Here is a 54,764-nt window from a genome sequence, read left to right as displayed (position 1 = left end):
CTGTTGATACCCTTTTGGTCTGGTGTGGGCGAAGCGCCACGACGTTAATCCAAACTGAGTTTGGAAATACTTAAAGAAAACCTGCGATTTATAACTAGTATGGGCGAAGCGCCACAACTATATCTAGTCAACTCAAACTGGCTCCTTCAATTGAGCATTTTCATACTCTACAGGTGACAGAACTCCATTACTTAAATGAAGCCGATTCAAGTTGTAATACTTCATGTAAGCAGCATTGTCCTGCTCATCACACCTAAAAGCATCATCACCAAGAGTCAGCATCAAAACGAGCCACTCTGGCTTCAGCCTCTGTACAGCCAGTGCTTTGTATCAACTCAGCCAAGGTGGTACTCGGGCGTTCGGTGAGCAGGCGCACTAGTTTCACGGCTAACGGTTCTAACTTGTCACTATGTTCAAGCAGTGCGATATTGATCTTTTTTATCAGGTGGGCAAACTCAGTATTAGCTTGCCCATGTAACTGCGCAGCAAAGGACTGAATATTGACGGCATCACCCACCAGCTGCCAGTTGCGTGAACGGCGCACTCGCTTAAGCTCGCAGCCATACTGCTTTGCCATATCTTTAGCTTGCTTGGCTGCGCTGCCACCGATGCGATGAAAAAGCGAAGGCAGTGCAATGGTGATACCTTCATTCATAAGAGGATTTGTGAACATTTACTCAGGCGGTTTAATCTATGGTAAATCATAACTCGATATAAGCCCTGTAATTAATAAAATCCTCATATTAAGGATTTTACTAAGTTAACGGTAATAACAGTCAACTGGCTATCAGCCACAAAACGCCACATTGCTGTGACGTTATGATACCTAGATAAAGAAACAACAGTTACTGAGCTCGCTACAAAAGATAAAAAATGAGGCAACATAAATCAAATGCTGCCTCTTACTGCAATATTTACCCTAAGAGCCTGTTAACTATGGCACAATTTTAAACGATGGGTTTGCTTGGGTTAGCGACTTAGCGAGTTTTTGAATTACTGTCTGATCGCCTTGTAAACTGGCTTGCTTGGTTTTCAGTAATCCCGCGATGCTCACCTGCTGTAAACTAAACTTATCAACATCTTCTTTGTTGATGGTAAAGGTTGCATCTGCAGCGCTCTTTTTAGTCACTTTGATGTTGTTGAGGTTACCGTTACTCATTTCAACATAGTAAGTTTCGTTAATATCAGGCAGTACGATATTCATGGTAAAGCTATTGTGTTGGGCAACACTGGCATCAACTTGCACTGCCAGATAATCTAAAATCATCCCCATGTCCATTTCACTGATCACATCAGCAGAATTGCCTTTTAACACTGTTTCTTGAATGCCATGGCGCAGTTCATAAGCACCACTTAAATACACGTTGCGCCAGCCCGCGCCTTCACTTTGATAGCCCAGTTGCTCGTAGGTATCAGCCAGTAAGTCGCGGCCTTGTTGTAGCTCAGGGCAAGCGGTTACGACTTTATTCATTGCCGTGGCAACAAAATTATATTCGCCTTTATCAAAGTCGCCCTGCGCTTTGGTTAACACCGCTTTACAGCCTCCCATGTACTCAACAAACTTAGCCGCTTCAGCTTGGGTTGGCAGTGGGTTAAGGTTTGCCGGATTCATATCAAAATAGCCAAGATATAAGTTATATACTGCTCTGGCATTATGGCTGTAGGTACCGTGGTACCCATTGGTATGCCATGCACTTTGAATGGTTTCTGGGATCAGGTTTTGGATCTCCCAGCCAATGTCTTGCATCACTACGCCGTTATTGGCTAAACGCAGCGACTGATTATGAACAAAGCCATAGTTGTCTCGTTGCAGTTTAAGAAAATCATTTAAATCTTCATTGCCCCAAATCGGCGCTGAGTGCGCAGCAAATAACACATCCGCTTCAGCACCAAACTCAGTGATCACCTCATTAATTTTCTTTGACCACAGTAGCGCATCTCTGGTTTTCGCACCGCGTAAGGTGTAAATGTTATGCATGCCTTTATAGGTCAGCTCTGCTGCCCAAATGGCGTTCATACTTGGAATATAGGCCACAGCTTCTGAGGTCGCCTCTGTACCAGACGCATTCATGAAAATAAATTCAAGTCCATCAATAGTCCAAGACTCAATATCAGCTTTATGATTAGTTTCAATTGGTTTGACGTAGCTTAGCTCGCCTTTAGTGACCGCATTTGATAGCGCTGCATCAACAATACCGGTTTCACCAATTGGCAATACGGTGCCATATTGATAAGACACGCGGCGTGACATGGCATTACCCGCTAGCACGTTTTCATCAACTATTTCTTTGGTGATGTTTTTAGAGCCATAAGCCACTACATCAGGGAACATTTTTTGAATACCACGCGCGCCGCCAAAATGATCGCCATGGGAGTGGGAATAGATCATCGCTACCACAGGTAAATCGCCGTCTTCTGGTAAGTTGTTTAACGCAAAACGAAGCGATGCTTCAGCAGCCTCTGGGGTCGTTAACGGATCTAAAATAATCCAGCCTGTTTCACCTCTAACAAGGCTCATATTGGCAAGGTCGGTGCCGCGTACCTGAAAGATTTTATCTGAGACTTGATACAAGCCTGCCGCTTCATGGTTCACTTGTCCTTGACGCCATAATGATGGATTCACCGTATCAGGGGTTTTACCTTCTAAAAATCGATAGTCATTCCAAATGATGGCTGCGGTCGTTTCATCAAATTCGGCGATTAAGCCTTTACGGGTTTCTTCAAAACCCTTGGTATTGTTAAAGTCTAAGGTTTTGGCAAAAGCTTTATTGGCTGCAATCGTCGCTTTGGTGGCTGGCTTTCCTTGGTATTCGAATGTGGTAGTAAGCGCATGCTCATCAGTGCCTGCGCTATGGTCATAATCGTGCGCCACGACAGCTGAAGAACATACAGACAAAATTACTGTAGTAATAATTGATTTTTTCATAAACACCTCGGTTTAAAGTAAAGCCAGATATCAGTTTAAGGGGACTAAATATCATCAATAGGTGTATTATATATAAGCTGTGACAACGATGAATAAGCTACAAGTGATGTTAAACATAAGCCTGACTTATATTAAAGAGGCCGTAATATGGATTTGAATCTGCTAAACACCTTCATGAAAGTGTATGAATTACAGTCATACACTAAAGCTGCCGAGCATTTTAATATCAGTCAGGCGGCGGTGAGTATGCGCATAAAACAACTTGAAGCCGATATCGCTAATACGTTATTTATCCGCAAAGGCCGCTCTATTGAGCCTACTGCCCATGCCAATTACATGATGACTAAACTCGCGCCAGCGTCAGATTTAGTTTATGAAGCCCTATTTAAAGTCGGCCATAAAATTTATGCCCCTGATTTATTGGTTTATGACTTAGCCAGCCTCGACATTGACGTGTATACCCCACCGCTGAATCAAGAGCAGATTTTTACTGATATCAGAAATCGAAAGGTCGACTTGGTATTAGACTTTGTCACCATTAACGACCCAAGCGTGGTGAGTGAAAAGGTATCTGAAGAAGAAGTGATGGTTGCCGTAAGACAAGATCATCCTCGGATTGTAGACTCAATCACTGAACAAGAGTTTTATAATGAGCGCCATGTATCCATCAATGTCAGGCGCGAAAAGTCGAACTTATTTATGCTATTAAGTGACGCGCCAAAACCCAGAGATATTGCTCATGAGGCCACTTCGCTAGTCTCGCAGCTTGCCTATGTTGCCCATACTGATGCCATATCCATCACCCCGAAACGATTTACTTCGATTGCAGCAAAACTTGGCGTAAAGCTACTTGCTTGCCCAATGAAAATGAATAAAGCGCCCATCTCGATGCTTTATCATCGATCATTTTTACATAATGATGAGCATAAAAAATTAAGGCAAAAAGTGAAAAATAAAATTAGCCTTCGCAATTAAGGTTAAGCAACTGATTTTTTTATTTGAATGTTGAGATAACAAGATAGTTACCCCCAAAAAATATGCTGCCCAATAATGTTAAGGACAACTAATGACCGTTTGTGTAAACACCACCAAATTAATCTGTTTTTTATTATTACTAACTAGTCAAAGCTATGGCTATGCCTCCTCGTTATTAGGTAATACAGCGCCTAAAAAAGTCAGCATTACAACTACATCAATAGCAAGGTTAATCAAGGACACCATAGATGATTCACCTCAGCCATTTAGTGGCAGCGTCATTTTACTAGAAAATGGTAAGCCACTGCTCAAGTTACAAAAAGGCAAAGAAATTACCCAAGGTTCTAGCTTTGTTATAGCATCTCTTTCTAAACAAATTACCGCCACTTTGATTCTGCAAGCTGTCGATGCTGGTCAGCTAGACTTAAAGGGTTCACTGAATAGTTATCTTTTTGATGAGGCTGCCCCTAATCAACCCAAACAGCACAACAGTATTGAGTCGAGCTCAATCGAAAAAACTCATTTTGATCCTAAACGATATAACGAAACAATTACCATACATCACCTCCTTAGTCACACCTCTGGAGTTGACAAGTTAGGCCAGCCCAATAAATTTGAACCTGGCAGTCAATTTCAATACTCTAACTTTGGTTATTCTCTTTTAGGGCAACTACTCGAACAGGTAAACCAACAATCATTTGCTCAACAGATTGTGCAGTTTTCACAAGATAATAAGCTAAACGAACTTTATGCAGAAGTGGGCAGTATTGATAGTATTCGACGACAAGTGACTTCACTGGCTGTCGGCCTAAATGAATCAGATGTTCTCACAGCTTCAAACCTAGTGATTGACGAAGCGCTTCTCCCTGCAGGAGGGTTAATTGCATCCACAACAGCTTTTGCCTCATTTCAACATAAATTACATTCTGGTCAGTTTATCAGCCCCAAAAGCTATGAACTTATGACACAGTCTCATACCAAGATAAAATTTTTATGGCCAGACATGAGTTATGGCTACGGGCTTAGGATCAATAAAGAAGATGGCATCTTAGAGTACAGCCATACTGGCTACTTATCTGGATACATGTCGATGTCACTCCACTACCCAGAATTTAATTTAGATTTGGTCATGTTAGAAAACATATCTTTAAATCTAAATGATTTCAGCCGCGTCTTCGAACTTCACACCCAGATACGACAAGCTATTCGTCACAATTTATCCCTCAACAAACCATAACGCCCCAGTCAATAAAGTGAAGCACTCAAATTAACTCATCGATATTAACCAGCCAAACTGCTTGGCTGGTTAATCTTCTTAGCAAGCAAACGCACTAAATTATGCGAACTAACCCTTACCAACTCACCCCAAAACCACTAGCTCAAGCTTTTAGCCAAGTCCTCCACTACATTCAGCGCATTCGCTAACTGTGCATTAGATAAATAAGGCGCGGGGCCAAAACGTAACTGATTGCCGCGACTGTCACATAAGATGCCTTGGTTCCCCAGCGCCACAACCCACTGATTGGCTTTGGCGGTGGTTAAAGACAAAAATCCAGCATTATCAATGATGTTATGTGACGGCAAAGCTAAAACGTCACGGCTTAAGCCCATAGTTTCAATCCCTTGCCATAAAACGCTAATTTGTTGCTGACTTATCGCCCTCAGCTTGATGTCAGTAAGCTTATGTTGCTCAAAAAAATCAAACACTTCAGCGGCGCGGTAATGGCTGGCGGGATCATAAGTCGAGCCTGCAAAAGCGCTTTGACCCGGGCCATAACCCACTTTCCCCGGTACGTGATCAAGTACCTCAAATTCCGCATACCAGCCAGTGATAATCGGGCTGCCCTGATACTCTGCAGGAATGCGCAGCATGCAATTGCCCTCACCTGCCTGACAATATTTGTAGCCACCAGCAACGATAAATGCCGAGGTGAGCTGCCATGCATCGAGATTAAATGGCAGCACATTAAGGGCATGATAGGCATCAACCAAACAAGGGATGTTTAAATCTTGTGCCGCTTTTGCCACCAAGCCAACGTCGTTAAATATCTCACTGGTGCCAAAAAATACTGCTGATAACATTACGGCATCGGTATCGCTATCAAGCTTGTTGATGATGCGCTCAGCTAAAGTGTCACTTGGCTGCACCTCAACCACTTCAATATCAACATTGATGTCTTTTAAACGGCTCAGCTGGCGCCTCAAGGAGTGAAATTCACCATCTGTAGTGACAATCTTAATCGGGCGTTTAAGGGGCTGTTTAAAGCAATGCAAGTCGGACAAAAAGCGTAAGATCAGTTCATGGGTTGAAGCGCCTAAGGCAATTTGCGCTTGGGGCTCACCCAATAAACCACGGTAAAAGTCACGCACCCGGTCAGCTTTTTCAAAGGCTAGTGACCATTTTTCATCTATGTGTTTTGCGGCATCATCAAAGCACTTTACTAAGCCCAGCTTTGCTACATCAGGCCAGGCTTGATGAGAGTGGCCCGACAATAAAATACGCTCGCTCACCTTAAAGCTTTGATAGTGAGTTTGTAGTGTTAGCGCAAAATCCTGATCCATGCTTGCTCTCCAAAACCGATTATTTTTATTGGTAATCTTGTGTTATTTGTAACTGATACTATTACTGATATCGCTACTGATATTGCTGCCCGCGCTCGTACTTGTGCTAGCAGGGTTGTAAATATAGTAGTAAACCCGTAATCAAATTTACAGATGGGTGCGTAACTCAAACAGCTCAGGGAAAAAGCTAATATCCAGGGCTTTTTTCAAGAAGCCCACCCCAGATGAGCCGCCCGTACCCATTTTATTGCCAATTATGCGCTGCACGGTATACATATGCTTAAAGCGCCACTGCTGAAAACTGTCTTCGATATCAATTAACTTTTCGGCGAGTTCATACAGTTGAAAGTGCTCGTCGGCATTTTGGTAGACGTTTAGCCATGCATTTAACACTGAATCATTACGCTCATAGGGCTGGCTAAAATCACGATTTAACTGCAATGCTTCAATATGTAAACCACGCTCATGCAATACTTTTAAAGTGACATCATACAAACTAGGCGCTTCGAGAATTTGCGTTAACTCTTGATGCACCACAGGATCGCTTTCATGCACTTTTAGTAAAGAGGCGTTCTTGTTACCCAATAAAAACTCCAACTTACGATAACCATAAGACTGAAATCCCGATGAGTGGCCTAAAGAATCTCGAAATTTAAGGTAATCCACAGGGGTAAGTGTTGAAAGAATATTCCACGACTGAGTTAACTGGTTAAAAATCTGTTTGACCCGAGAAATCACTTTAAAAGCATGACCAAAATCGCCCTGCTGGATATTGGTAATCGCCACACTGAGTTCATGCCCTGCTAGCTTTAGCCACAATTCACTGGATTGATGGATAACAATAAACAACATCTCATCATGTTGATCTGATAATGGCTGCTGCGCCGACAACACTTGATTTAACTGTAGATAATCGCCATAGGACATATCATCTTTAAAGTCGGTGTGAATATCCTCTTCCATCGCCCGATAGTTACTGTGGGGACAACTCATGTTTATCGCTCCGGTTATTATTTTTATGCCTCAAAAACGATTTATTTAATCACGAACACTGCCTCAAGTCAGTGAGGACTGAATATTAACGTCATGCCTTACTGTACGCCTGAGTTAACACTGACGTTACAAGTGCCGATAACAAAACTGACAGCTCAACCGATAACTAAACCAACAGCCATTGTCCAAAAGCCAGTTAATTGATCAAAAAAACAGAGATGATTAACTGAATCAATCTTGACAAAGCACACATAACACACATATCTTTACAGTATAAAGTTTACACCATAAGGATTGCTTTTTAACTTTGCCTTACTCGTTCGAGCCTTATCTGTTCAAAGGGACACAAGGGATTTATACCGCAAGTCGATATAACAAATTGATACTAACAATGGAGCTGAAACCACAATGACAGATTTTGATGCGATTGTAATTGGAGCAGGGAACGCTGGCTTAACCGCAGCAACCACCTTGCAAAGAGGCGGAGCAAGAACATTATTGCTCGAACGCCATAATATTCCTGGAGGTTGTGCCACCTCTTTTGTGCGCGGTAATTTTGAATTTGAAGTGGCTCTGCACCAACTTAGCGGCATGGGCACTGAGCAAAATCCGTTTATCATGCGTCAAATATTCACTGAACTGGGCATCATGGATCAACTTGATGTGGTTGAAGAGCGCGAGCTGTATCGCTTTGTGATGCCATCAGCTAACGGCGCTAAGCCTGAAATTGATATTACTTTGCCAGCACATTGGAAAGCGCTGGGTAAAACACTGGTGAGTCACTATCCAGAAGAAGCAGACAATATTGGCCAGTTTTTAGATTTATGTGCAGGCCTTGCCATGGAATGCTTTATGGTCATGCCTAAAGTAAGGCATTCAAATGATGAAGCAGTTTTAAAAGCAAGCTGCCCGTTATTTGTGAAGTACGGCTTAAGGCCAGCCAAAGAATTACTGGATCAATTTTTTACCAATAAAGATCTTAAAGCCGTTATCGCCGCCTACTGGTGCTATCTGGGTTTACCGCCAAAAGACTTCCCGTTTCGTGACTTGGCAGTGATGCTATATGCCTACGCATCATTCAAACCTTGTCATATTAAAGGCGGCTCACAAGCTATTTCTAGCGCCTTATTGGAATCATTCCTTAATGCGGGTGGTGAGGTTCGTTTTAACTGCGGCGCTGACAAAATTATTACTGATAAAAACCAAGTTGTTGGGGTTAAAACTGAGCACAATGAGATATTTACTTGTAAGCAAGTTATCTCCAATACCAGCCCATTACACACCTTCAATGAACTGCTGGATATCCCAACGCCGAAACAAGCCGCATTTGATATGAAGTCGCGCCGTATTGGCACCTCTGCTTTTGTGCTTTACCTAGGGTTAGATTGCTCCCCAAGTGATATCGGCGTGACTGCGGCATCCAACTTTATTATTGATGATCGAGATGAAGAAGTGGCTCATGAGATCATGCAATCGTTAACGCCGCCAAAACACACCATGATGACCTGCTATAACCATGATGATCCCAGTTTTGCCCCGCAAGGTAAGTCGGCATTATCTTTACTTTGTTTGCAGTATGGCGAACCTTGGCAAGCACTCAGCCCTGAAGATTATGCTCGTACCAAATACCAGTTTGCAGAAAAACTCCTTGATCACGCCGAGCGAGTATTTCCTCACATTCGTGAGCATATTGAAGAAGTAGAAGTGGCCACCCCATTAACCATGATGCGTTACTTAAATACCCCCCATGGGGCGATATATGGTTTCCAGCAAAACACCCAAGATGCCAATATATTTCGTCGCCGCGTCAGTGAAGTAGCCGGTCTCAACATAGCAGGTTGCTGGAATGGCATGGGCGGCTTCCAGCCAACCTATATGGTCGGTCAAAGCACCGCCAAAGAAGTACTAAAGCAATTATCAAAGCCTAAAGCGGCCTCGCAACCACAACAGGAGTTATCACATGCCTAATTCAGTCATCGAAAAAGAACAACGCCCCGTGGTGAATATTTTGCATGCGGTCGACGGTTACAATGAAGCGCTAGCACACCAAAAAAACTTGTATCAGGCAGGCACCGACTTTAACGAACAAAAAGGCAATGTGGCCCAAACTATCGCTCGGTTACATCCTAAAAGATTAAAGCTCACTGTCAGTGAGGTGATTGTCGATACCCCAAGCACAGTCACCTTGCGCTTAACCTCAAACACCCAAACCCTGCCGCCATTTCAGGCAGGCCAATATATTAATTTATTTGTCGATATTAACGGCACTAAAACCGCTAGACCTTACGCCATATCCTCAGCGCCCCAGCAGCGAGAATATTATGATTTAACCATCAAACGGGTTGAGGGTGGCTTTGTATCTAACTATTTACTAGATCAAGTGAAAACAGGCGATAGCTTTGAAAGCACAGGTCCCATGGGCACCTTTTACCATAACCCGCTATTTCACGGTGATGACTTAGTCTTCATTGCAGGCGGTTCAGGCATTGCCCCAGCCAGAAGTATGATCAAAGACATTGTTGCCAACACCTTAGTTGAGCGTAAGAAAAACCAAAAGCTGCATCTTATCTATACCAGCAGTTATCAAGCTGATGTGATTTTTGATGAAGAATTAAAGCAACTTGAAAAAGAGCATGATTTTTTGCGCATCAGTTGGATCATTACCCGTCCCAACGAGCAATACCAAGGGATGACAGGACGGATTAATGTTGAGCGGCTGACACAATTGTTAGGGGATGACGCTGAAAAATTATCACAGAAGATGTTCTATGTATGCGGGCCTACCAGCTTTCATGACCACTGCGCTGAGCAACTCAGGCTACTTAACGTCAAAGCCAGACGAGTACGAATAGAATGTAATGGCCCGCCTAAAAACCCACAAAACTTAGCGGGATGGCCGAGCAATGTTAACGCCTCAGATGTGATTAAGGTGACGATTAAAGGCCAAGGCAGTTTTGAAGCCAGAGTGGATGAGCCATTACTCAACAGCATGGAGCGTTATGGCTTTAGCGCCGAGAATGCCTGCCGCTCTGGTGAATGCAGCTTATGTCGAGTGAAGGTGTTAAACGGCGCGGTATTTAACCCCGCAGAAGCAAAGCTACGCTCAACCGATGAAGCTTATGGCTGGTGTCATTCTTGTGTGGCTTTTCCCTTAAGCGACATTGAAATTATGATTTAAGCTTGAAATAAACCGAGCTGGCGTCAGCTAAATATTGTTTTAAGTTAACCCCTTGCGGTAACTGAATATGGCCTTCGGTCATAAGTGCCGCCATGCCGTGTACCATAGCCCAAGCGCCAATTGCTTGGGCTTTTACTTTTTGGTTGTCTTCATTTTGTAAGGCAAAGGCGGAGCGAAGCAAATTAAATGGTCGTCTTAGTTGCTCATTTTCATTATGACTATTCTCACTATGGTTATTTTGTTCAGTCGACGAACTTGTCTTTAATGCTGGCGTTTTCATTGCTGAAGCCTCAACTTGACCAAGCATCAAACGGTATAGTTGTGGATTCGCGATGGCAAACTCTAAGTAGCTCACCCCATAAGCCAACACTAACTCTCCCGCTACCGCAGCATCATTTTTATCTAGATGTGCCGTGCAGTGTTCCATCGCATCAGCCATGAGTACAAAACCAGACTCAATAATATGACTCAGCAATTGTTTTTTGTTTTTGAAATGCGCATAAGGTGCCATATGAGAAACACCCACTTCAGCCGCTATCGCCCGCAGTGACAAGGCATTAGCGCCATCGCGTTGCAAGATAGTATTGGCTGCAGCAATCAAAGACGCCTTTAAGTCACCGTGATGATATTGTTTATCACTCATAAAACTCATACACCTTAAGTCTAATATGTTAATTATTATAATGAGGGCAACGTGAGAAATCATTAGAAATATATAATAAATCCAATATCTTGCTTTAAATTAGATGACGAGTTTTACAATAATGCTTGTACCCAATAGCCAAAAAGCCTATTTAACGATTAGCGCACTGTCACGCAGTAGTCTTTATTCCCCCTCAACAATCCGCTGACCCTTTTTTGAGATAGCAAATCCGCCAAACAACATAGGCTCTTTAAAATAACGACAATGTTATAAATTGATTTAAAATAGAACGTTAGCCTAAGACTTAAAGTGCATTAGGCTTGTCACGCCTCTTTTATTGCTTAATCGTTAAGGTTAATCATCATCCTGAAAGCGATCGGCAATTTTAATAAACTCTTCTTGAAGCGCATCAAAGGCATCTGCTATATGTGGGTCGAAATGACAGCCGCGGCCTTCTTTGATTATGCTTGTAGCCTGTTCGTGTGTAAAAGGCGGCTTGTAAACTCGACGACTAATAAGTGCATCATAACAATCGGCAATGGCCATAATCCGTGCCGACAAGGGAATATCTTCTTCAGCTAAACCTTCTGGATAGCCGCTGCCATCCCAACGCTCATGGTGACTATAAGCTATCTCTTTGGCGATGCTTAAATAGCTTGAATTTCCGTATTCATTTTCAGCGCTTTCCAGTGCTGATTTACCATATTCGGCATGCTTTTTCATTTCACTCCATTCGCCTTCATCAAGCTTGCCTGGCTTTAGTAAAACGGCATCCGGAACCCCCACTTTACCAATATCGTGTAACGGCGCTGATTTAAACAATAGGTCAATGTAAGCATCATCAATACTCGCAGAATAAGGTGAGTTTTCTCTTAAATATTCAGCTAAGGCTTTAACGTAATATTGAGTGCGACGAATATGTTTACCGGTTTCATTATCACGAGTTTCTGCTAGCGAGGCCATACAGTAAATAGCGACATCTTGGGTTCGAGATATTTCAGCCGTTCGCTCAAGCACTTTGGCTTCTAAGTCATGGTTTTGCTCTTCCAGAGCTCTATTTGCCGAAGTTAAGGCCAAATGGGTTTTAACTCGAGCTCGAATAATGGGAAGGCTAAAAGGTTTGGTGATGTAATCAACAGCACCCAATTCAAAGCCCAATATTTCTTCTTCTATTTCAGCCTTTACCGTCAAAAACATTATCGGTATGTTGCTAGTGTCAGGGTTACTTTTTAACTTTTTACATACCTCATAGCCGTCTAATCCAGGCATCAAAATATCCAGTAACACTAAATCAGGCATAAAGCCTTGGGCGATACGCTCCAGTGCTTGTTCGCCACTTTTCGCCACAGAAACATGGTATTTACTCCCCAAAACCTCGATCAATACACTAATGTAAAATGCTTCATCATCAACAATTAATATTTTATCTTTAAGATATGGTGACATGTTCAGTTTCCTGTTCAGTTTCCTGTTCTGCTTGGGCTATGACTTGGGCGATTAATTCTCTAGCATTATCAAACTCAAATTCATTGACCTGCTCGATAAGTTTCTCAATCAGATGACTATCGACCTCGCCATCGAGGGCTAATATGTTTTCTTTAGCTTGCGGATTTCCAGCTGCTAATAGCTCATCAAGCGGTGATAAAACCCTGCTTAAATTGGCTGATACTTTAAACGGCTGTCTTATGTCAGTGCTATTACTTACGGATTGATTAATCCATTGGCATTGCTCAAGCCCTGCGATTAATACCGTAAGACTATCGGTAAAAGCTTGCCACTCAGGGACATCAAAGGGGGATGGGTGACTATGCAGTTGGCTTTCTAGATTAGCCGACGCCTGCTCTAGTTGTTTAGCGCCAATATTGCCAGCAACACCTCTTAAAGTATGAACGGCTCGTATGGTTGATTTTAAATCGTCAGCATCTTGATAACTCTGCAACAAGTGCAACTGATCTTTGTGACGCTGATAAAACTCACCAATAAGTTGCGCATAAAGCTGTTGGTTGCCCCCTAATCGCTTAATACCCCAGTGCACATCAACTCCCTCTATGGGGGCAAGCGACATATTTTGCTGCCCCTGAACTTTCTGGCTTTGTTTATGGGTAAGGTAGGGGCTAAGGGCTAAATAAAGCTGATCGGGCTCAACAGGTTTAGCCAGGTGAGCGTTCATCCCAACTTGTAAGCACTTATCGCGATCCCCTTTCATCGCATGGGCGGTCATCGCAATAATCGGGAGTTGTTTTTTATCAAAACGGCTGCGGAGGATTTCGGTGGCTTCGAAACCATCCATAATCGGCATTTGTACATCCATCAAAACAACATCAAATGTCTGCTCATCAACCATTTCTATTGCTTGCTTACCATTGTCGGCTACTGCTGAGGTTAACCCCATACGCTGTAAAAATTCAGTAGCGACCTGTTGATTAATCGATTGATCTTCTACCAATAACACATGGCCCTCTAACTGCTCAATCGTATTCTTCTCTGTTGCTGGCCCCATGGGCTGCGAAGGCTCAAAGATTTTCATCAAGGTATCAAATAGCACTGACGCATTAAGCGGTTTAATTAAAAATGCATCCAGCAAATCATTTTCCACCTCATTCATCACATCTTCACGCCCGTAAGCGGTAATTAAGATTATTGACGGTTGCTTACGCAGCGGTAAGTATTTAATGCTTCGGCTAGCCTCAATGCCATTCATTTTTGGCATCTGCCAATCCATTAACACTAATTGATATGGCCGCTCATCTTCCATATTGTTGATCACGCTAAGCATTTCAATCGCTTGCGCACCACTGACTGCGGTCTCAACTTCAAAGGAAAATGACTCCAGCAGCTCTTTTAAAATTTCTCTGGCATTGTCATTATCATCAACCACAAGCACTCTCATCCCTTTAAGGGAAGCACATTCCGTAATGACTGATTTTCGACTAGAAGTGACTTTAGGCACTGCAAGATTAAGCCTAAAGCTAAAGGTGCTACCTTGATCGGGTTGACTGGTTGCAGAAATATCACCTTGCATTAATTCAACTAATTGCTTACTGATGCTCAAGCCTAAACCAGTACCACCATGGAGCCGAGTAATACTGCCATCAGCCTGAGTGAAGGCATTGAAAATACTAGTTAAATTAGCTGGTTCAATCCCTATACCTGTGTCTTTAACTGAAAATTCTATGGCTACTTGCTCGTCTGTTTGCGACAGCATTTTAGTACGCAGCAATACCTCACCTTTTTCGGTAAACTTTATCGCATTTTGGGTTAGGTTTATTAGCACTTGCTCAATGCGTAACGCATCACCAATAATTGTTTCTGGTATTTTAGGGTCTAACTCAAACTGCAGCTCAATGCCTTTATCGACGGCTTTTATCCCCAATAGGTTGGCAATGTTAGTAAATACTTCATGTAAGAGGAACTCGCTCTGTTCAATTTCGAGTTTACCCGCCTCTACTTTTGAAAAATCGAGTATGTCATTAATAATCCCCAACAAACTTAAAGACGCTCGTCTTATTTTTTCAGAATAATCCTGTTGTTTATGATTTAATTCTGTCCCTTGCAATAAATGCGTCATACCAATAATGGCATTCATGGGGGTGCGAATTTCATGGGACATATTGGCAAGAAACTGACTTTTAAAAGCGCTAGCCTGTAATGCATCACGCTTTGCCTCCTCAAGTTTTTTACTACTTTGTGTTAATTTAAGCCTTGCTTTATTAAGCTTTCTATTCCAAACAAGGGTATACAGTATCATTGGCAACAATATGCCACAGGTAATTAAGATAGCCCGCCAAATCTGATAATGATTATCCTGATGTTCAAACTGCACAGAAAACCACTTATTTTCGATAGCTTGCCGTTGCTGAGGGTCAATTCTCGCAATCGCGAGATTGACAATTTCCAACAATTCAGGCCAATCTTTGCGAATACCGATTGATTGTTTAAAGGTATAAGGCGTGGTTGCGGTCACTTTTACATTACGAATACCGAGTTCTTCTAATGTCCAAGATGAGGCATTTAAATTACCAATATAGCCATCAATTTCACCAGCGCTTAGTGCAATCAGTGCCTCTTTATTGGATGAAAATGGTACTAAATTAAATTGTGGATAATCATGTTTTAATGTCTCTTCGATGGCATAGCCTTTAACCACACCGACTTGCTTATTATCAAGATCATCAAGACTGGTCACAAAACGGGTATCTTGATGAACTAACACCATATATGGACTTTCCAAATAAGGGGTAGAAAACAGCATCTCCTCGCGCCGTTCAGGTGTGGGGGTTACAGCAGGTAAAATATCTAGCTCTCCAGCGGAAAACTCTGCCAACACTTGGGACCAGGGTTTGTTAACAGGGGAGATAAACTCTGCACCAATTAAATTTGTCAATCTGGACATCACATCTGCCGACATCCCAGAATAAACACCGTTATCATCAATAAATTCAAAAGGCGGCCAGCTGTTATCAACTCCTAGTCGCCAAGTGGGATGAGCCTCCAACCATGCATGCTGTTTTTGAGTAAAAATAAGTGGACTGCTAATTTTACTGTCTTGATTAATCCAATCAGTATGTATCTGCTGGCGTCTTGACACACTTATCGAATCGAGGGCTTTATTGAGAATGCCAAGCAAGGGCTCCCATTCAGGATCTTTATAAATGGCAAATCTTTGATGAGCGGGCGCAAACATAGGATCGCCACTAAAGGTTAAATTAGTCAGCTGCAAACTATCCATAAGCCAAGTGACAACCGCTTGATTGCCAATATACGCATCAACTGTACCGAAAGAGACCGCTTTCAATGCCTCTTCAGTTGTTGAAAAGGTCATTAGATTAATCTCGGGATGATTATTGCTAATTTCATCGACTAAATAAAAGCCTTTCTCTAATGCTAATCTCTTGCCATACAATTCTGTCAATTTGGAATATTGTTGTGCGCCAGTTTTAGAAACAATCACCTTAATCGCACTAAAATAAGGCGCACTAAACCACAGGTTTTTGGCACGGTCTGGTTTTTTTACTAATGTTGCACCTAGTTTTAAATTTCCAGAACTAACCGCAGAAAGCATATCTTGGAAACTACCAAACACTCGAGTGTCAAAGCTCACTCCTAACTGCTTTTCAAAAAGGGTTAAATAGTCATGTAAAATTCCCGAGTGCTCACCATTAGGGTCGATAAAATCTACCGGCGGCCAACGACCGTCTACGCCAATAGGAATAATCGGATGAGCAGCTAGCCATGCTTTTTCTTCTTCTGTAAGGGTAATAATTGGCTGTGTCACTAATAACGGTTCAGCTAAATTTTGATACTCCCAATGAAAACCACTCCACTTAGCAGATATCGCATCTTTTTTCTTATTATCTATTTGTTGTATGCCTGTATCTATTGTTTGCAGTAATTCAACGTTTCCCTTCTTCACTGCTGCGCGAAAAGGATGTGAATATAATGCGGATTCAATGGTTTTGAATTTAGTCGTTGCAGGTGTTTGTTTTAAATAGGTGTCAAGGTAAAGCGGCTGGCAGATAAACAGGCTTATTTCGCCATTAATTGCAGCATCAAATAATGCTTTATAGCCTTTGAAAGTCCTGATGTCGGCATTGGGGAAATATTTTTTTAGCCAATTATGATGAAAACTATTGTGGGTAACACCAATACGGTATTGTGGTATTTGTTTAATAAATTCAATACCTTGCTCTACAGTATTGGCATATAAGAAATATTCACTATGTAACAGTGGCGCAGAAAAAGACATACTTTTAGCGCGTTTTTCATTTTGAAATACCCCAGCCAACAAATCGACTTTATTCTGCGCTAACCAAGTTTGCCCTTCTGCATTAGAGCCTGGTACAAATTCAACGGCTTTACCTGTGATTTGCGACCAAGTACGCCAATAATCAATTAAAATACCAGCAGCTTGGCCTTTGTCATTAAGATATTGCAACGGAGTGCTATCAGTTCGGTAAGCAATACGCACTACTTGCTCATCATTAGGAATTGCTTCAGCTTCAGCTGCTGCCGTAAGGTGACAGAAAAAAGGACAAAAAAAACCGAGGAATAGGCAAGCTAACCTCAATTTCATTGCAAAGTGGCTTACTAAAAGTAGACGAGGCATCCTTGTGAAGCGACTCATGCTAACTCCCTGTATGAGCTTAAAATAATAAATTCCTTATGTGCTTACCTGCACTGAATTAATCTTAGCACTCAAATGGCCAGATGCAATTTTGGCGATAAAATTTCAGCATCAAAACAGTAATTAATAATTCATTTTTAAATCCTTTTATTATTTATTGAAAACAAGTCAACCTAGAGAAAGTTCGTCCCTGAAAAATGACATACCCACCAATGTAAAGCACATAATAACTCCGCAAGTCATTAATGCTATTGACCAACGCAGCCCAAAAAGTACAACGAGACGGTTAGCCAAATAAATTAATACCTTGCGTCAACTCATCATGTGTACGGGGGAGTAATTTAAAATGAATTATTTAAGGTTTTGTCCCCTAACTAAGATTAATAACTAAAATCAAACATGTACAACTGAATAGCATTTTAGCTTTAGCAATTAAGCGTTATAATGACGCAGATATTAACTCAGCAGTTACGGACGGATTATACGCCTTTTATTAATTCGCTTTTTCTTAGATAAAACCAAGTAGAACAGCCCCATGAGCCCAGAACGTTTAGCCCGAATAAATCAGATGCTTGATAATCGCCAAGTCGACCTGACAGTTTGCCTCGATAAAGTCCATAAATCGCAAAATATTGCAGCCGTGGTGCGCACCGCTGATAGCGTTGGCATCCATCAAATTCATGCGGTTATGCCCGATAACAGCCTTTGGGTTTCAGGCAATACTGCATCTGGTAGTCAGCAGTGGGTTAATACCGTCAATCACCGCAATTTTGATGATGCAAATAAGCTATTTAAAGCGCAAAAAATGCAGGTGTTAGCCACCACATTTTCAGACACTGCGGTAGATTTTCGCGAAATCGATTATACCCGTCCAACCGCCATCATCATGGGTAACGAGCGTGATGGTGTCAGCCCTGAAGCCATCGCAGCCGCCGATCAACATATCATCATCCCTATGATTGGCATGGTGCAATCACTGAATGTATCAGTCGCTGCAGCCTTAGTCATGTATGAAGCCCAGCGTCAACGCCAACAAGCTAATATGTACGGTAGCCGCCAGCTTGATCACAGCTACTGCCAAACCATGTTATTTGAACAAGGTCACCCAATATTCGCCAAGGCCTGCCGTAGAAAAAACATCCCATACCCAGCTATCGATCTGCAAGGGCAAATTGATGCTAGCGATGAATGGTGGCAGCGCATGCGCGCGCCAGATCCACAAGCTGAGCTCGGTTAACATTAACCTTTACTGATATTAAACAAGATAAGAATATCCTCAACACTGAGGCCTAGAGTCTCAGTGTTGTCGGCTCTCGCTTCCTCAATAAACATCCTCTAGCGGCTCTTTGATAAATAAACCTCCATTTGTAAGCAACTTAACCGCTAACAGCGTCTATGCTTATTGTTGTAAATAAAAATTACTTACATAAGGAAATAGGTATGGGGATAACTGCTAAGAATCATTCAAGGGTAAAATTAACAGGAGTTGCCTTAGCAACACTACTTGCGCTTTGTGGCTGTCAATCAACCACCTCTGTCATCAGCGCTAAAAAAGACCTCGATATCAGCGTGACACAAAACACTGGCAGGTGCGTGACGGATAACAATGCCAATATCGGCTCACTCAGGGTATTTACAGCCAATACCCTATCAGGCTATATCGTTGATAATAAATTTGACCAATATGCTAAAGCCCATATTCAGCAATACCAAACCGACATTGTCATCAAAGATATATACCAAAGCGAAGATGCCAGCTGGAGTCAACTTTGTGTCAGCACCCAATTAGATATGACCTTTACCGATAAAGCAGATGCCAGCAAAACATTAACGCTACCTCTATATTTATCATTAGATAAAGGCAGCCCTGTACTTGAGATCCACAGCAATAAAACTGATATTGAGTCAGTAAAAGCCAGTGTCTTTCAAAATAATGCTCGCCCAGGTAAGGCGACGCTAGTGATGAAATGGGTCACCCAATGGCGAGAAGATAATCAAGGAAAAGAACTGCAGCTTTGGAACGGCGAGCTGTTATCGTTTACCTTTGACGATAAAGGCCAAATAAGCGTAGATGGACAATCAGGGCAACCCTATGTCACCTTCCCAATGCCATCGTATTCTATGGTCAATAACCAGCCGTCACAGTCGGTGCAAAAATTAACTTTTACCCTGACAGTGGTTAATGACCAAGCTGACTAAGGTTTATTCTACTTGCGAATGATGACCATGCTTGTTCAAACTCCATTTGAGCAACATGGGGCCGATTAACGTGGTGATTGCTATGATCACCACTAACTCGGTAAATAATTTATTGTCGATAATGTTCGTCTTCAGCCCCATTTCAGCAAACACTAAGCCGACCTCCCCTCGCGGCACCATAGCGCTACCCACAATAAGTTTCTTTTGCCAGTTACCACCAGCAACCGTGCCGGCAACCAGTTTGCTGGCAATGGCTAACAATGACAGCCACAGCAATACCCCGCTAGTACTGTAATCTAGCTGGCTCAGATCTAAGCTTATTCCAACGTAAACAAAAAATATCGGGGTAAAAACGTCAACTAATGCCTTACTTGATTGCTCCATTTTGTGGGTAAAGGCAAAAGGGTTAACTAGGTAGCGATTGAGTGGTGAGGTAAATTGGCGGCTAAGTGCTAAGCCAACCGCAAAGCCGCCTAACAAGGCTGGCGCACCGAATAAGTGTGCTAGCCATGCAAACAAGCACACTAAAATCATAGTGATGATAACTTCATAACCTGAATTATCGCTAGCCGGTTTTAGTACTCGTGCAAAATACAATAACACCCTAGCCACGGGCGGCGTCAGTAACAAAAACACCAGCACTTTAGTGATAAGTAATAGCGTGCTAAATACATCAAACTCCCCATGGGCTGCAAAGTTGAACAAAATGCTGAGCAAAATCACTCCGCCGATATCATCAAATACGGCGGCGCCTAAGATAATATGTCCCGCGGTCGTTTTTGCATGATTGGCATTAACCAACACCCGTAATGAAATGCCAATACTCGTCGCTGTTAAGGCACACCCTAGAAAAATAGCGGTGAATATTGAGTCGGTAAGATAGTAGGCACCACTCACGCCCATCACAATAGCCGGAACAATAATTCCCACTAAGGCCACGCTTACCGCGCGACCACCAGCTTGATAAAGTCTTTTAATTGAGCTTTCACAGCCAATGGAAAACAGCAGCAAGGTCACCCCAAGCTCTGCCAATACAGTCAAAGTAGGATCAGGGCTGATAACATTAGTAAGCGACGGGCCCAATAATAAGCCCGCAAGAATCTCTCCCACCACCACTGGCAGTTCGAAGCGTTGAAAAATCTCGCCAAAAAGTTTGCCCAAAAACAAAATCAGGCAAAGTGAAATAACAAACTGGTCAACGTTCATATTAACCTTAATCTTTTTATTGTTATTGATTAAATATTGAGCGTTTAGATGACAAAGATCAAGGTTGATTTTTAACCAACTGCTAAGCTTATACTTAGTGTCAGAGGAAATGAAAATGAGTAAATTATTTATTATTTCACAACAGCATCAGCAGCAAACTAATGCCATAAAAGAAGGGATTAACCTCGCTAAACAGTTAGGCTTAGTTCCTGAAATCATGTCCTACAGTTATGAGTCCTTAAGTGGCGATGCTTACTATAATCCCCGTATTGCCGGCGTGGTTCGAGAGCAAGTTCGCGCCGATGATAGCGCCGCAGTGAAGCAACAACTGAGTGTTCTCAATGCCAATGAGGTACAGTTTACTAATATGTGGTGTAAGCATTTAGTTGAACATGTATGTGAGTATGTCACCCCCGACAAGTACGCCATGATGCTAAAATCTATTCATGAATCAGCCTGTTTTCGCCCTTTAGATTGGCAGCTTATTCGTCATATCAAAGTACCGTTGATGTTATTGAGTAATCACCCCTTGCATAAGGCAAATTCAATTTTAATGGCGCTGGACTTGGGCACTAGCGATCCACTAAAACAAGCCCTCAACCAAGATGTAATTACCCAAGCCCAGCAACTTGCTAAGGCTACGGGTTGTGATTTACACCTAGGCTACGTGGTGCGTTTTCCGCAAATACTGCGGGATATGGATATCGTCAATACTCACACCTTAGTGAAAGAAGCTTACCAGCGTTATGACAGCAAGATTGCAAAGCTTGGCCTAGATAAGGAGCATGTGCATATCCTGACAGGCAATGCCGATCTATGCCTATTTGAATTAAGTTGTCGCCTAAAAGCTCAATATCTTGTTATAGGCGCTCGCCAGCGAGAAGGCATTATTGGATTTATGCTCGGAAATACCGCTGAGTCCATCTTAGAGCGAGTTCGCAGTAACGTTTTAGTGGTGCCACATCGCTTGGCAGATTAATGCCATTGCTATGACCAAAGGTTTTAAGTTACTTGCTAGCTTCATTTTGTACCTCAAAAAGATTACTTAGGACTTAAACGTCTGGTTCGATTAAATCAAGCCCTACCATCGATATGTGCTATCGTTTGATGGTTGAATTGTATAAGGAAAAATTCAAAGCACGATATCGATTGTAAAGGGTCAGCCCCTCTGCAAGATGTAAACAGCCAACTTATTAGCTATGTATGCTTTCAATCATTGAATAATGGCCACAAACTCACTAGGATCAACTCATCAGATAGCAAACAAGAATTTTCCTATGACCACCGAGCTTTATTTCATCTACGACTCACATTGCCCTTGGAGCTACGCCGCAACACCTTTGGTGAATGCATTACAAGAAGCCTACCCTGAAATGAATGTAAACTTATTACATTGCGCCAATTTCATCGGCAAAGACAGTGCTGGCGAAGAGCAAATGGAAGCGGCAGCAAGAATGAGTGGACTTAAGTTTGGCAGAGATCATATTCGTTATGCCAATAGCCCTAAAAACTCAGTCAAAACGGCTAACTTAATGGGATGGCTACAAAGTAAGCAAGCGAACAAACAACTGCCTGTACTTAATGCGATTCAAAGAGCGCATTTCATCGAAGGTAACCCACTAGACAACAAGCATGATTTCAATGCTATCGTTGAAAAGTTTAAACTGTCGCCATCAAATAAAGTCTTTAAAGATGAGCTGAGTATGGACGCTGAATACGTACTCGAAGGCATTGCCGAAATCCAACAGGTCATTGGTACTAACAGTTTTCCAGCATTAGTGATGACTGTAGGTGATAACGCTATATTTATCGATCACTCAAAATACATCAGTAGCCCGCATACTGTGGTGGCAGCTGTTGAGCAAGAAATAGCTGCGTTTAAGAAGTAATATAGCTAAGGCTAGTCACAAACAAAAAACCACGGTATTTACCGTGGTTTTTTATTGAAATTAAACCTTTAGAGTTTAATTTAAACGCTGAAAAGCGACCAAGGTTTACAGTAACGCCATTAACTCTTTTAAGGCCACAGCCGATTCAGCGCTGATGTTCTGTTAGAATGCAGCCCATAATAATAACCATATGTATTTATTGGGGTTCCATGAAAGAATTTATCATCATTGGCGCAGGGCAGTCTGGCCTAGCTATGGCGTATAACTTATCGAGCAATAATAAAGACTATCTCATTCTCGATGCCAATGAATATATAGGGGCTCCATGGCTCAAGCGCTGGGACTCTTTAACCCTGTTTACTCCCACTGAATATAACCATCTACCGGGTATGAAATTTCCTTTTCCCAAAGGTTATTACCCCAATAAATATGAAGTGGCAGACTACTTAAAAAGTTATGTAGATAAGTTCTCGATACCGATTGAGTTTAACCAAAAGGTCACCTCGATTAAAAAAGTGAATGGTATTTTTGACATAACTACTGCCAGCACAAGCTATAAAGCCAAACAAGTCATCATTGCCACCGGGCCGTTTCATACCCCTTACACCCCACCTTGTCATGCTGATATTGCCAAAGATGTTGTTCAACTGCACAGTGAAAACTATAAAAGCCCATCTCAACTGCAACAAGGTGATTGTTTAGTCGTGGGTGCGGGTGATTCTGGGGTGCAAATATTATCTGAAATAGCCGATACCGGCCGCACAGTGCATTTTTCTGGCACCAATAAAATCAAAGCCATTCCCCAAGCCTTTTTAGGTAAAACCCTATGGTGGTGGTTCACCAAAATCGGCTTTTTATCGGTTAACCGTTTTAGCAAAATTGGCAAGTGGTTGAGCAGCGGCGTGCAACCTGTCATTGGCACTGACGTAAAATCACTACTAGCAAAAGACAATGTCATCCACATGGGCAGAACCTTGTCAGCCGATGAAAGCAGTATTAAATTTCAAAAAGGCAGTGTGAGTAGCATCAGAAATATTATTTGGGCTACAGGCTTTAAACCCAACTTTTTTTGGATTGACGGTATCTCATTTGATGAAATGAACTACCCCAGCAATTATCGCGGTGTCAGTAATGATATTGAGGGCTTGTATTTTATTGGCTTGCCGTGGCTTTATACCCGAGGCTCTGCCACCCTAGGCGGCGTTTACAAGGATGCGCAGTACTTAATGAATTACATATCTGAAAACGTTAAAGCGGCTTAAAAGCAGATATCAAGAACGCGCTATTAATATTAATGGCTTGTTCTCTAAAACAAAAAACGGAATGAGTGGCAGCTCATTCCGTTTTTTATTTTTAAGCAAAGTCGTTTAAAAATTCAATTTCTTCTATTGGCCTAACTGATACTTTGCACTTGAGAAGCTAGCAACCAAATGGCTAAGGCAAAAAATATCAGCCCCATAAACTTATTTTGATAGGTTCTAAACTTGTCATTTTTAAGCAGCGGCTTACCTAAACTGCCCACTAAAGCCACCAGCAGTAAATTAAAAGCGAGCCCCATGACGTTCAGTATCAGCCCAAGAGTCAACATCTGCTCGCCTGAGCTGGCACTAAGCTGGGTTGAGACAAACTGCGGCAAAAATAACACAAAAAATATCAGCGCCTTGGGATTAAGCAGGTTACTCATTACCGCGCGGCGATAAAGTAATTTGGCTAAATTATTTTGCTGCTCAATTTCAGGGGCATCAGCTGCGCTGCTGCGCATACAATCCCAGCCCATTTTTAATAAATAAGCGCCGCCTAGCACCCGCAGCACTTCTAATGCCATCGGGTTCATTGCCACTAACGCCGACACGCCCATAGCCGCCAGCAAGGTTAAAATAAGCCCTGAGGTCGCATTGCCAAAGCTTGCATACACGCCCACCTTGCGGCCATAACTTAAACTCGAGCTGGCAATCAGCAGCATGTCAGGCCCGGGAATTAACAATAAAGCGACCACTGTGGTTAAATAAACAGGAAGTAAAGCCAGATCAATCATGATAAATACAAAATTAGTGATAAAACAGCCGCGGATTCTACAGTTATCCAACATGAATAAAAGTCATCTTGTGTTTAAATGAGATCTTGAGTTGGCAGAGTTTATTTACAGCTAATATTAGAGGCTGATGTTAAAGGCTGAATTAAGCTAAAGATAGCGTAAGCTGAAACAAGCTAAATAGAATTAGCTGCTATTACTTCGCAGCTGCATAGTTCATCAAATTACGGTATGAATCCACATGATACTTGTCACTGCCTCTCACTAAATATAGCCAAAGCTTAAAACACCCAAATCTAAAAAAGTGTTATTGCTGAGCGGCTGCATAGTTCATCAGGTTAAGGTATGAATCGACATAGTACTTGTCACGGTTGGCCGCTAAATAAGCCAATAGTTCAGCATGAGCTTTGGATGATACCGATAAGTAATCACCGCCCACCCCATGAAAAACTAAGTTAATCAGCAAGGTATCTGTAGAGGTATTATTAATATAAGCAATTAACGCTTTACCGGTTTCGCCGGTTGGGTAAATGATGGGGTTAAAGCATGTGTCAGCGCCGTGGCCTTTAATCGCGGTAAAGAGGTGGTTTACTTTGTTAAGGTACTCTTGACCACCAGTCGAGTCATCATCTAAGCGTAAAGCACTGCCCACCAGTAAATCACCGCAAGGGACGGTATAGGTGCGCTCAGTTTTACCATCAATAGCATTTAAAAAAGTATTAGCAGCACTAAGCTCATCAATCATCTGTGTGACACTATAATGATCAAGGTCTTGCTCTACCTTAACCCAGCCCCTATTGGGCAATGAGGCGCGGCAAGGATGCTGCATACTGTGATTACCTAGCTCATGACCTTGTTTAACTGCAGCTTGCCACTCACTCTTTCGCTGCGCTAATACCGAAGACGTGGAGATAACATAAAAAGAGCCCTTAAAATGATGCTTATTCAGTGCTGGCAACACATTGTCTAAATGGCTGTTTAAGGCATCATCATAAGAAAGGCTCACTGCTAGTTTTTCGCCGTTAGGCCAAGTAAACCTTTGAGTTTCAGCTGCCGACGCTGAAAAACAGGCCAATGGGAGTAAGACCATTGACCTTAAAATCTGTAATATTTGTTTATTGATAATCAATTTCGCGCCCATAAAAGTCATGCCAGCCCAGATTTTTATAAATCCAAATATAAAACAAGCTATAAACTAACATATAAATCAGCCTATTATGCATACTCTGACTTTCACTGAGTCGTTATTATTTCGAAATAACAATACGTGGATCTGTGCCTTCATCACAGCCTTCAAGCATCACCAAATAGTCAAAGCTTTCCCCAACGTCAAGCTCTTCTTTCACTTTGCACTTTACTTTACCTTTTTTAAAATTCTTACCACATTGTTCTTTAAGCGGCGAATTTTCGGTAAACTTTAACTTAAATTTGGCTCTATTATTATCGCTCATTTCCCAAGTGATAAAGTCACCTCGCTTAGCGCAGATACACGCTTCAACCCCTTCACATTGCCCTTGCTCACAGCCGCTACCTTCATTAGGTGTTACCGTGACAGCGCACTCATTGGCAACCAAGCTAATGGTTTGATCTTCTGCAAGACTTTGTCGTGAAAACATCCCCAATAGACCTATGAGTGTAACTAAGGTTAATACTCGAGCTGTGAGTAATGGTTTTATAGTAATATTCATTGCCTTCTTCCTTGTTTTATTGCGTTATGGCATCGCCATGTTGACGTAAACACCTTGAAACTGAATATCTCTAGCCAGCAACTTTTTCGAATAGCCTAATTTAAGGGCATTATCGATATACTGAATAGCCAGTTGTTTTTCATCACAATTTATCGCCGCAATGGCCATATCATAAAAAAGATATGGATCGGGGCTATCTTGTAATTGAGTTGAGGTTATTTTTTGCAATGCCGGTTCACACTCCCCAAGCTCTGATTGATATCTGGCAAACATGGCTTGCATAACATGGTCGTTAGGATTAACTACAAATTGCTCACGAGCTAATTTATAGGCTTGTTGATAGCTTTGAAGGGCTTGAGTGGTATCACCGGAAAACTTTTCTGCATCCGCTAAATTAGCCCACAACACAGGGTCGTTGGGGCTCAGCTTAATGGCTTTACGATAACTTTGAGCAGCATCAGTAAACTCATATCTAAAAAAGAGTGCTGTCCCAAGGTTTGAGTAAGTTAACGCATTAGGTGCTAAAGATAATGCGGTTTGCCACGCCATAGTGGCCTTTTCTAATTCATCATCAAGAAAATAGGCGCCGCCTAAACTACTGTAGCCATTAGCGTAGTCAGGCTTTAATAATGTGACTTTAAGGTATTTATCTTTGGCTTTTTTATATTGACCATTATTAAAGTAATAATTGCCAAAGCGCTGATAATTTTTCCAGTATCCCGGCTCTAATTGAATCGCATTAGCAAATAAATCCACCGCCTTATCATTGTGACCCAGTTGAGTCTGACTGTCGGCTGCGCCAATAATTGCTTCAATATTTTTAGGGTTAAGGGTTAATGCCTCGTCAAAAAACGCAATAGATTGTGAATAACGGCCACTTAAGCGCTCTAGGTTACCTAAGGCAACTAAGCCTTCTTCTTTTAAATTCGACACCTGAGTCAGTGCATTACAAATTTGCTGGGCTGATTCAAACGTCGCAAGTTTTTTATTTATCTGGTATTGATTTAGATAGGTTTGGCATAAACCAGCGCTGGCTAAGGTAAATTCCCCATCAAATGCCAACGCCTTCATAAAATGAAATTCAGCTTGGGCTAATGTGGCCTGAGTGGGAGCTTTAAACAGCTCGCTTTTACCTTGTATATAACTGTCATAAGCTTTGAAATCATCGGTGCTGATAAGGTCCTGACTATCTAATTCACTCGACTGTGCAATCAGTGATAAGGCATTAAAAAGCTCACGATATATTTGTTTTTGCACCAACAAAATATTGCCGACATCACCTTTAACAACCGAAGACCACACCTGTAAATACGTTTTGATATCAGTAATATGTAATATTATTGAAAATTCACCTGCATTTTCAGTAATGGCGCCATCGACTAAATATCGCACCCCGAGTTTTTCGGCATAGGTGGATAGTTTGCTGTTTTGGGGAATTTCATTTACTGCCCGCTGAGACATTAAATTAAAAGCGCTTTGCTTGCTTAAGGCGCTAATCACTTCGCCTTGAAAGGTGGATTCAAAATAATGTGGTAATTGGCTTTGCTCATCAAACACAAAAGGGATAACCGCAATGAGATTATCTTGAATAGGTAGGCTAGTTTTCAGCGCTGCGACCTTGGGTTTTTCATTATAAATAGAGTCAATTAAATGCAGCGATAAAAAGCCACCTAAAATGGACAACGCGCCAATAAAGAAAAAATCAAACGCCAACTGTTTGTAAAACACCTTTTTCTTCGGATGATTTCTATCAGCTTTAAATAAGTCTTTTTTGACCTTAATATCCTGAAACCATGTGTAAATAAGTAATATTGGAAAACCGACAACCAGTACTAAAACAACAATTTTAATGCCCCAATCAGGCACATTAAAAATCGGAAAGATAATGGCTATAATTTGAATAATGAGCCAAGTCATAATCGAAAAAGCCACGCTAACACGAAATAAATTAGAGTTTTTTAACAGGGCAATATTTAAGTGCCATTGCGGTGTATGTGCGCTATCGGCAGAATGCGTGGTAGACAACGGCGCTTTTAACGCAGCACGCTTTCGGTTAAGCGCCTCTTCATCAAGGGGGGCGACTGTCGCGATTAATCGATAGCCCTTTCGGGTAATGGTTTGGATAAAAACAGGGGACTCTTTGTGATCATCTAAGGCGTGGCGAATTTCGCTAATTACATGGCTCAAATTTCTACGCTTTCGATTAAGTTTCCCCCAACCAAAAGCGAGCAATCGCTGACTTGAAAGCAACTGCTCAGGGTTTGAACATAAATATAATAAGATTTCAAAAGCTTTAGGAGGCAAATGACGCCGTTCCCCATGAACAATCACTTCACCATCGTCGGGTAATACCACAATGTCATTTAACACAAAACCTTGACGTAAGTTAGGGTCGATTCCTTCCATATCGCTTTGATTTCTGCCCTTTGAGTCCATAAAAATTGAGCCTTATAGATTCTAATATTTGCTTGATTATGCGGAAACTTCACTGTTAAATGGGGAGAAACTTGATATTAAACTGAATGTTCAGTCTAGGTAGGTTTTGTATATTGCGCAAACCATGTGAGCCCCTTGATTCAGCGATATTAATCACAAAGAAATGACTCTAAAGCGGCCATATCAGGCAATGTAGCGATATACATGCTATCTGTAATTTTTACCGGTTCACTTTAGTAACTGAAATTACATACATAAGTAGTACAAGATAATAGAGCATTATATGTACTTTAGTTGCATGCTTGTTATTGTTTGAAGCTAAAATTTTAGCACTCATTGATAACAGCATATTAATACAGTAGGCAACCGGCACCTATCGACCCAATGATTGCCCCTCTAAGCCAAAAATAAAAAGCGCCAGTGATAACTAGCGCTTTTTGGGGGTAACTCCTTTAAATTAGTCTTCGTTCAACTGAACGGTGACGTTAGCAACATCATTTGCCTCGTTACCTTCATTATCTTTAACCACCACCTCAACGAGATCGGCAAGGTTACTGGCATAAGGGGTAACGTCACTGGTGTCATATTTAAACACATTTTCAGCGGCGTCATTTTCAGTGGCAAGCAGATGCACATCGAACTGACATTCATAATAATCGTTAGCTAAAATGATTTGTGTACCATCAGTGCTACAACTGCTGTTACTCACCTCAAATGAGTTCGAATTAATTGCCGTACCGGAATCGGGGACGACCTGATCAAATCACCAAATTAATGTGCCGACAACGGGTGGCAAGGCTTCACCTCAAAGCTTAGCTGTTTTTCAGCAAACCAAGAGGTGCAAATACCTCATAGTGGTGAATCCCATCAATTAGACTCACTATCAGTTTATTCGTCTAACCAGCCGTAATGACACGAGCAAAGACTAAACCGAACAACAAACTGTAGATGCCCTAAAAATTGGCAACACAAAAGATAGCCATGTTTTGTTTATCCCCATTCAGATAAAAACCATCAAAACGATTGAGCTTAAAAGCGCCAAAGTCTGACTTTATGAACTAACTTGATAGATAGTCATATCGAAAAGCAGTGACTATCGCTTTCATCATACGCCAATTGTGGGAGGTAAAAAGTGGGTAGTCATTCAACCTGAACACCTAATGTACTGCGCCTTATAGCAATCATATTGTGCAAGCTATGCTGCTAAAAGCGGCTTGGGGTTCTACATACTAAGGAAGTTAAGCTATGAATAAAAACACCACAAATACTGGTGGCAAATGTCCAGTAATGCACGGTGCTACGACCGACAACAGCATGCCAAATACCAAGTGGTGGCCTAAAGCGCTTAATCTGGATATTTTGCATCAACATGATGCTAAGACCAACCCCATGGGCGATCGCTTCAATTATCAAGAGGAAATTAAAAAACTCGATGTCGCCGAGCTAAAACTAGATATGCATGCACTGATGACAGATAGTCAGCCATGGTGGCCTGCTGACTGGGGGCACTACGGCGGCTTAATGATCCGCATGTCTTGGCATGCGGCGGGCACTTACCGCACTGCTGACGGCCGCGGCGGTGCTGGCACAGGTAATCAGCGCTTTGCCCCGCTTAACTCCTGGCCTGACAACGTCAACCTCGATAAAGCCCGTCGGCTACTGTGGCCAATTAAGAAAAAGTACGGCAACAAGCTCAGTTGGGCAGATTTAATTGCCTACGCAGGCACCATAGCCTATGAATCCATGGGGCTTAAAACCTTCGGTTTCGGCTTTGGCCGTGAAGATATATGGCATCCTGAAAAAGACATTTATTGGGGAGCTGAAAAAGATTGGCTGGCTCCAAGTGGCAGTGAAGGCAGTCGCTACTCAGGTGAGCGTAATCTCGAAAACCCACTAGCGGCAGTGATGATGGGGTTAATTTACGTCAACCCAGAAGGCGTTGATGGTAACCCTGACCCACTAAAAACCGCCCATGATATACGGGTGACCTTTAAACGTATGGCCATGGACGATGAAGAAACAGTGGCCCTTACCGCTGGCGGCCATACCGTGGGTAAAGCCCATGGTAACGGAGACGCAAGTCTACTGGGCCCAGAGCCAGAAGCCGCTGACATTGAACAACAAGGCATGGGCTGGAATAACCAAGCGAACCGCGGTATTGGTCGTGATACGGTTTCCAGTGGTATAGAAGGCGCATGGACGACTCACCCAACCCAGTGGGATAATGGCTACTTTCAACTGTTACTTAACTACGATTGGGAGCTCACAAAAAGCCCAGCAGGTGCTTGGCAGTGGCAGCCCATCAATATTAAAGAACAAGATAAACCTGTTGATGTTGAAGACCCAAGCAAACGTTACAACCCCATGATGACTGATGCTGATATGGCGATGAAAATGGATCCTGAATACCGAAAAATCTCCGAGCGTTTCTATCATAATCCTGATGAGTTTTCTGATGCTTTTGCCAGAGCTTGGTTCAAGCTGACTCACAGAGACATGGGGCCTAAAACCCGTTATGTCGGCCCTGATGTGCCAGATGAGGAGTTGATTTGGCAAGATCCTATTCCCGCAGGAAACCGCCACTACGATATTCAATTGGTAAAAGAGCAAATCAGCGCCAGCGGGTTAAGTGTTAGCGAAATGGTAACAACAGCATGGGACAGCGCCAGAACCTTTAGAGGCTCAGATATGCGCGGCGGAGCCAATGGTGCCCGTATTCGTTTAGCACCACAAAATATGTGGCAAGGCAATGAGCCGACACGCCTGTGTAAGGTATTAACTATACTTGCCCAAATCGCGACAGATACCGGCGCCAGTATCGCCGATGTGATTGTTCTAGCAGGTAATGTCGGGGTTGAACAAGCTGCCAAAGCGGCAGGTTATGAGATGATAGTGCCGTTTTTTCGCGGCCGTGGTGATGCAAGCCAAGCGATGACCGATATTGACTCCTTTGCCGATTTGGAGCCGCTTCATGATGCATTTCGTAACTGGTTAAAGAATGATTATATTGTCAGCGCCGAAGAGTTAATGCTTGATCGCAGTCAACTGATGGGGCTCACTGCCCCTGAAATGACGGTACTTGTGGGCGGTATGCGGGTGCTTGGCACCAACTACGGCAATACATTACATGGGGTATTTACCGATAATGTTGGCGTGCTCAGTAATGACTTTTTTGTCAACCTCACCGACATGAATTATAGCTGGCAACCAAAATCAGATAATCTGTTCGATATTTGTGAACGTCAAACAGGCAAACTCAAGTGGACGGCAACACGGGTAGATTTGATTTTTGGCTCAAACTCACAGCTGCGTGCCTATGCTGAAATGTATGCCCAAGATGACAATAAAAAACGATTCGTTCGCGACTTTATTACAGCGTGGGCAAAGGTGATGAACGCTGATCGTTTTGATTTAATCTAAGTCGTAAACAGGCATGAACGCAATTTAAGTCTAATGCTAACAAAGCGTCGAGATTAAAAAACAAAAAAGCGAATCAATCGATTCGCTTTTTTATGCTTTAAGTTAACAACTCAAGCTAATGCTTTTTGCTCTTAACTCAAGCTACTGATTTAAAGATTAATCAGCTTACTTGTAAAAGGCTTCAATAGTGCCTTTAACTGTCATCATTAACGGTTGACCGCGACGGTCTAACGCTTTGTGAGACGGTACTTTAACCCAACCTTCACTGATGCAATATTCTTCAACGTCAAAACGCTCTTTACCGTTAACGGTAATACCAATGTCGTGATCGAAAATGGCAGCCACATGATGTGGGCTACGTGGGTTAACGGAAAGGCGATCAGGTAAAGCGAGTTTCTCAGTTGAGTCAGTCATGGTCTGCTATCTGTAGTAATAAATATATCCGCTATTGTAGGCAATAGCGCCGTTTTGCTCAAGCGCAGCAGTCATAAATATCAACTAACTAAATAGCATAGACTTTCAAATCAAAAGATTTGTTTAACTATCGATATCGCTTAGGTCAAATCATTCACGTAACTTTCACACTTGTTGCGTAAAACTGTTAGCTGTTTCAAATTTCGCTATTGGTTAATCCTGTAAACTTCGCGCCAACAAAAGCTATGTTGGTAAGAGTAAATTTTACCAGATAATGTGTATAACAAATTTGTTTACTACATTTGTTTACTACAATAATCGCAGGTCACTAACGCTTATAGCGCTAAGTGGATCTCTCACCCAATACCATAAGGTTTTGGGGCTCTACCTGCCGTAGCTATGTAGCCAATGAATACTCATTGGTTAACTGATATTTAAGAGATCAAAGGTTATCTACTATGACGTCTAAACAGACCACCAAGGCTACTGCAGCCTCTGCTCCATTTATCGATCGCTATTTCAACATTTCTGCCCGTGGCAGTACCTTAAAACAAGAACTCATTGCCGGTTTAACAACTTTTTTAGCCATGGTGTACTCGGTTATTGTGGTGCCAAATATGCTTAGCACAGCAGGCTTCGACCCTGAGGCAGTATTTATCTCCACTTGCTTAATTGCCGCTTTTGGTTCTTTACTCATGGGGTTATGGGCTAATTTACCCATGGCCATTGGTTGTGCTATCTCACTCACAGCATTTACGGCATTCAGTATGGTACTGGGTCAGGGGATATCAATTCCGGTGACATTGGGCGCTATTTTTCTTATGGGTCTCATATTTACTTTTGTGAGTGTTACAGGGATCCGTCAGTGGGTACTGACTAATTTACCTAAAGGTATTGCTCACGGTACAGGTATTGGTATTGGTTTGTTCTTACTTTTGATTGCCACCAATAGCGTGCAATTAATCGTCTCTAACAATGCTGGCTTACCGGTAAAATTAGGTGACATCAATAGCCTGCCCGTTATTGCTACCATTATTGGACTTGCGGCCACCATTGGCCTTGAACGACGCGGGATACCAGGCGGTATTTTACTGGTGATCATTGGCTTATCGCTATTTGGGTTATTGTTTGATCCCAACGTGACCTATCAAGGCTTGTTTGCCTTACCTGATTTAATGTCTGATAAATCATTAATTGGTCAGCTCGATATTATGGGCGCATTAAACCCTGTAGTACTACCCATTGTCTTGGCTTTGGTGATGACCGCTATTTTTGATGCCACAGGTACCATACGTGCCGTTGCAGGCCAAGCAGAATTACTTGATGACAAAGGTAATATTATTAGTGGAGGTAAGGCACTTACCTCAGATTCTGTAAGCAGTATTTTTGCAGGCGCAGTCGGTGGCGCCCCCGCTGCAGTGTATATTGAATCAGCTGCAGGTACAGCGGCAGGGGGGAAAACAGGACTAACCGCAACCATCGTTGGTGTATTATTTTTACTGATGATGTTTTTGGCGCCATTAAGCTATTTAGTGCCTGCATATGCCACCGCGCCCGCGCTGATGTATGTTGGCCTGCTGATGTTAAGTAATGTCAGTAAGCTTGATTTTGACGATAAAGTCGATGCTATGGCTGGGCTAACTTGCGCAATCTTTATTATTTTAAGTTGTAATATCGTCACCGGAATTATGCTAGGGTTTGTCACCTTAGTCATTGGCCGAATATGCAGCGGTGAGTGGCGTAAACTTCGAGTGGGCGTTATCGCCATAACCCTTGGTTTAGTTGTTTTCTACATGGGTGGTTGGGCGATTTAATCCCCTTGCTTACGATAGCAAGTACTTACGATAGCAAGGCCAACTATTGACGTTGGCCTTTTTTTCTTTTTGTTAATGTTCAGCCATAAAAAAGCCTATCCACGCAAGGTGGCGGGCAATTCAATAGCCCCCTCTATCACTTCTGCGCATAACATCACTGTATCACCATTAACCACGACAAAAAGTCGACTACGAATGTGAAAAATACCAAGTGTAAACCAAAGTAAAGTTAGTTGATAAAGTCAATCAACTTAGGGTAAATTGCGCTGATTGCAGCAATCTATTTTCATGTCAGTCAATGAATATGAATCGCTAAATGTGAATAATAAAATGTCATCAATGATGGTTAATGGAAACTTGGTAAATGAAAACTTGGAAAGACGATTTAGGTAAAACACTCTACGTCATGGATGCACTACTGTTAATTGGATTTATATTAGTTTGCGCCCCTAAAGCCACGGGGGTTTTACTGCACGAATGGCTAAGTTTATTGTTTATAGTCCCTTTGGTTATTCACTTATTACTGCACTGGGACTGGCTAAAGGCACTACCTAAGAAGTTTGTCAGCCAATTATCTGGTGAAGCCCGTTTTAATGCTGTGTGGGATTTTATTTTCTACCTAGCAATGCTGATGGTTATTTTAAGTGGCTTTTTGGTGTCAGAAGTGATGCTACCTCAGCTAGGGATTCATTTTGACATCCTTCCGGTATGGTCAAAAATACATCACGACCTAGGCAATCTATTGATGCCAATGCTAGGGATCCACTTAGCAATGCACTGGAAATGGATTAAGGGTATGAGTAAAAAGTTTTTCAAAAAACAAACAGCAAAAAAGGCCTAAATTATGAAATACCTTAGCCACAAATGGAAAAGTCGTAGTTTTATTATTCTGTCAATTTCACTACTATTCACCGCTTTATTGTGGACAGTATCCCTGAGTGAGTGGGCGACAACTATCAATATGGTTATTAGTGAGCCCCACTCAGAACCGAATATTTCACCATTACTTATCGGTGTTATTTCACTTGTCAAAGTCACCTTGTTGACACTGATACCGGCTGTGTTGTGTTTTGGAATTATGACTTTTGTCAGTTCAATATCGCGCTTTTTAAAGTTTCGTTCCCACAACATGAAGCTAAAATCCTAAGGATTAATACCTTGCGCTGGTAATTAATTGCCACAGCCGAACTGTAATATCTAAAAGCCACAACTTACTTAAGCCATAGCAAAAGTAAGTTGTGTTGCTTTTCTCTTTATCGAATCGACCATTCAACTGCACCAGCCCTTATAACTTCCTGCGTCTTTGTTTACCAGAGTACCAATAGCTGATCTTGTCATTTATAACCCGAAAAACTAAAAGCTCCCCCATAGCAACCAAAAACGATTTAAGTTATTGTAGTACAAATAGGTATAACTCGATGATAGTCCCTGTAAACGTTAGTAATGCAGTGTGAGCTAAGCGCCTGTCAATAAGCTTATTGGAGCGATTATTCAAGATTGAAATATGGTTATTTAGCCTATTATTCAACGTTAACGCCTTCTATAACTTGATTAAATTTACAACTTATTCTGTTTTTAACTGATTTAACTTAACCGCATTTAAGGTCTAGCCGTGCCCTCTCAGTCCTATGTAAAAAAGAACCTTTCCCTTGCTTGGCCATTAGCATTAAATGGACTGCTGATGCAGTCCATGTTGATGATAGATACCTTATTAGTATCGCCTTTAGGCGAAATCCCCTTAGCGGCTATGGGCATAGCCACTGCTATTGTTGCTGCTATTTTGGGTATTCAAATGGCATTGGCTAATGGTACCCAATTGGTGTTGAGTCGCGCCGTTGGCTCTGGCAATAATCAAACACTATCAAAAGCATTCTGGTCTGGGATGATGATTAACTGCTCGGTGGGCTTGCTTTTTTGGATATTGCTAACCCTGTTTGATCGCCCTTTAATTGGCCTGCTGACAGACAATGTGTTGTTACAACAAGAAATTGCCAGTTACTTAGTGATTTCAAAATACATCATACTTTACACTGCACTAACCCAGATGATGATTGCCCTGTTTAATGGCTTGGGTCGCACTAAAATTCCCTTTAAAGGGTATCTCATTGAGTTGCCCATTAACGCCGTCTTGTCCTATTTACTTATTCATGGTTATCAGTTTAGCGATACGATCGCAATTGAAGCTATGGGCGTTCAAGGCGCCGCACTAGGTAGCATTATTGCCATAAGCGTGCGGCTTATGTATCTGGGATCATATATGAAATTCAGCCCTGTAATCGAAATCACGCTGCCAGATAAAAACACCTCAATGAGCCGCAATATTCGGCTGCATTTTATTGAGATATTCCCGATTGCAGCCAACGTCACTATGCTGATGATAGGGGTGACTGTGTATCAGTTGCTGTACTCACAGCTAGACATTAATGCCTATGTCGCCATCACCTTGGTGATGCCTTGGATTAAAGCGGGAACCCAATTTATTGCGGCTTGGTCGCACTCATCAGCCATTACCATTAGCCAAGCGATTGGTTCTAATAAGATGGATGATTTGAGTAAAAACGTTGATACCAGTATCGATATTGCGGTGGTTATTTCAGTGATTTGCGCAATGCTCTTTGGTGTTATGAGCATTTTTATTGCCGATATTTACCCACATTTAGATGCAGCAACCTATCAAGCGTTAGCTGTCATTGCGCCGCTATATATCTTTTTGCCCATCGTGCGTGGTTACAACACGGTTCATGGCAATATATTACGAGCAGTGGGTAAAACTACCTCAGTATTCAAAATTAACTTTACTGGCCAATGGGTGATTTCAATCCCCTTATGTGCACTGATCATTTTAGTCTTTGATGGGTCAATTTTTTGGGCCTTTGCTATTCAGCCATTTGAAGAAGTCGTTAAAGCCCTGCCGTTTAGGCAACTCGCCAGAAAGTCGCTAAAAGAGTTCGATCATAAAAAAGCCCAAGCATTGATGTATGACTAAAACCTTTGTCTACAAAGTGCTGCTATTGTCAGTGACAAGTAGAGAATTGATACACTCAACAGGTTTAGATTTTTTCAGGCGCTATTGAGCTAGGCAGATTTATTGCCTTTACCAGCTAATCCACCATTTTATGATCTCGGCCAAATTACCAAATGCTAATACTTGCTAGTATCGCGGCAAATTTCACTGAGTAATAAATATGCAATTAGATTTAAATGGTATGACGCCAAAACAGTTTCTTGAACAGTATTGGCAAAAGAAACCACTAGTGATCCGACAAGGCTTTAAACACTTTGAAGACCTGCTTTCACCAGAAGAAATGGCAGGCCTTGCTTGCGAAAACGTGGTTGAATCTCGCCGTGTGTTTAAAGCAAACGATGAATGGCAAGCTGAGTTTGGCCCATTTGAATCCTATGAAGAGCTCGGTGAAACTGACTGGACCTTAATTGTCCAAGCCCTTAATAACTGGGTGCCAGAAGCTGAAGAACTGCTCAAATGTTTTGATTTTATCCCTCGCTGGCGCTTAGATGACGTCATGGTCAGTTATGCGACACCGGGTGGCGGAGTTGGTCCTCATATCGATCTCTATGACGTATTTATCTGCCAAGGTTCTGGCCGACGTCGTTGGAGAGTTGGCGATCTTGGGCCGCACAAAGAGTTTGCAGCTCATCCGGCATTACTGCACACCGAAGCATTCGACCCGATCATTGATGTTGAATTACTCCCTGGCGATATCTTGTATCTGCCACCAGGCTACCCTCATGATGGGGTAACCCTTGAGCCATCAATGAGCTTTTCTGTGGGTTACCGCACTGCATCGGCAAAAGATATGATCAGTTCAATGGCCGATCACATTATCGACAAAGATTTGTGCAATGAGCAAATTGCCGATCCTGACCGCGCCTTAAGCGAACACTCAGGTATTGTGAACAGCAGCGATCTTGAGCGAATTAAACAGCAACTTTTTGCCACCCTTGATGACAAGCTAGTCAGTGAATTTAGCGGTCGCTACCTGACTCAGTCTAAGTGCGAACTTGATTTACCAGAAGAGAGTTTAGGGTTTCAAAGTTTAGATGTGACTGAGCAGCTTAAGCTGCAACCTTTAGTAAAGCTTGGCGGCCTGCGCACGCTGTACTTTGAAACCAGCGTTGCTGATGGCGTGCTGTATATCAATGGCGAGCAACTGCAATTATCAGCAGATAAAGAAGCCTTAATCGCACTGCTATGTGATACCCAAGAGCTTAGTGCACAAGACCTAAGTCCATGGTTAAACGATAACGATGTGCTTGAGCAATTAACCGCTTGGGTTAATGCTGGTTACTGGTATTTTGACGAAATCGACTAAAACTAGTAGATCGATTAAAGCGCCTTAACTCAGTTTAGCTGCGCTAAAATCGGTTACACGAGTTTGTAACTAGTCTATAAAAAATGGTTCAGTGACATCGGTCACTGAACCATTTTTTTACTGTTAGATTTGCAATAATTAATGCTTAGCCAAATCCAGTAACATGCTAATCGGTATTTAAGTTAATGGCGGTGGCGTTTTTGACCGTACGTAATGACACGGATGTATGAAACTTGCGAATGTTAAAATCACAACGCAATGTGCTATCAATAAAGGTTTCATAGGCTTGTATGTCGGTAACACAGACAATAAGCATGAAATCGTAACTGCCCGAGATTTGATAGCACTGAGTGACTTCAGGCGCTTTCATGACTGTTTGTCGAAATAATCGATAGATATCATCCCGGTCGCGATCCATTTCAATCGACACAATCAAAGTCAACTTATTGCCTGATAACTCAGGGTTAATCAAAGAAACATCACCAATAATGATCCCTGCCTCTCGTAAGCGTTTTATCCGCTTCAAACACGCTGGCGGCGACAGTCCCACTTCTGCAGCGAGATCGATATTCTGAATCTTATTATTCGATTGTAACTGCATCAAAATGCGCCGATCGATCCTGCTGGCTCATGGCTTACCCATAGAAGCGAGCATTGCAAAAAAGCCGGGGGTTCCCTATGGGCAACATTAGTGATCCGTATCGGTGGAAGTTTTGCCCTTGCTTGGCTATAACACCAGTTTTATCGCTATAGCGAATAGGGCCAAGAGGCTGCGGTCATTGTATGGCAACAGGAAGGTAAACAAGGTATTGGCTATCTAGCATGGTTTGTGGAGCAGCTAGAAAATCTAGCGATGACTTTTGTGGTTATCGCTGCACTCATGTTTGTGCTTAAAATATTAAAACTAACAGGTTTTGAACGCCTATTAACCATGCTTCTGAAGCCATTATTCAAATTAATCGGCATCGGCTATTTACCTCAACAATACCTGTTCATTCAATATCCTAACGCAGATAAAATCGGTAAGTTCTGTCAATTTTTTGTTAAAGATGTCCCCGTTACAGTACGAGGTTTAATCGAAGGCCATGAAGCCTCTGTGATTGCTTTTCAAGCAACCATAAAACAAACCCTCAGCACACCGGTAAAAATGTTAGTGCTGAACTTTCCTGACATTATGGTCATTCATAACCTACGTTCTGCGAAAAGAGTATTAACTGAGTAACCTTGCAAGGTTACATTTAAAGACCAACAACTTGAGGCCACCATGACTGATGTGTCGCTGTCAGACTGTCATATCAACATTATCAACGGCGGCTTAGATACATTAGCAGCATCCTCAACAATTACCGTCACAATAAATGATGACGATAATGAAGACAAAGAGGCTTGTTTAAGTGTGACTTGTAAAATTTGTAACCTAAAACCCTTTGTCAGAGGTGTTGAGTTTGGTGGGGAATTTGAAGCAGACCAAGCTTCAATCATTGAATCGATTATTCACATGGCCTTATTGTCAGAAAGATAGCTTTATAAAGGCTGACTTAACATAAATGCGCCCGCACAAAGAAAACATCTCAAGAACAACCAAGAAACAACATTGCTACATGCGCGCAAATTTCGAGCAAACAAACCATTAGTCACATTAAAACAACTATTAACCTCACAGAACAACACAACAATCACTCATAATAACAACCTTCAGGCCGATATAGCTAACAATTACAATTAGGGACAACCTAAGCCACAACACGCTGTCAGTTTGCCAGGGTGTAGGAGTCAATATTCATGAGCTTTCTATCAACATTATCCATTCGCAATAAATTAATCACTGCCATGTTAATTGCGGTAATAACATCAACCAGCATCGTGGCCTACGTCGGACAAAGCAGTGCTAAAAATGTCCTATCAACAAGGTTAGAGCAATCTGATATGCCAAACCTGGTGCAGCGTATTCGTAATGCTATTGATGGTGAAATCAACCAAATGAAGATAATGACCGAATCAATTGCGTCAAATAGCATGATAAAAATGTGGATCGATCAAGGACAAAGTGCTGAGGGTGAGCAATACCTCATCCAGTTTTTAGCACAAACTGCACGTGATAATGGCTTCAGTAAAGTCTCATTTACTGACAACAACAACCATAAACACTGGAATCAAGATGGTTTTTTACGCGAGCTAAAGCCAGATCATGATACTTGGTTTTTTAACTTCCGAGACAGTAATAAAACCGAATCAACTAGCATCTATAAAGACAGCAAGGGTTTCACTGATATCTATATCAACGCCCAACAACCTAATGGTTTTGGGGTTGCTGGAGTGTCTAAATCATTTGATGAAATGGTTGATTACCTCAACAGCTTCAAAATAGAACAATCTGGTTTTGTGTATCTCGTCGATGGTAACGGCGTCATCAAGGTGCACCCCAGCATCGATTACAAGGCTAAACAAACCATTAGTGACTTATATCCGTCAGTTAATACCCATAAGCTGATAAATAAAAGTGACTATGCCTCCGTTATGGTGGATCAACAATTGATCGCATCGAGTTACATTGCCAGTTTAGACTGGTACATTGTTGCACAAGTCCCTTTAGAAGAGCTTTATGCTGGCTTAGATACGTCGCGCAATAACATTATCATCACCTTTGTCGTGATAGCCGCATTATTTACACTGATCAGTGTTTATTTAGGGAACAGCTTAGTGCGCCCGATAAATCAGCTGGCCGATACATTTAAAGAATTGGGTGAAGGCGAAGGCGACTTAACCCAACGACTTAATGAAAATGGCAACGAAGAAATGCGCCGACTAGCACAAGGCTTCAATGCTTTCATTAGTAAATTAAACAATGTTATTCAAGAGCTTGCTACCACTACTTTTGATGTTAATAGTGCATCTCAACAAGTCTATACAGATGCGCAGCACTCTAAAAAGCTCACTGATGTTCAGCGTGATGGCGCTCATCAAGTGTCGGTAGCCATTAACGAAATGGGCAGTACTATCGCAGAAATTGCCAATAATGCTTCAGTGGCCGCCCAAGCAACTACTGAAGCAACGCAAAAAGCACAACGCGCACAAACGGTAGTACAAGAGTCAAATTCAACTATTAATGACATGGCCAGCAATATGGAAGGTGTGTCGATGAGTATTGTGACTTTAGCCGAAAAAAGTAATGCCATTTCAAGCGTATTAGATGTGATCAGGGCTATTTCAGAACAAACTAACTTACTGGCCCTTAACGCAGCCATTGAGGCTGCTCGCGCAGGTGAGCAAGGTCGAGGCTTTGCGGTGGTTGCCGATGAAGTGCGTAACCTTGCTAAGCGCACTAGTGATTCTACCGATGAAATTCACCTTATGATTACTGAATTACAAAATGGCGCGAATGCTGCGGTATCATCGGTTCAAGAAGGTCGTGAGCAAGCTAAACTAGGTGTTCAAGCGTCACAAAGAACCTATCAAGCTCTTGAAGACATCGCCGAAAATGTAATGCAAATTTCAGAGCTAAATATTCAAATTGCCGCTGCCACAGAAGAGCAGTCTGCGGTGATCAATGAGATCAACCAGCATGTGGTAAATATTAGTGACAGCAGTGACAGTAGCGCTCAAGCCTCGACCAGTATCGAAAGCTCTAGCGAAGCATTAAAGTCAATGGCCAATGATTTAGATGGTTTGGTTAAACGCTTTAAACTTTAATCAGCAAAGATGATGGCGAGTAGTAGCAGGATGATTTAAACCCTTTCACAGATAATCCTCCTCAATTTGACATTTTAAAAAGCCAAACGATTAAAAAGTTTGGCTTTTTTGTGTCAACAATATATAAGCTGTACTTAAATCAATTAAGTTAAAAACCCGCAATCGTAGCTTTTCGCTGTTTATTTACAATGCAAAAATTACCGCGCTTAGTGCGGCATTTTGAGCAGGTTTCACATAGGGCTTGTGCTCTATCACCATTGTGCCAACGCTTCACTAAATCAGGCTCTGACAATAATGGTCTTGATAGGGCAAAGTATTGAATATTGGTATTCGCGGCAATGGTTTCTATGGCATCAATGTCCGTTAGCCCGCCTACAGTAATAACTGGTATATTCACTTCACGACTTATCACATCGCCATATTGATGAAAATAACCCTGTGGCTGAATGGTATGCCCCTCAAACGACTCACCAATCATGTCATTAGCTTTACCATGAATATTGCCAGAAATGATAATGGCATCAACACCAATGGCTGCAAGCTTTTTACAAATAACACGGGTTTCAGCAAAGGTTAAGCCACCTTCAAAAAAATCACAGGCGGTTAATTTCACCAGTATCGGGTAATCATCACCCACCAGCTTTCTGGTTTCCGTATAGATTTCAACTAAAAAGCGCAGACGGTTTTCTAGGCTGCCACCATATTGATCATCTCTTTGATTGTAATAAGGGCTTAAAAACTGATTGATTAAATAGCTGTGGGCCCCATGAATTTCAACCCCATCAAAACCTGATTGTTTTGCCCGTAAACTTGCTTTGGCAAATGCCTGCACTATGTAATCTATCTCGGCAATGGTCATGGCTTTACCTAAGGTTTTTGTGCCACGCTCGCAAACCTCACTAGGGGCAAAAATCACTCTTTCGCCCACGTTGTAAGTAGTTTTGGTGCCACCATAGGCCAGCTGCATGGCTATTTTGGCGCCATTACGGTGAACTAAATCCGTTAGCTGTTTATATTCCTCGATAAAGGAGTCATCGTACATACCCATCATGCCCGCATTGGGTTTTTCTTCTGCGACGATATTGGCATAACCTGTGATGATCAGGCCGACTTCACCTTGAGCAAGCTCTTTGTATATGGCGTATAGCTTATCGGTCATATGGCCATCTTCAGTTGCCATATTTTCCCAAGTCGCACTGCGGATAAAGCGGTTCTTTAACTGCATGCTGCCAATGTGGGTTTCTGTATACAAAGTGCTCAAGTTACATCCTCTAAAAAGCGTCATCGATTAATCGGCGGCATTATAAAGGGCGTTGTTCAACAATCAAACAACTACAAGTCAGAAGTGAGACCTAGCTATATAGTCCAAAAGAGGTAATTAACTAGGGCGATTGAATAAGAATATCCGCTAAGGGGGCGGCTGGTGTACTACATGAGATTGATCTAAAGCTCTTTTTACGAAAAGCGTTATGAATGATGGCGCTTTGCCGTATTATTCAACATAGCAAACTAAATAGTCAATTAAGCCAAAGCAGCTATCTTTGCGAGCAAAACAGCTAAAAATAAGTATCGCGGTAAAGTGTTAACTATTTAAAAAGGCTAGGCAGTTAACTGCCTAGCCTCAAAACCTTTAGCTAGCATCAAAAGACAAAGTTCACCGTCAAGCTTAATAACTCAACATCGGTACTTTCACCCCAAATAATTGGTGGTGCGGCAAATTGCGCTCGGTTTATTGGATTATCCCCTAAAATGGACTGGTACTCAGCATTAAGTGAAATCGATGAAGTCACATCATAGCGAAGCCCTATAGTCACCCCTTGACTCTCTCTAAGCTCACGACTCTCGGCATAAACCACATAGGGAGTAAAATCATCGATTGCATAACCAACACTGGCGTACCAATTACTTTGCAGCTCATCATGTTCAAATTCAGCCATAAACTGCCAAGCATCTAAACTGTATTCTGCCCCCAAAGTAAATACACTTAACTCATCAGCAGTAGGGGCTGGGCGTAAAGTATATTTAGACCGTAAAAATCCAGTATGGATACGATAATTAAACCCTACTAAATCGACATATATTCCGGTGGTATAGTCAGAATCAAATTGCATCAATATCGGCCCTAAATTCACCTCAGTTAAGCGGCCGAAACCATAATAAGGTGAAACGGTAAGTGATATTTCATCAGATAATTCATATTGCCAAGCCAGCGAAACACCATCGTATGAGGTGGTACCTAAAATCGAGTCGTAAATCTCACCCGGCGGCCTTGCCCACGCATAGGCTTGGCCAACAAAATAAAACTCAGAGACTAAAAACAAGGGTAAGCGCAATCGGCCAGCCCTTACTTTAAAGTCACTAAATTCATAACTTAGGTAGGCCCATTCTAACTCAGGTTCGCTCCATTTATCTTGGGTGCGCTTAACCACTTGAGCTGATGCATCAAAGCCCTCAAACACATCTAAATCAAGTTGTATTCCAAATAAAGTATCACAGTCATAACAGGTTTCATCTGTTATTTCCCGGTTAATAAATAATGGCGCTTTATTGTCTGATTTACTGATAGATGTTGAACCAAAACCACTGATGGAAAAGTTATCAGTCAGCTCTATCGCAGCTTGTGCATTGGTTGCCATGCCAAGGGTTAATAGTAAAATTATGTATTTTCGGTTTAATAACATGGCTACTCTCCTTGTGGCACTGTGATTAAGATATTAACTTCTTCAGGCACCGACTCTATCGGAGCATATGCTATACCATTAGGATTGTCGTTCAGCCATTTGAGGATCTTCTTTATATCATCACTGTCTAACTCTTCTGGTGGCGAGCCTTTGCCGGAGAAAGCCAACCCGGCCCAATAACCATTCATTTGTGAGACCGATTTACCCAGCAACATGCTATAAAACTCTTCGCGGTGCATGGAGGTTTCAGGTAGATCAACTAAGACAATTTTAAAGCTACCTCCGACTTTTTTAGACTTACCTCGATATAACATTCTCGCCTTACTTTTACTTAAAGGCGGCATGTCATCATTAAGGCTAAAAATAGCGAATTCGACCTCAGAGCTTTTGCTGGTATCAGCCTCTAAAGCCCAAGTTGATGGGGATAAAATTAATGCAGTAAGAAAGATAAGCCGCCTTGTGCACAATCGACTTAAAAAAAAATGCTTCAGGCTCAATAAAAAGGCTTTGTGGTTTAATCCATTAATCATATAAAAACCTTCATTCCTAGATAGTTTTTGTACTATGCTAAACATAGTCAGAAGTTTTACTAATCTAAACTTAGCCAAGAACCCTACGATATACAACTTTATAGTTAACTTTTTTATGGCTAATTTTTACTCAAGGAGCTGAGATGAATTTATTGAATCGTATTTCAATAAAAGCAAGGATGTTGGCACTAGTCTTGTTACCATTGGTTTTTGCAGGTTTTTTATCAGCGTTAGAAATCCAAAAACAAATTGATAATGTGCAAGCTTTAAACAGCCTTAACAACAAAGTGACCTTTTTAGAGTTATTTTCCCAGCTTAATCGGCAAATTACTCAAGCGCAAGACGCGCTCAGCGGCCAAGATGAGCCCTTTGTATTATCCAAATTCACATCTATTACGGAGCAACTGTCTGCGTTATTACCCACAAGCTTTAGCGCTCAACACAGTGAAGATATTCAAGCATGGTTTAACAGCACTGAAGAAGCCTTAGCTGAATCGCCAGCCCTTACCAAAGAGGATTTATTTGATTGGTCAATTTGGATGAACGAATTGCAAAACCAAGGGTTGATGACGCTAGAAAAAGATAAGCTTGATGTACCTGAAAAAATTAACCAGAACTTGACGATTTTATTTCAATTGCAATGGCTATCACTGTGGTCTGCAGAAGAAAAATGGCTAATGGATCAACTGATAACGAATCGAGGCGACGAAGATCTGCTGAGTCAATTGAATATGAGCGCTGAAAGACAACAACTGTATGTCGATCGCTTTATTAATATTAGCGCCAAGCCTGAGCAAGTAGACCTGTTATTAACTACCTTTTCAGATCAAGCATTCCAACAAAGTTATCAGCTGCGCAGCCAATTTCTGCAAGGGAATGAAATTGTTGATAATACAGATGCTAACTTGGAGGTGTTTAATCAGCGTTTGAACTTAATTCAATATGTTGTCACTACCATTTCAGAGCAATTATCCACCAATATTCACTCTGAAATAGCAAAGTCTAAACAGCTTATTATTATGTTCTGCGTTGCATTGCTAATATCGCTCGTTACTATTGGCACCATTGGCGCAAACCTTTACCGCCGCATTCTAAAGTATCTGCATCATGTGATTAAAACCATGTCAAAAATTGAAAAAACACATGATTACTCAAATAAGATAAACGAAAGTGGTAAAGATGAATTAAGCTACTTCTCTAAAAAGCTCAATAACCTAATTCATGAACGCTTTTTAAATGATGCCAAAATCTTGCAAGCAAAATCAGATGCAGAAAGAGCTAACCAAGCCAAAAGTTCTTTTTTGGCCAATATGTCCCATGAGATTAGAACACCGTTAAATGGCATTATTGGCATGTCGGAGATAATGTCAGGCACAAGGTTAACTCCTTTGCAAAATGAGTACCTGCAAACCATAGAAACATCCTCACATACCTTATTACTATTGATTAACGATATTCTGGATCTTTCTAAAATTGAGTCGGGTAACCTGTCTATTGCTTACAACGACACCAATATTACCGAGGTCATCTATGACACCCTCACTATGGTGTTAGCTAAAGTCGTTGAAAAGCAACTGGACCTTAAAATTGAAATCCCTGAACATATGCCTCACCTAGTATCACTTGACGAACATAGAATGCGCCAAGTATTAATGAACCTTCTGTCAAATGCAGTTAAATTTACCAATAACGGCTTTATTAAAGTCGCTGTGAGCTGCGATTACGACGAAGCTAACTATGCCAATATGAAAATTAAAATATACGATAGCGGTATTGGTATTAAAGAAGAAAATAAACAACAAATCTTTTCACCTTTTATCCAAGAGGATGGCACCATCACTCGTGAATTTGGTGGTACAGGGCTTGGGCTGGCAATTTGTAAACAGCTAGTGGGGTTAATGGGCGGCGATATAAAAGTTAGCTCAGAAAAAGGTAAAGGCAGTTGTTTCAGCGTTGAACTTAAAGCCCGCATCATTACCAAAGAGCAGCCTAAAAGAGACGAGTTTAAACACCTGACTACGGCAATTATTTCCAGTAATAATGATATTATTGATGCTATTGATGCTGCCTGTAGTAAACATGAATTTAGCATAAATTACCGTTACCCATCACCGTTTGACTTGTTACAGGATAAGCAAAAGTTTGATCTGTTATTTATTGATAATGCCTCAATGAACCGAGAGGCTTTAAAAGCATTACCCGAATTACTCATGCTGCAAGATAGCTTTTCCATTGCCATTAATAGCCCCTCAGAGCAGCGAACATTAGATAACATCGACGCCTCTATCACCTTGCCTCTGCTTGGCAGGCGCTTTAGTGATGCCATTCGTAATGGCATCGAAAGTCGTACTCTGCGCAATAAAGTTTCCCCAGCTGAAACAGACGCAGCCAATGATGGTATTGATAAACAAGAAAAGCCACGCACCATTCACGGCATGATTTTGATTGTTGAAGATAACCTCGTTAATCAAAAGGTCGCCTCAGTGCTAGTCAAGCAAGCGGGCTATAACTTCGTAATTGCTAATAATGGGCTTGAGGCGTTTGATTTTATTAGTGATGGCAAAATATTTGATGCAATCTTAATGGATTGTATGATGCCCATTATGGATGGTTTTACTGCCACCCAAAAAATCAGAGAGTGGGAGCAAATAAACCCATCTGTGCAACGGCTGCCAATCATTGCACTTACCGCCAGTGTACTGGATCAAGATATTGAGAAATGTTATGAATCAGGAATGGATGATTATTTGGCAAAACCATTTGAAAAGCATGTTCTTATCGAGAAAATAAAACAGGTCACCAAGCTTGCAGGTTAGCTGTAAGAGTATTTGCAGTAATTGAATTTAGGCTAACACCAATAAGCTGATTGTATAAATGCCTGATTGTATAAATGCCTGTTTTGCTGACTGTATAAATATCTGATTATATAATTGGCTGATTACCTGATTGTATGAATGCCTGATTTGCTGATTATCTTGAGATGCAACCAAACATCGAAAAATCACTAATCGCTATCAATTACCTTCATATTAAGCGTTTCTGCTGCAATAATTTTTGTTTTTCCTTTTGTTTTTTATCTCGTGATAAATGTTTTGAACTTTTTAGGCCGACACATTTATCACGCTTAAAGCGTCGCCAGCAGGGCATTTCATTACTGGCAACGCTATATTTTGCGATTAAAATCGCCACTGAATTATAACCTGAGCTATACCTTAACCTTAGCAGCACCAAAGCTATTTTCAAACTCTTGATCTAGACTGGCATTATCAACTTTATTGCCCTTTAAGCGCTCAACCACAAGGTAATTTACCGGAACCAAAATCAAGGTGATAAAGGTGGCAAAGATAATCCCAAAGCCCAATGATATCGCCATTGGAATTAAGAACTGCGCTTGGGTCGACTTCTCTAATAATAGCGGCATTAGGCCGATAAACGTGGTTAAACTGGTGAGCATAACCGGTCTAAAACGTTTTGCACCTGCGGTTAATACCGCCTCCGCTAATGGCATTCCATCTGCACGTTTTTTATTAATAAAGTCCACCAGCACTAAAGAGTCATTGACCACAACGCCCACTAGCGCCAACATCCCCAATATACTGAAAATGGTCAGTGGCGAGCCCATTAACCAATGACCTAGTACTGCGCCAATTAAGCCAAAGGGGATCACGCTCATCACAATTAATGGCTGAATGTAAGACTTAAACGGAATTGCGAGTAGGCTATAAATCATAAACAACACAAACACTAAGCCCCATTGCAACGACCCAAAGCTGTCTCGCTGTTCACGAGCTTCGCCTTCAAGTGAGTGCCTTACTCCAGGGTATTGCTGCACTAAACCATCAAGGTACACCTTAAGATCTGCTTGTAGCACAGTCATATTGGTATTGTCTTTATCCACGTCGGCAGTGACATTTAACACCCGATAACGATCGATGCGTTGAATACTTGATGGGCTCTTACCTGAGGTCATTTTAGCCACATGACCAAGCGGCACTTGCGCGCCCTGACTGGTGGTAATCAGGACCTTTTTAAGGTCATCTAATGACTGACGTTCATCTAGCGGCAAGCGCAGCATTACTCGCACATCATCACGGCCACGCTGGATGCGCTGCACTTCTGAGCCAAAATAAAAGCTTCTTATTTGACTTGATACTTCCTGTCGAGTGAGCCCTAGCGCTTTACCTTGCTCGGTTAACTCAATTAGCAGCTCTTCTTTACCGTTAGATAAACTGTCGGCAATATCAAATACTGTCGGGTAAGTTTTTAAATGCTGTTTAACCTGATCGGCAATCTCACGTAAGGTATCAAGGGAGTTTGCACTGAGCTGCACATCAATAGGATCAGAGCTTCGGCCAATTTCAGCGCGGTAAGTCACTGACTCAGCCCCAGGAATTTCACCAACACTTTTACGCCATTCAGTTAATAGTTGCCTAGAGGTAATATCTGATTCACGCTTCTCTGCTGGGGTTATTTCAAAACGAACCCCACCTGCATTTGAGCTACCGCCGCGACCACCCGTTGTGGCCAAAATATTGATGATCACGCTTTCACCGGTTTCTTCATCACGATACTTTTCTTGCAGCGCCTCCGCTTTTGCAGCAATGCTAATGATATGGCCATTGGTCACTTCAAATGGGGTACCCGCTGGCATGGTCAAGTTAAGCCTGACGGTTTCACTGGGAATGCGCGGGAAGAAGGTAAACTTAGTCCACCCCGTGGCCAACAGTGCCGCTATCACTAACAACACACTGAGAAATAAGCTCAAGGTGGCGGTTTTATGCTTTAGCGCTATGCGTAAAAATGGTTGATAGAACTGAATGATTGCTCGTTCAAATCCATCAGCAAACTTTTGCTGAAAAATCTCAAACTTATTATAATTTTCCTTCTCGCTGCGCATCTTAATATATTTAAGGTGAGCGGGTAGCACAAACTTAGATTCGATTAACGAAAACAATAATACTGGGATCACCACTATCGCAATTTGACCAAATATCGCCCCGCGAGTGCCTTCGATAAACAACATAGGTAAGAAAGCGGTCACTGTGGTTAAGATGCCAAAGGTCACTGGCGCGGCCACTTCTTGGGTACCAAGAATCGCCGCTTGCTCGCCATTAGGCGCAGTCTTAAGGTGGGTGTAAATATTCTCGCCAGTGACAATGGCGTCATCGACCACAATCCCCAATACCAAGATAAAACCAAACAGGCTGATGACGTTTAACGACACATCAAAAAATGGCATCACAATGAATGCGCCCATAAACGAAACTGGAATACCAATAAATACCCATATGGCAATTGATGGACGTAAAAACAATGTCAGTAATAGCAACACAAGTATGCCGCCCTGCAGCGCACTGCCTGTTAGGGTAGCAATACGGTTTTTAACGATTTCAGAATCGTCATCCCAATAGCTAAGGCCATAGCCTTCAGGCAAGGTTGCCTGACGAGAATCAATGTAGTCTTTCACTTTATCAGCCACATCAATCGCGCTTTGCTGACCAATACGATACACATCGATAAATGCTGCTTGTTGACCATTAAAGCGAGTTCTTACAGGGGTTTCTTCAAAGCCATCAACCACATTTGCAATATCGCCTAAACGAATAATGGTGCCGTCAGCGGCAGATTTAATGGCAATATTGGCAAACTCATCTTTGTAATAAGCTTGGCCTTTAGAGCGCAGTAAAATGTCGCCACCCTGAGTTTTTAAATTACCCGCAGAGATATCAGTACTAGAGGCATTAATCGCCCGTGATACTTCACTCAGAGTTAAGTTGTACTGGCGTAATTTGTTTTGCGATAAGGCTAATGACACTTCATAGTTACGCACCCCGCTTAAATCTAGTTGGGTGACACCCTCTAGGCGCAACAATTCATCGCGCACCACTTCAGCAAACTCGATGGTTTCTTTTTCGCTATATTTGCCGGTTACCGTTACTGCGATGACTTCACGCTTACGCTGGGCAAGGGCAATGACAGGTTTTTCGGCATCAACCGGAAAGGTGTTAATGGCATCGACGCGGCTTTTAATGTCCGCTAGCATTTCTCGGGGGTCGTAACCACTGTCAACTTCAATGGTGACCTGCGATGATGCCTCTGAAGAGCTAGAAGTGATTTTTTCTATACCTTCAAGGTCTTGCACCGCCTCTTCAATACGAATTGTTACCCCCTTTTCAACATCTTCAGGGGTCGCGCCACGAAGCGATACTCGAACAGAGATCCTTTCAGACTCAACTGTCGGAAACACTTCAAGTGGGATCTGCGTTGACAGTGAACCTAAACCTAATACCAGCAGCAACAACATTAATAAATTGGCCGCTACGTGATTTTTAGCAAACCAAGCAATCATGGCTGTGACTCCTCTTTACTAGCAGGTTTGGTTTTACGCTCGCCATCAGGCTTACTGCGAGACTTGCCATCGGCTCTGCCCTCACCTCTTGGGCCTCGCTGTGGTTTAACTTTATTCGTTGCGCCAACAACAGTGACAGGGGTGCCTGAACTCACTTGTCCTAGGGAGGTAATAACCAGTTCATCGCCACTTTTCAAACCTGTTCTAACTACCGAATCTTGGCTGTTTTGCCATCTAATGGTCACTTCTCTGCGTAATAACTTGCCATCATTAACCACATACACATAGCTACCTTGATAGATTGCTTTAGTCGGGATTACGATCGCTTGGCTCAGCTTTTTACCGGCAATATTGGCTGTCAGGTATTGACCAATTTTCAGTGGCATTTGCTGATTAGCTTGATAATCAAATGGATCATCAATTTGCGCCACCACATACAACTGCTGCGAGTTACTATCGATTGCACCTTCGGTGCGAATCAACTGCCCTTCCCATTTTTGCAGGCCTATTAAGTCAGACTCAAAACTCACTTTAGCCACCACAGACTTACCTTGCTCAGGTAGTTCTACCAGTGCTAAATCACTGTTATTGATTGGTAAACGTATTTCCACATAATCGGTGGCGTAAATCGTTGCCAGCTGACTATTGGTCGAAACCACCCGGCCTACATCAACATGTTTTTCTAAAATTCGCCCAGAAAAGGGGGCAACAACTTGGGTACGTTCCAAGGCCAAGTTGGCTTGTTCAAGTTTCGCTTGGTTAGATAGCATTGCCGCTCGCGCTGCAGCTAATTGCGGCTCACGCAACACCAGCGATGTCGGCTCGCGGCCATTACTCAGGCGCTGCCAATCTGCTAAGGCTTGATTAGTACGTGCTTGTTCTTCTAATAATTGTTGCCTAGCCAACATTAACCCAGCTTCAGCAATTTTAACTTCAGCTTGATAATCTCTATCATCAAGCTCAACTAACACTTCGCCAGTTTCAAAAAAACCACCTTCACGAAAGTTGGGGCTAATAGATAGAATTTGACCTGAAGCCTGCGTCACTAACGAGCTTTGGGTGCGCGGTTTTACCACCCCAAAACTGCTCACCTGAATTTGATAATCTTGTGGCTTAAGCACCTGAGTTTCAACCGACATGGCAGCTACAGCCATCGGTTTGCCACGCTTAGTGGTAGGTGGGTTTGAGGTAATCACCATAATAGTGGCAACCGCAACCGCAACAATGCTTACTGGGATCAGGTATTTCTTATTCATCATATTTTTCTTCTTCTGTCACACTGGCATCTAAATCGCCACCTAAAGCAAGGTGTAATCCGATACGGTTGGCAATGATTTGGTTTTTTAAGCTGATAACCGAACTTTGGGCCACAAAGGCACGATTTTGGGCATCCAGTACTGTGGTATAGCTGACAAGGCCGATTTGGTATTGCTCAAATGATAGGGTTTCAGCTTGGAGGGCATTGTCTTGCGCTTGTAAAGTTGAGCGATATTGCTGCTGCAAACTGGCATCAAGATCAAGGTTGTTTTCAACTAGCTCAAAGGCACTAAACAAAGTATTTAAATACTGCTGCTCTTGCTGCTTTAATTTCAGCTTTTGCTGCTCGGTTTGTGACTTTAAGCGACCGGCGTTAAAAATCGGTGCGGTAATACCGGCAAATACTGACCATGAACTGTAATCACCACTTAATAAGTTAGCAATATCATTACTGGCGGTGCCAATATCAGCCCCTAAACGTAAGGCTGGATAACGCTGCTTTTGAGTAAAGGCCACGACGGCATCTTGAGCGAGCAACTGATACCAAACGGCTTGCAGTTGTGGTTTACGTTTAACGAGCTCGCTGGGGACGCCAATTTTAATCCCTTGTGGCAATAGCGGCAGTGTTTCATCTATCAGTAATTTACCTGCTGGATAGCCGCCTAATAAGCGCTCTAAGGTTCTAATATCTTTATTGCGCTGACTGCGCTGTGCCAACAGGTTTGAGTTTTCACTGTGAAACTCATTTTGAGTTAAATACACATCCAGCGCGGTGTTTAACCCTTGCAGGTAACCCGACTCAATGATGTCAAAATTAAGTTTGGCATTTTCGGTGCGACGCTCAAATAGCTTAACGAGCTCTGTTGAGGTCACTACCTTGTAGTAGGCAATCACCACATCAGCAACCAGTGCATCCCTTGCTTGCTGATAATTGGCCTCAGCAGTGAGTAAATTCAGTTTTGAGGCTTTAGCGCTATCGGATAACTTGCCCCAAATATCTAGCTCATAGCTAACATCAAGACTAAGACTATTGGAGCTAGACGTTGCATCACTATTTCCCCCTCTAGCACTATTAGCCGATAAGCTTAACTCTGGCCAAAAGCTGGCATCACTGACATTAAGCTGCTGCTTGTTAACCTCGACTTCAAGAGCTAACTGAATTAACTGCTGGTTGGTGTTCAGGCCAATACTGATAAGTTCTAATAACTGATCGGTAGCGATTGGTGTTACCCAACTTTGATTGTCTTTTAATGATTTGGCGTCGGTATGCCACGACGCAGGCAGCTCAGGTTTAACCAAAGACTCGTCAAGATAGGATGAACTGCTGCAGGCAGATAAAATGAATAGCGAAGTTGCAACCGCCACTAGCGTATAGCGTGTTTTCATTAACTGGAAATCCATTTTCGTTTATTATTATTTAATATGAT

39 protein-coding genes and 1 pseudogene are annotated in these 54,764 nt (G+C 42.1%); 18 read left to right on the top strand and 22 right to left on the bottom strand.

The features are described 5' to 3' along the window. Positions 1-132 precede the first annotated feature (132 nt). From BCU91_RS20195 to BCU91_RS16085, 3 genes and pseudogenes are all read right to left on the bottom strand, one after another. Positions 133-246 (bottom strand): annotated as a pseudogene (locus tag BCU91_RS20195) (IS3 family transposase); the annotation flags it as partial. A gap of 19 nt (positions 247-265) precedes the next feature. Continuing rightward, on the bottom strand, positions 266-655 hold the full coding sequence (locus BCU91_RS16090; protein WP_102531905.1) for a ribosome recycling factor family protein: 390 nt from the start codon (positions 653-655) through the stop codon (positions 266-268). Between the two features lie 279 nt (positions 656-934). Further along, on the bottom strand, positions 935-2,926 hold the full coding sequence (locus tag BCU91_RS16085; protein WP_102531904.1) for an alkyl sulfatase dimerization domain-containing protein: 1,992 nt from the start codon (positions 2,924-2,926) through the stop codon (positions 935-937). Positions 2,927-3,073: 147 nt separating this feature from the next. Here BCU91_RS16085 and BCU91_RS16080 point away from each other — a divergent pair, with 147 nt between their 5' ends. After that, the gene (locus BCU91_RS16080; protein ID WP_102531903.1) at positions 3,074-3,901 is read left to right on the top strand and encodes a LysR family transcriptional regulator; all 828 of its coding nucleotides are present in this window, start codon (positions 3,074-3,076) and stop codon (positions 3,899-3,901) included. A 91-nt stretch (positions 3,902-3,992) separates the two neighbouring features. Further along, positions 3,993-5,138: a serine hydrolase domain-containing protein gene (locus BCU91_RS16075; RefSeq protein WP_102531902.1), complete on the top strand. Its 1,146-nt coding sequence runs from the start codon at positions 3,993-3,995 to the stop codon at positions 5,136-5,138. Positions 5,139-5,275: 137 nt separating this feature from the next. Here BCU91_RS16075 and BCU91_RS16070 read toward each other — a convergent pair whose 3' ends face one another. Next, positions 5,276-6,463 carry a kynureninase gene (locus tag BCU91_RS16070; protein ID WP_102531901.1) on the bottom strand — a complete coding sequence of 396 codons (1,188 nt, stop codon included), beginning with the start codon at positions 6,461-6,463 and terminating at the stop codon, positions 5,276-5,278. A gap of 147 nt (positions 6,464-6,610) precedes the next feature. Next, positions 6,611-7,456 carry a tryptophan 2,3-dioxygenase gene (gene kynA / locus BCU91_RS16065; RefSeq protein ID WP_102476692.1) on the bottom strand — a complete coding sequence of 282 codons (846 nt, stop codon included), beginning with the start codon at positions 7,454-7,456 and terminating at the stop codon, positions 6,611-6,613. A gap of 408 nt (positions 7,457-7,864) precedes the next feature. Here kynA and BCU91_RS16060 point away from each other — a divergent pair, with 408 nt between their 5' ends. Further along, positions 7,865-9,424 carry an NAD(P)/FAD-dependent oxidoreductase gene (locus tag BCU91_RS16060; protein WP_102531900.1) on the top strand — a complete coding sequence of 520 codons (1,560 nt, stop codon included), beginning with the start codon at positions 7,865-7,867 and terminating at the stop codon, positions 9,422-9,424. Next, complete coding sequence (locus BCU91_RS16055) at positions 9,417-10,634, top strand: FAD-binding oxidoreductase (protein WP_102531899.1); 1,218 nt, start codon at positions 9,417-9,419, stop codon at positions 10,632-10,634. Before BCU91_RS16060 ends, BCU91_RS16055 begins: the two co-directional genes overlap by 8 nt. Here the strand turns inward: BCU91_RS16055 and BCU91_RS16050 are convergent. The 3 genes from BCU91_RS16050 to BCU91_RS16040 form a co-directional block, all read right to left on the bottom strand. Further along, the gene (locus BCU91_RS16050) at positions 10,624-11,277 is read right to left on the bottom strand and encodes a TetR/AcrR family transcriptional regulator (RefSeq protein ID WP_198589377.1); all 654 of its coding nucleotides are present in this window, start codon (positions 11,275-11,277) and stop codon (positions 10,624-10,626) included. The two genes, BCU91_RS16055 and BCU91_RS16050, sit on opposite strands and share 11 nt — an antisense overlap. A gap of 354 nt (positions 11,278-11,631) precedes the next feature. Continuing rightward, positions 11,632-12,723, bottom strand: coding sequence for a two-component system response regulator (locus tag BCU91_RS16045; RefSeq protein ID WP_102476690.1), 1,092 nt, complete (start codon positions 12,721-12,723; stop codon positions 11,632-11,634). Next, entirely contained in the window at positions 12,707-17,401 is a 4,695-nt protein-coding gene (locus BCU91_RS16040; protein ID WP_102531898.1) for a transporter substrate-binding domain-containing protein, read from the bottom strand. Before BCU91_RS16040 ends, BCU91_RS16045 begins: the two co-directional genes overlap by 17 nt. 535 nt (positions 17,402-17,936) lie before the next feature. Between BCU91_RS16040 and trmH the strand changes: the two genes are divergently transcribed. Continuing rightward, a complete protein-coding gene (trmH, locus tag BCU91_RS16035) occupies positions 17,937-18,638 on the top strand; it encodes a tRNA (guanosine(18)-2'-O)-methyltransferase TrmH (RefSeq protein WP_102440436.1) in 702 nt (233 codons plus the stop codon). A gap of 203 nt (positions 18,639-18,841) precedes the next feature. After that, complete coding sequence (locus tag BCU91_RS16030) at positions 18,842-19,600, top strand: hypothetical protein (protein ID WP_102531897.1); 759 nt, start codon at positions 18,842-18,844, stop codon at positions 19,598-19,600. Positions 19,601-19,603: 3 nt separating this feature from the next. Here the strand turns inward: BCU91_RS16030 and BCU91_RS16025 are convergent, their stop codons facing one another. After that, the gene (locus tag BCU91_RS16025) at positions 19,604-20,806 is read right to left on the bottom strand and encodes a cation:proton antiporter (protein ID WP_102531896.1); all 1,203 of its coding nucleotides are present in this window, start codon (positions 20,804-20,806) and stop codon (positions 19,604-19,606) included. A 115-nt stretch (positions 20,807-20,921) separates the two neighbouring features. Between BCU91_RS16025 and BCU91_RS16020 the strand changes: the two genes are divergently transcribed. From BCU91_RS16020 to BCU91_RS16010, 3 genes are all read left to right on the top strand, one after another. Beyond that, positions 20,922-21,785, top strand: a complete 864-nt coding sequence (locus tag BCU91_RS16020; protein WP_102440449.1) for a universal stress protein — start codon at positions 20,922-20,924, stop codon at positions 21,783-21,785. A 298-nt stretch (positions 21,786-22,083) separates the two neighbouring features. Beyond that, positions 22,084-22,695: a protein-disulfide isomerase gene (locus tag BCU91_RS16015; protein ID WP_102531895.1), complete on the top strand. Its 612-nt coding sequence runs from the start codon at positions 22,084-22,086 to the stop codon at positions 22,693-22,695. 209 nt (positions 22,696-22,904) lie between these two features. Next, a complete protein-coding gene (locus BCU91_RS16010; protein WP_102476684.1) occupies positions 22,905-23,957 on the top strand; it encodes an NAD(P)/FAD-dependent oxidoreductase in 1,053 nt (350 codons plus the stop codon). 131 nt (positions 23,958-24,088) lie between these two features. Here BCU91_RS16010 and BCU91_RS16005 read toward each other — a convergent pair whose 3' ends face one another. The 5 genes from BCU91_RS16005 to BCU91_RS15985 form a co-directional block, all read right to left on the bottom strand. After that, positions 24,089-24,730 carry a LysE family translocator gene (locus BCU91_RS16005; protein WP_198589375.1) on the bottom strand — a complete coding sequence of 214 codons (642 nt, stop codon included), beginning with the start codon at positions 24,728-24,730 and terminating at the stop codon, positions 24,089-24,091. 304 nt (positions 24,731-25,034) lie between these two features. Continuing rightward, complete coding sequence (locus BCU91_RS16000; RefSeq protein ID WP_102531908.1) at positions 25,035-25,817, bottom strand: polysaccharide deacetylase family protein; 783 nt, start codon at positions 25,815-25,817, stop codon at positions 25,035-25,037. A 157-nt stretch (positions 25,818-25,974) separates the two neighbouring features. Beyond that, on the bottom strand, positions 25,975-26,415 hold the full coding sequence (locus tag BCU91_RS15995; protein WP_102531894.1) for a hypothetical protein: 441 nt from the start codon (positions 26,413-26,415) through the stop codon (positions 25,975-25,977). 24 nt (positions 26,416-26,439) lie between these two features. After that, positions 26,440-28,851, bottom strand: coding sequence for a tetratricopeptide repeat protein (locus tag BCU91_RS15990; RefSeq protein WP_102531893.1), 2,412 nt, complete (start codon positions 28,849-28,851; stop codon positions 26,440-26,442). Between the two features lie 457 nt (positions 28,852-29,308). Continuing rightward, complete coding sequence (locus BCU91_RS15985) at positions 29,309-29,560, bottom strand: hypothetical protein (RefSeq protein ID WP_102440429.1); 252 nt, start codon at positions 29,558-29,560, stop codon at positions 29,309-29,311. Between the two features lie 536 nt (positions 29,561-30,096). Here BCU91_RS15985 and katG point away from each other — a divergent pair. After that, the gene (katG, locus tag BCU91_RS15980; RefSeq protein ID WP_102476679.1) at positions 30,097-32,271 is read left to right on the top strand and encodes a catalase/peroxidase HPI; all 2,175 of its coding nucleotides are present in this window, start codon (positions 30,097-30,099) and stop codon (positions 32,269-32,271) included. Between the two features lie 165 nt (positions 32,272-32,436). Here katG and BCU91_RS15975 read toward each other — a convergent pair whose 3' ends face one another. After that, positions 32,437-32,685: a DUF3297 family protein gene (locus BCU91_RS15975; RefSeq protein ID WP_076539562.1), complete on the bottom strand. Its 249-nt coding sequence runs from the start codon at positions 32,683-32,685 to the stop codon at positions 32,437-32,439. A gap of 458 nt (positions 32,686-33,143) precedes the next feature. Here BCU91_RS15975 and BCU91_RS15970 point away from each other — a divergent pair, with 458 nt between their 5' ends. The 4 genes from BCU91_RS15970 to BCU91_RS15950 all read left to right on the top strand — a co-directional run bounded on the left by BCU91_RS15970 (position 33,144) and on the right by BCU91_RS15950 (position 38,830). Beyond that, positions 33,144-34,499 (top strand): NCS2 family permease, encoded by a 1,356-nt coding sequence (locus BCU91_RS15970; protein WP_102531892.1) that lies wholly within the window; start codon positions 33,144-33,146, stop codon positions 34,497-34,499. A gap of 364 nt (positions 34,500-34,863) precedes the next feature. Beyond that, positions 34,864-35,340: a cytochrome b/b6 domain-containing protein gene (locus BCU91_RS15965; RefSeq protein ID WP_198590484.1), complete on the top strand. Its 477-nt coding sequence runs from the start codon at positions 34,864-34,866 to the stop codon at positions 35,338-35,340. A 771-nt stretch (positions 35,341-36,111) separates the two neighbouring features. Continuing rightward, positions 36,112-37,485 (top strand): MATE family efflux transporter, encoded by a 1,374-nt coding sequence (locus tag BCU91_RS15955; protein WP_102531891.1) that lies wholly within the window; start codon positions 36,112-36,114, stop codon positions 37,483-37,485. A 199-nt stretch (positions 37,486-37,684) separates the two neighbouring features. Next, a complete protein-coding gene (locus BCU91_RS15950) occupies positions 37,685-38,830 on the top strand; it encodes a cupin domain-containing protein (protein WP_102531890.1) in 1,146 nt (381 codons plus the stop codon). Positions 38,831-38,996: 166 nt separating this feature from the next. Here BCU91_RS15950 and BCU91_RS15945 read toward each other — a convergent pair whose 3' ends face one another. Beyond that, positions 38,997-39,449, bottom strand: coding sequence for an Lrp/AsnC family transcriptional regulator (locus BCU91_RS15945; RefSeq protein WP_277869347.1), 453 nt, complete (start codon positions 39,447-39,449; stop codon positions 38,997-38,999). A gap of 210 nt (positions 39,450-39,659) precedes the next feature. Here BCU91_RS15945 and BCU91_RS15940 point away from each other — a divergent pair, with 210 nt between their 5' ends. The 3 genes from BCU91_RS15940 to BCU91_RS15930 all read left to right on the top strand — a co-directional run bounded on the left by BCU91_RS15940 (position 39,660) and on the right by BCU91_RS15930 (position 42,520). Next, a complete protein-coding gene (locus BCU91_RS15940; protein WP_102531888.1) occupies positions 39,660-40,052 on the top strand; it encodes a flagellar brake domain-containing protein in 393 nt (130 codons plus the stop codon). 42 nt (positions 40,053-40,094) lie between these two features. Beyond that, positions 40,095-40,352, top strand: a complete 258-nt coding sequence (locus BCU91_RS15935; protein WP_102531887.1) for a hypothetical protein — start codon at positions 40,095-40,097, stop codon at positions 40,350-40,352. A 260-nt stretch (positions 40,353-40,612) separates the two neighbouring features. Next, entirely contained in the window at positions 40,613-42,520 is a 1,908-nt protein-coding gene (locus BCU91_RS15930) for a methyl-accepting chemotaxis protein (protein ID WP_102531886.1), read from the top strand. 148 nt (positions 42,521-42,668) lie between these two features. On the opposite strand, the gene BCU91_RS15925 is transcribed toward BCU91_RS15930, so the two are convergent. From BCU91_RS15925 to BCU91_RS15915, 3 genes are all read right to left on the bottom strand, one after another. Beyond that, positions 42,669-43,781 (bottom strand): NADH:flavin oxidoreductase, encoded by a 1,113-nt coding sequence (locus BCU91_RS15925; protein ID WP_102531885.1) that lies wholly within the window; start codon positions 43,779-43,781, stop codon positions 42,669-42,671. Positions 43,782-44,160: 379 nt separating this feature from the next. After that, on the bottom strand, positions 44,161-45,201 hold the full coding sequence (locus tag BCU91_RS15920; RefSeq protein WP_102476671.1) for a porin: 1,041 nt from the start codon (positions 45,199-45,201) through the stop codon (positions 44,161-44,163). 2 nt (positions 45,202-45,203) lie between these two features. Then, entirely contained in the window at positions 45,204-45,731 is a 528-nt protein-coding gene (locus BCU91_RS15915; RefSeq protein ID WP_102435666.1) for a hypothetical protein, read from the bottom strand. Positions 45,732-45,874: 143 nt separating this feature from the next. On the opposite strand from BCU91_RS15915, the gene BCU91_RS15910 reads away from it, so the two are divergent. Continuing rightward, positions 45,875-48,547: an ATP-binding protein gene (locus tag BCU91_RS15910; protein ID WP_102531884.1), complete on the top strand. Its 2,673-nt coding sequence runs from the start codon at positions 45,875-45,877 to the stop codon at positions 48,545-48,547. Between the two features lie 389 nt (positions 48,548-48,936). Here BCU91_RS15910 and BCU91_RS15905 read toward each other — a convergent pair whose 3' ends face one another. The 3 genes from BCU91_RS15905 to BCU91_RS15895 are packed head-to-tail and all read right to left on the bottom strand — an operon-like array spanning position 48,937 to position 54,723. Then, the gene (locus BCU91_RS15905; RefSeq protein WP_102531883.1) at positions 48,937-52,080 is read right to left on the bottom strand and encodes an efflux RND transporter permease subunit; all 3,144 of its coding nucleotides are present in this window, start codon (positions 52,078-52,080) and stop codon (positions 48,937-48,939) included. Next, positions 52,077-53,339 (bottom strand): efflux RND transporter periplasmic adaptor subunit, encoded by a 1,263-nt coding sequence (locus tag BCU91_RS15900; RefSeq protein ID WP_102435672.1) that lies wholly within the window; start codon positions 53,337-53,339, stop codon positions 52,077-52,079. Before BCU91_RS15900 ends, BCU91_RS15905 begins: the two co-directional genes overlap by 4 nt. Then, positions 53,329-54,723, bottom strand: coding sequence for a TolC family protein (locus tag BCU91_RS15895; protein ID WP_241904101.1), 1,395 nt, complete (start codon positions 54,721-54,723; stop codon positions 53,329-53,331). Before BCU91_RS15895 ends, BCU91_RS15900 begins: the two co-directional genes overlap by 11 nt. Between the last annotated feature and the right edge of the window lie 41 nt (positions 54,724-54,764).

The sequence above is a fragment of the Shewanella sp. 10N.286.52.B9 genome (assembly GCF_002873635.1).
Lineage (GTDB): Bacteria > Pseudomonadota > Gammaproteobacteria > Enterobacterales > Shewanellaceae > Shewanella.
This window is presented reverse-complemented; position numbering and strand designations above follow the sequence as displayed.

Bases quoted from the DNA above. Each gene is read 5' to 3' on its own strand.
- kynA (WP_102476692.1), bottom strand. From the start codon at position 7,456: ATGAGTTGTCCCCACAGTAACTATCGGGCGATGGAAGAGGATATTCAC.
- BCU91_RS16020 (WP_102440449.1), top strand. From the start codon at position 20,922: ATGAGTAAATTATTTATTATTTCACAACAGCATCAGCAGCAAACTAAT.
- BCU91_RS16045 (WP_102476690.1), bottom strand. From the start codon at position 12,723: ATGTCACCATATCTTAAAGATAAAATATTAATTGTTGATGATGAAGCA.
- BCU91_RS16010 (WP_102476684.1), top strand. From the start codon at position 22,905: ATGAAAGAATTTATCATCATTGGCGCAGGGCAGTCTGGCCTAGCTATG.
- BCU91_RS15935 (WP_102531887.1), top strand. From the start codon at position 40,095: ATGACTGATGTGTCGCTGTCAGACTGTCATATCAACATTATCAACGGC.
- BCU91_RS15900 (WP_102435672.1), bottom strand. From the start codon at position 53,339: ATGATGAATAAGAAATACCTGATCCCAGTAAGCATTGTTGCGGTTGCG.
- BCU91_RS16040 (WP_102531898.1), bottom strand. From the start codon at position 17,401: ATGAGTCGCTTCACAAGGATGCCTCGTCTACTTTTAGTAAGCCACTTT.
- BCU91_RS16075 (WP_102531902.1), top strand. From the start codon at position 3,993: ATGACCGTTTGTGTAAACACCACCAAATTAATCTGTTTTTTATTATTA.
- BCU91_RS16055 (WP_102531899.1), top strand. From the start codon at position 9,417: ATGCCTAATTCAGTCATCGAAAAAGAACAACGCCCCGTGGTGAATATT.
- BCU91_RS16090 (WP_102531905.1), bottom strand. From the start codon at position 655: ATGAATGAAGGTATCACCATTGCACTGCCTTCGCTTTTTCATCGCATC.
- BCU91_RS15970 (WP_102531892.1), top strand. From the start codon at position 33,144: ATGACGTCTAAACAGACCACCAAGGCTACTGCAGCCTCTGCTCCATTT.
- BCU91_RS16085 (WP_102531904.1), bottom strand. From the start codon at position 2,926: ATGAAAAAATCAATTATTACTACAGTAATTTTGTCTGTATGTTCTTCA.
- BCU91_RS16005 (WP_198589375.1), bottom strand. From the start codon at position 24,730: ATGATTGATCTGGCTTTACTTCCTGTTTATTTAACCACAGTGGTCGCT.
- BCU91_RS15950 (WP_102531890.1), top strand. From the start codon at position 37,685: ATGCAATTAGATTTAAATGGTATGACGCCAAAACAGTTTCTTGAACAG.
- BCU91_RS15930 (WP_102531886.1), top strand. From the start codon at position 40,613: ATGAGCTTTCTATCAACATTATCCATTCGCAATAAATTAATCACTGCC.
- BCU91_RS15965 (WP_198590484.1), top strand. From the start codon at position 34,864: ATGAAAACTTGGAAAGACGATTTAGGTAAAACACTCTACGTCATGGAT.
- katG (WP_102476679.1), top strand. From the start codon at position 30,097: ATGAATAAAAACACCACAAATACTGGTGGCAAATGTCCAGTAATGCAC.
- trmH (WP_102440436.1), top strand. From the start codon at position 17,937: ATGAGCCCAGAACGTTTAGCCCGAATAAATCAGATGCTTGATAATCGC.
- BCU91_RS16025 (WP_102531896.1), bottom strand. From the start codon at position 20,806: ATGAACGTTGACCAGTTTGTTATTTCACTTTGCCTGATTTTGTTTTTG.
- BCU91_RS15895 (WP_241904101.1), bottom strand. From the start codon at position 54,723: ATGAAAACACGCTATACGCTAGTGGCGGTTGCAACTTCGCTATTCATT.
- BCU91_RS16050 (WP_198589377.1), bottom strand. From the start codon at position 11,277: ATGAGTGATAAACAATATCATCACGGTGACTTAAAGGCGTCTTTGATT.
- BCU91_RS15975 (WP_076539562.1), bottom strand. From the start codon at position 32,685: ATGACTGACTCAACTGAGAAACTCGCTTTACCTGATCGCCTTTCCGTT.
- BCU91_RS16000 (WP_102531908.1), bottom strand. From the start codon at position 25,817: ATGGTCTTACTCCCATTGGCCTGTTTTTCAGCGTCGGCAGCTGAAACT.
- BCU91_RS16060 (WP_102531900.1), top strand. From the start codon at position 7,865: ATGACAGATTTTGATGCGATTGTAATTGGAGCAGGGAACGCTGGCTTA.
- BCU91_RS15905 (WP_102531883.1), bottom strand. From the start codon at position 52,080: ATGATTGCTTGGTTTGCTAAAAATCACGTAGCGGCCAATTTATTAATG.
- BCU91_RS15995 (WP_102531894.1), bottom strand. From the start codon at position 26,415: ATGAATATTACTATAAAACCATTACTCACAGCTCGAGTATTAACCTTA.
- BCU91_RS15910 (WP_102531884.1), top strand. From the start codon at position 45,875: ATGAATTTATTGAATCGTATTTCAATAAAAGCAAGGATGTTGGCACTA.
- BCU91_RS16070 (WP_102531901.1), bottom strand. From the start codon at position 6,463: ATGGATCAGGATTTTGCGCTAACACTACAAACTCACTATCAAAGCTTT.
- BCU91_RS15990 (WP_102531893.1), bottom strand. From the start codon at position 28,851: ATGGACTCAAAGGGCAGAAATCAAAGCGATATGGAAGGAATCGACCCT.
- BCU91_RS16030 (WP_102531897.1), top strand. From the start codon at position 18,842: ATGGGGATAACTGCTAAGAATCATTCAAGGGTAAAATTAACAGGAGTT.
- BCU91_RS16080 (WP_102531903.1), top strand. From the start codon at position 3,074: ATGGATTTGAATCTGCTAAACACCTTCATGAAAGTGTATGAATTACAG.
- BCU91_RS15915 (WP_102435666.1), bottom strand. From the start codon at position 45,731: ATGATTAATGGATTAAACCACAAAGCCTTTTTATTGAGCCTGAAGCAT.
- BCU91_RS15920 (WP_102476671.1), bottom strand. From the start codon at position 45,201: ATGTTATTAAACCGAAAATACATAATTTTACTATTAACCCTTGGCATG.
- BCU91_RS16015 (WP_102531895.1), top strand. From the start codon at position 22,084: ATGACCACCGAGCTTTATTTCATCTACGACTCACATTGCCCTTGGAGC.